57 protein-coding genes, 1 other RNA gene and 3 pseudogenes (1 of these 61 running past the window's edge) are annotated in these 57,671 nt (G+C 40.2%); 54 read left to right on the forward strand and 7 right to left on the reverse strand.

Translation table 11 applies throughout. The features are described 5' to 3' along the window. Positions 1-84 precede the first annotated feature (84 nt). The 6 genes from DXB52_RS02740 (at position 85) to DXB52_RS02760 (ending at position 4,029) form a co-directional block, all read left to right on the forward strand. Entirely contained in the window at positions 85-1,140 is a 1,056-nt protein-coding gene (locus DXB52_RS02740; RefSeq protein ID WP_118106455.1) for an IS30 family transposase, read from the forward strand. A gap of 307 nt (positions 1,141-1,447) precedes the next feature. Then, a complete protein-coding gene (locus DXB52_RS02745; RefSeq protein ID WP_472519916.1) occupies positions 1,448-1,774 on the forward strand; it encodes a molybdopterin-binding protein in 327 nt (108 codons plus the stop codon). Beyond that, complete coding sequence (locus DXB52_RS16515; RefSeq protein WP_318550678.1) at positions 1,771-1,914, forward strand: hypothetical protein; 144 nt, start codon at positions 1,771-1,773, stop codon at positions 1,912-1,914. The genes DXB52_RS02745 and DXB52_RS16515 overlap by 4 nt, the downstream gene beginning before the upstream one ends. Positions 1,915-1,948: 34 nt before the next feature. Further along, on the forward strand, positions 1,949-2,422 hold the full coding sequence (rnhA, locus tag DXB52_RS02750) for a ribonuclease HI (protein WP_015529772.1): 474 nt from the start codon (positions 1,949-1,951) through the stop codon (positions 2,420-2,422). A gap of 108 nt (positions 2,423-2,530) precedes the next feature. After that, positions 2,531-2,884: RNase P RNA component class A (gene rnpB, locus DXB52_RS02755), an RNA gene on the forward strand. Positions 2,885-2,997: 113 nt separating this feature from the next. Further along, positions 2,998-4,029: a 3-deoxy-7-phosphoheptulonate synthase gene (locus DXB52_RS02760; RefSeq protein WP_015529773.1), complete on the forward strand. Its 1,032-nt coding sequence runs from the start codon at positions 2,998-3,000 to the stop codon at positions 4,027-4,029. Positions 4,030-4,132: 103 nt separating this feature from the next. On the opposite strand, the gene DXB52_RS02765 is transcribed toward DXB52_RS02760, so the two are convergent. From DXB52_RS02765 to DXB52_RS02775, 3 genes are read right to left on the reverse strand one after another with little or no spacing between them, the layout of a single operon-like run. Then, positions 4,133-4,573, reverse strand: coding sequence for an aspartate carbamoyltransferase regulatory subunit (locus DXB52_RS02765; protein WP_015529774.1), 441 nt, complete (start codon positions 4,571-4,573; stop codon positions 4,133-4,135). Positions 4,574-4,609: 36 nt separating this feature from the next. After that, positions 4,610-5,530: an aspartate carbamoyltransferase gene (gene pyrB / locus DXB52_RS02770; RefSeq protein ID WP_020435641.1), complete on the reverse strand. Its 921-nt coding sequence runs from the start codon at positions 5,528-5,530 to the stop codon at positions 4,610-4,612. Between the two features lie 29 nt (positions 5,531-5,559). Then, on the reverse strand, positions 5,560-6,096 hold the full coding sequence (locus tag DXB52_RS02775) for a nitroreductase family protein (protein ID WP_055156642.1): 537 nt from the start codon (positions 6,094-6,096) through the stop codon (positions 5,560-5,562). A 254-nt stretch (positions 6,097-6,350) separates the two neighbouring features. Here DXB52_RS02775 and pheA point away from each other — a divergent pair, with 254 nt between their 5' ends. The 3 genes from pheA to DXB52_RS02790 all read left to right on the forward strand — a co-directional run bounded on the left by pheA (position 6,351) and on the right by DXB52_RS02790 (position 9,761). Beyond that, positions 6,351-7,493, forward strand: coding sequence for a prephenate dehydratase (pheA, locus tag DXB52_RS02780; protein ID WP_015529777.1), 1,143 nt, complete (start codon positions 6,351-6,353; stop codon positions 7,491-7,493). 84 nt (positions 7,494-7,577) lie between these two features. Next, positions 7,578-8,870, forward strand: a complete 1,293-nt coding sequence (locus tag DXB52_RS02785; RefSeq protein WP_118106457.1) for an ATP-binding protein — start codon at positions 7,578-7,580, stop codon at positions 8,868-8,870. A gap of 6 nt (positions 8,871-8,876) precedes the next feature. Further along, a complete protein-coding gene (locus DXB52_RS02790) occupies positions 8,877-9,761 on the forward strand; it encodes a DUF6612 family protein (RefSeq protein ID WP_118106459.1) in 885 nt (294 codons plus the stop codon). Between the two features lie 129 nt (positions 9,762-9,890). Here DXB52_RS02790 and DXB52_RS16520 read toward each other — a convergent pair whose 3' ends face one another. Further along, positions 9,891-10,406 carry an NFACT RNA binding domain-containing protein gene (locus tag DXB52_RS16520; protein ID WP_472519917.1) on the reverse strand — a complete coding sequence of 172 codons (516 nt, stop codon included), beginning with the start codon at positions 10,404-10,406 and terminating at the stop codon, positions 9,891-9,893. A 49-nt stretch (positions 10,407-10,455) separates the two neighbouring features. Then, positions 10,456-11,625: an Rqc2 family fibronectin-binding protein gene (locus DXB52_RS02795; protein ID WP_472519918.1), complete on the reverse strand. Its 1,170-nt coding sequence runs from the start codon at positions 11,623-11,625 to the stop codon at positions 10,456-10,458. Between the two features lie 207 nt (positions 11,626-11,832). Here DXB52_RS02795 and DXB52_RS02800 point away from each other — a divergent pair, with 207 nt between their 5' ends. From DXB52_RS02800 to DXB52_RS02975, 38 genes and pseudogenes are all read left to right on the forward strand, one after another. Further along, positions 11,833-12,711, forward strand: a complete 879-nt coding sequence (locus DXB52_RS02800) for a YicC/YloC family endoribonuclease (RefSeq protein WP_117861393.1) — start codon at positions 11,833-11,835, stop codon at positions 12,709-12,711. 19 nt (positions 12,712-12,730) lie between these two features. Further along, positions 12,731-13,366 carry a guanylate kinase gene (gene gmk / locus DXB52_RS02805; RefSeq protein ID WP_015529781.1) on the forward strand — a complete coding sequence of 212 codons (636 nt, stop codon included), beginning with the start codon at positions 12,731-12,733 and terminating at the stop codon, positions 13,364-13,366. 1 nt (position 13,367) lies between these two features. Then, complete coding sequence (rpoZ, locus tag DXB52_RS02810) at positions 13,368-13,613, forward strand: DNA-directed RNA polymerase subunit omega (protein ID WP_020435635.1); 246 nt, start codon at positions 13,368-13,370, stop codon at positions 13,611-13,613. A 158-nt stretch (positions 13,614-13,771) separates the two neighbouring features. Further along, on the forward strand, positions 13,772-15,094 hold the full coding sequence (gene rimO / locus DXB52_RS02815; RefSeq protein WP_055156636.1) for a 30S ribosomal protein S12 methylthiotransferase RimO: 1,323 nt from the start codon (positions 13,772-13,774) through the stop codon (positions 15,092-15,094). Position 15,095: 1 nt separating this feature from the next. Then, on the forward strand, positions 15,096-15,638 hold the full coding sequence (gene pgsA, locus DXB52_RS02820; protein WP_118106461.1) for a CDP-diacylglycerol--glycerol-3-phosphate 3-phosphatidyltransferase: 543 nt from the start codon (positions 15,096-15,098) through the stop codon (positions 15,636-15,638). Between the two features lie 3 nt (positions 15,639-15,641). After that, the gene (locus DXB52_RS02825; RefSeq protein WP_118106463.1) at positions 15,642-16,169 is read left to right on the forward strand and encodes a CinA family protein; all 528 of its coding nucleotides are present in this window, start codon (positions 15,642-15,644) and stop codon (positions 16,167-16,169) included. Between the two features lie 327 nt (positions 16,170-16,496). Next, positions 16,497-17,188 (forward strand): annotated as a pseudogene (locus tag DXB52_RS02830) (iron-sulfur cluster assembly scaffold protein). Between the two features lie 14 nt (positions 17,189-17,202). Continuing rightward, positions 17,203-18,213 carry a GGGtGRT protein gene (locus DXB52_RS02835; protein ID WP_020435632.1) on the forward strand — a complete coding sequence of 337 codons (1,011 nt, stop codon included), beginning with the start codon at positions 17,203-17,205 and terminating at the stop codon, positions 18,211-18,213. Between the two features lie 193 nt (positions 18,214-18,406). Next, positions 18,407-18,943 (forward strand): Uma2 family endonuclease, encoded by a 537-nt coding sequence (locus DXB52_RS02840; protein WP_118106465.1) that lies wholly within the window; start codon positions 18,407-18,409, stop codon positions 18,941-18,943. A gap of 19 nt (positions 18,944-18,962) precedes the next feature. Beyond that, positions 18,963-19,985, forward strand: a complete 1,023-nt coding sequence (locus DXB52_RS02845; protein ID WP_118106467.1) for a LacI family DNA-binding transcriptional regulator — start codon at positions 18,963-18,965, stop codon at positions 19,983-19,985. Between the two features lie 50 nt (positions 19,986-20,035). After that, a complete protein-coding gene (locus DXB52_RS02850) occupies positions 20,036-21,961 on the forward strand; it encodes an NAD(P)/FAD-dependent oxidoreductase (RefSeq protein ID WP_118106469.1) in 1,926 nt (641 codons plus the stop codon). A gap of 102 nt (positions 21,962-22,063) precedes the next feature. Continuing rightward, complete coding sequence (gene bilR, locus DXB52_RS02855) at positions 22,064-24,070, forward strand: bilirubin reductase, long form (RefSeq protein ID WP_118106471.1); 2,007 nt, start codon at positions 22,064-22,066, stop codon at positions 24,068-24,070. A gap of 141 nt (positions 24,071-24,211) precedes the next feature. After that, positions 24,212-24,754 carry a hypothetical protein gene (locus DXB52_RS02860; protein WP_118106473.1) on the forward strand — a complete coding sequence of 181 codons (543 nt, stop codon included), beginning with the start codon at positions 24,212-24,214 and terminating at the stop codon, positions 24,752-24,754. Positions 24,755-24,925: 171 nt separating this feature from the next. Beyond that, a pseudogene (locus DXB52_RS16525) lies at positions 24,926-26,022 on the forward strand (glycerol dehydrogenase). Between the two features lie 289 nt (positions 26,023-26,311). Next, positions 26,312-26,734, forward strand: a complete 423-nt coding sequence (gene queD, locus DXB52_RS02870) for a 6-carboxytetrahydropterin synthase QueD (protein WP_020435627.1) — start codon at positions 26,312-26,314, stop codon at positions 26,732-26,734. Next, entirely contained in the window at positions 26,735-27,385 is a 651-nt protein-coding gene (queE, locus tag DXB52_RS02875; protein WP_118106475.1) for a putative 7-carboxy-7-deazaguanine synthase QueE, read from the forward strand. A gap of 21 nt (positions 27,386-27,406) precedes the next feature. Then, complete coding sequence (locus tag DXB52_RS16530) at positions 27,407-27,706, forward strand: 7-cyano-7-deazaguanine synthase (RefSeq protein ID WP_472519919.1); 300 nt, start codon at positions 27,407-27,409, stop codon at positions 27,704-27,706. 56 nt (positions 27,707-27,762) lie between these two features. After that, entirely contained in the window at positions 27,763-28,089 is a 327-nt protein-coding gene (locus DXB52_RS16535; protein ID WP_472519929.1) for a 7-cyano-7-deazaguanine synthase, read from the forward strand. Between the two features lie 11 nt (positions 28,090-28,100). After that, complete coding sequence (gene queF / locus DXB52_RS02885) at positions 28,101-28,583, forward strand: preQ(1) synthase (protein ID WP_015529797.1); 483 nt, start codon at positions 28,101-28,103, stop codon at positions 28,581-28,583. Positions 28,584-28,773: 190 nt separating this feature from the next. Then, positions 28,774-29,589, forward strand: coding sequence for a MurR/RpiR family transcriptional regulator (locus DXB52_RS02890; RefSeq protein WP_118106477.1), 816 nt, complete (start codon positions 28,774-28,776; stop codon positions 29,587-29,589). Positions 29,590-29,710: 121 nt separating this feature from the next. Then, entirely contained in the window at positions 29,711-32,038 is a 2,328-nt protein-coding gene (locus DXB52_RS02895; protein ID WP_118106479.1) for a glycoside hydrolase family 95 protein, read from the forward strand. Further along, a complete protein-coding gene (locus tag DXB52_RS16540) occupies positions 32,035-32,169 on the forward strand; it encodes a PTS sugar transporter subunit IIB (RefSeq protein ID WP_472519920.1) in 135 nt (44 codons plus the stop codon). Before DXB52_RS02895 ends, DXB52_RS16540 begins: the two co-directional genes overlap by 4 nt. Before the next feature lie 98 nt (positions 32,170-32,267). Beyond that, positions 32,268-33,464 (forward strand): PTS transporter subunit EIIC, encoded by a 1,197-nt coding sequence (locus DXB52_RS02900; RefSeq protein WP_472519921.1) that lies wholly within the window; start codon positions 32,268-32,270, stop codon positions 33,462-33,464. Between the two features lie 234 nt (positions 33,465-33,698). Further along, entirely contained in the window at positions 33,699-34,064 is a 366-nt protein-coding gene (crcB, locus tag DXB52_RS02905) for a fluoride efflux transporter CrcB (RefSeq protein WP_117569045.1), read from the forward strand. Between the two features lie 29 nt (positions 34,065-34,093). Further along, a complete protein-coding gene (locus tag DXB52_RS02910) occupies positions 34,094-34,993 on the forward strand; it encodes a hypothetical protein (RefSeq protein ID WP_117569048.1) in 900 nt (299 codons plus the stop codon). A gap of 180 nt (positions 34,994-35,173) precedes the next feature. Further along, positions 35,174-35,371: a helix-turn-helix domain-containing protein gene (locus tag DXB52_RS02915; protein WP_117541834.1), complete on the forward strand. Its 198-nt coding sequence runs from the start codon at positions 35,174-35,176 to the stop codon at positions 35,369-35,371. 74 nt (positions 35,372-35,445) lie between these two features. Next, entirely contained in the window at positions 35,446-35,985 is a 540-nt protein-coding gene (locus DXB52_RS02920) for a hypothetical protein (RefSeq protein WP_118106481.1), read from the forward strand. A gap of 302 nt (positions 35,986-36,287) precedes the next feature. Further along, on the forward strand, positions 36,288-36,851 hold the full coding sequence (locus DXB52_RS02925) for a M48 family metallopeptidase (RefSeq protein ID WP_118106483.1): 564 nt from the start codon (positions 36,288-36,290) through the stop codon (positions 36,849-36,851). Positions 36,852-36,889: 38 nt separating this feature from the next. Then, a complete protein-coding gene (locus DXB52_RS02930; RefSeq protein ID WP_117541840.1) occupies positions 36,890-37,486 on the forward strand; it encodes a class I SAM-dependent methyltransferase in 597 nt (198 codons plus the stop codon). Between the two features lie 180 nt (positions 37,487-37,666). Next, entirely contained in the window at positions 37,667-39,196 is a 1,530-nt protein-coding gene (locus DXB52_RS02935; protein ID WP_117541842.1) for a putative DNA modification/repair radical SAM protein, read from the forward strand. Then, positions 39,196-39,963 carry a TIGR03915 family putative DNA repair protein gene (locus tag DXB52_RS02940; RefSeq protein WP_117961575.1) on the forward strand — a complete coding sequence of 256 codons (768 nt, stop codon included), beginning with the start codon at positions 39,196-39,198 and terminating at the stop codon, positions 39,961-39,963. The genes DXB52_RS02935 and DXB52_RS02940 overlap by 1 nt, the downstream gene beginning before the upstream one ends. Before the next feature lie 152 nt (positions 39,964-40,115). Next, positions 40,116-41,033 (forward strand): 5'-nucleotidase, encoded by a 918-nt coding sequence (locus tag DXB52_RS02945; protein WP_117541846.1) that lies wholly within the window; start codon positions 40,116-40,118, stop codon positions 41,031-41,033. A gap of 38 nt (positions 41,034-41,071) precedes the next feature. Further along, positions 41,072-41,824: an alcohol dehydrogenase catalytic domain-containing protein gene (locus tag DXB52_RS02950; protein ID WP_472519922.1), complete on the forward strand. Its 753-nt coding sequence runs from the start codon at positions 41,072-41,074 to the stop codon at positions 41,822-41,824. Beyond that, entirely contained in the window at positions 41,794-42,105 is a 312-nt protein-coding gene (locus DXB52_RS16545; protein ID WP_472519930.1) for a hypothetical protein, read from the forward strand. The genes DXB52_RS02950 and DXB52_RS16545 overlap by 31 nt, the downstream gene beginning before the upstream one ends. A 141-nt stretch (positions 42,106-42,246) precedes the next feature. After that, on the forward strand, positions 42,247-43,767 hold the full coding sequence (gene yfcC, locus DXB52_RS02960) for a putative basic amino acid antiporter YfcC (protein WP_118106485.1): 1,521 nt from the start codon (positions 42,247-42,249) through the stop codon (positions 43,765-43,767). A 32-nt stretch (positions 43,768-43,799) separates the two neighbouring features. After that, a pseudogene (gene iadA, locus DXB52_RS02965) lies at positions 43,800-44,947 on the forward strand (beta-aspartyl-peptidase). A 145-nt stretch (positions 44,948-45,092) separates the two neighbouring features. Further along, positions 45,093-46,040 carry an alpha/beta hydrolase gene (locus DXB52_RS02970; protein ID WP_472519931.1) on the forward strand — a complete coding sequence of 316 codons (948 nt, stop codon included), beginning with the start codon at positions 45,093-45,095 and terminating at the stop codon, positions 46,038-46,040. Further along, positions 46,037-47,854 carry a DUF6320 domain-containing protein gene (locus tag DXB52_RS02975; RefSeq protein ID WP_118106489.1) on the forward strand — a complete coding sequence of 606 codons (1,818 nt, stop codon included), beginning with the start codon at positions 46,037-46,039 and terminating at the stop codon, positions 47,852-47,854. The genes DXB52_RS02970 and DXB52_RS02975 overlap by 4 nt, the downstream gene beginning before the upstream one ends. A 156-nt stretch (positions 47,855-48,010) precedes the next feature. Here DXB52_RS02975 and pepT read toward each other — a convergent pair whose 3' ends face one another. Then, positions 48,011-49,243: a peptidase T gene (gene pepT, locus DXB52_RS02980; RefSeq protein ID WP_118106491.1), complete on the reverse strand. Its 1,233-nt coding sequence runs from the start codon at positions 49,241-49,243 to the stop codon at positions 48,011-48,013. A 202-nt stretch (positions 49,244-49,445) separates the two neighbouring features. Between pepT and DXB52_RS02985 the strand changes: the two genes are divergently transcribed. The 7 genes from DXB52_RS02985 (at position 49,446) to DXB52_RS03020 (ending at position 56,062) form a co-directional block, all read left to right on the forward strand. After that, positions 49,446-50,318 (forward strand): damage-control phosphatase ARMT1 family protein, encoded by an 873-nt coding sequence (locus DXB52_RS02985; protein WP_181983968.1) that lies wholly within the window; start codon positions 49,446-49,448, stop codon positions 50,316-50,318. Positions 50,319-50,372: 54 nt separating this feature from the next. After that, positions 50,373-50,576, forward strand: a complete 204-nt coding sequence (locus DXB52_RS02990) for a DNA polymerase beta superfamily protein (RefSeq protein ID WP_117861410.1) — start codon at positions 50,373-50,375, stop codon at positions 50,574-50,576. A 110-nt stretch (positions 50,577-50,686) separates the two neighbouring features. After that, positions 50,687-51,454: an ABC transporter ATP-binding protein gene (locus tag DXB52_RS02995; protein WP_117541864.1), complete on the forward strand. Its 768-nt coding sequence runs from the start codon at positions 50,687-50,689 to the stop codon at positions 51,452-51,454. Beyond that, positions 51,444-53,516: an FtsX-like permease family protein gene (locus DXB52_RS03000; protein WP_117915715.1), complete on the forward strand. Its 2,073-nt coding sequence runs from the start codon at positions 51,444-51,446 to the stop codon at positions 53,514-53,516. The genes DXB52_RS02995 and DXB52_RS03000 overlap by 11 nt, the downstream gene beginning before the upstream one ends. A gap of 1 nt (position 53,517) precedes the next feature. After that, a complete protein-coding gene (locus tag DXB52_RS03005; RefSeq protein WP_264466816.1) occupies positions 53,518-54,213 on the forward strand; it encodes a response regulator transcription factor in 696 nt (231 codons plus the stop codon). Next, positions 54,210-55,187 (forward strand): sensor histidine kinase, encoded by a 978-nt coding sequence (locus DXB52_RS03010; RefSeq protein WP_472519923.1) that lies wholly within the window; start codon positions 54,210-54,212, stop codon positions 55,185-55,187. The genes DXB52_RS03005 and DXB52_RS03010 overlap by 4 nt, the downstream gene beginning before the upstream one ends. Before the next feature lie 404 nt (positions 55,188-55,591). Then, complete coding sequence (locus DXB52_RS03020) at positions 55,592-56,062, forward strand: GNAT family N-acetyltransferase (RefSeq protein ID WP_118106495.1); 471 nt, start codon at positions 55,592-55,594, stop codon at positions 56,060-56,062. 129 nt (positions 56,063-56,191) lie between these two features. Here the strand turns inward: DXB52_RS03020 and hcp are convergent, their stop codons facing one another. After that, positions 56,192-57,671, reverse strand: partial view of a hydroxylamine reductase gene (hcp, locus tag DXB52_RS03025; RefSeq protein WP_118106497.1) — the 3' portion only. Its footprint extends 125 nt past the window's final position; 1,480 of the gene's 1,605 nt are visible here — the last part of the coding sequence; its start codon lies off the right edge, out of view; its stop codon occupies positions 56,192-56,194.

Consider the following 57,671-nt stretch of genomic DNA (forward strand, 5'->3'; position numbering starts at 1 on the left):
TGAAATGAAAGTATTACATAGTATTTTGTATACATGTATTCTTGTAGAAAAATGATTTTCATATAAAGGTTGGTTTGATATCACATGAAAAAATATAAACATATAACAAATTATGACCGTATACAGATTGAGGCTCTGATGAGAGCAGGACATAGCATTCGAGAAATAGCAGAGCAATTAGATAAGAACTATTCAACAATTTGGAGGGAATTACAAAAGGGGAAGTATGTACATAGAGATACCAATTGGATAGAAGAAGAACGTTACAGTTCTGATCTTGCACAAGAGATATGCGATAAAAATAAACTTGCCCATGGTAAGGGGTTGAAACTTGGAAAAGATTATAAATTTGTTGAATATATTGAACAGAAAATCTTGGAAGAAAAGAAATCTCTGCAGGTGGCTTTATATGATATCCGTCGTGAAAACTTGACTTTTGATACAGATGTGTGTCTGAGTACGCTGTATAATTATGTTCGATCGGGCATGTTCTACAATATAACAATGGCTGATATGCCAATGCCAAGAAGAAAGAAAAGAAAAAATCATAAGATAAAAAAGCAAAAACGGGCAAGTGTTGGAACGAGTATAGATCAACGTCCAGAAGAGATAAATAATAGGGAGACAATCGGACACTGGGAAATGGATAGTGTTGTAGGTCCTCAAGGAAAATCAAAAAAGACTTTCCTGGTTCTTACTGAAAGGAAAAGTCTGAAGGAAATTGTTGAGCCGTTAAAAGATCATACTTCAAATGAGGTGGTTCGTGCGTTGGATCGGTTGGAACGTGAGATGGGAGAGAAAAAGTTCAGAGAAACATTTAAGTCAATAACTGTGGATAATGGGGTGGAATTTAGTGATTTTGATGGGATAGAACGCTCAAGAAGAAATAAAAAGAAAAGAACTACAGTATATTATTGTCATGCATATCGTTCCTGTGAACGTGCCAGAAACGAAAATCAGAATCGTTTTATAAGACGCTTCTACCCGAAAGGAGTCAACTTTGACCATATAACCAGAAAAGAAGTGAAAGAAATCGAAACATGGATGAATGACTATGCCAGAAAAATGTTTGATGGAAAGACTGCAGGAGAAGTCTATAAAGCCTTTCGAGAAGAAAAAATGGAGGTTAGAATGGCATAAGATGAGAAACTGAATATTAGAAAGAGCCTTTAAACGAGCTGAAGTTTAAAGGCTTAGTTGACGTTGCAACAACTATGTAATTCAATACATTTTGAGATCTGGCACAGTAGAAAATCTGCATGATTTTAAAGGAAAATTGGATAAAATTAAAGAATTGAAAATTTTTTAAAAAATATATGCAGTAACACTTGACAAATGCGGTGCCGAGGCACATTCTTTGTTCTAGTTGCACAAAAGTTTATTGTTCTGTATAATGAGAAAGTACGAGTGGAGATCATAGTAGAATTAAGAAAGGGGCAGACAGAAGATGAGAGCGGTTATTTTATCATTAGATACAGGGGCATATAAAGCAAAAGCAGATGTGGCAGCGGCAGCATCACTCAAAAGAATGCTGGAGCAGGTTGGGATTGAAGTCCGGGCAGCAAAAGCATTTCCAGAGGATAAAGAAATGTTGAAAACAGTGCTCTGTAAGCTGGCAGATGCGGGAATGGCTGAACTGGTTCTGACAACCGGAGCAGTTGGATTCCTGGAGAAGCATTGTGCGCCGGATGCTGTGAGGGAGACAGCAGACCGTCTGCTTCCAGGTATTCCGGAAGCACTCAGGCTTATAATCTTCGTCATACAAAGAAAGTGATTCTGGATCGTTCAGAGGCTGGAATCAGAAAGAAGACATTGATGATCAATCTGCCGGAGAGTGCCAAGATGGCAAAGGAAGATCTGGAATATATACTTCCAGAAGTGGTACAGGTGGTAGATACTTTTTCATTAAGATAAAAACAGAAGGATGGAATAACAGGAGAGATTGAAAATGCTGGTAAAAATATATACAGATGGTGCAGCGCGCGGAAACCCGGACGGACCGGGCGGATATGGAACAGTGCTTGAGTATGTCGACACGAAGGGACAGCTTCATAAGAAGGAATTGTCCCAGGGATATGAGAAGACAACGAATAACAGAATGGAGCTAATGGCTGTAATTGCAGGTCTGGAGGCTTTAAACCGTTCCTGTGAAGTAGAAGTCTATTCGGATTCACAATATGTTGTAAATGCGTTTAACCAGCACTGGGTAGACGGCTGGATCAAGAAGGGATGGAAACGCGGGAAGAATGAACCGGTGAAGAATGTAGACCTTTGGAAACGTCTGTTAGAAGCAAAGCAGAAACATAGCGTAACATTTCACTGGGTAAAGGGGCATGATGGACATCCGCAGAATGAAAGATGCGATGAGCTTGCGACAACTGCAGCAGATGGAACAAATCTTATCGTAGATGAAGGGCTGTAAGAATTCGAAAATGATGAGTGAACAGTAACTTGATTAATAAAAATCAAGAAGAAAATCTTGAAAACAGTGGACAACAGAGAGATTTCTTAGTATAATTGAAAACTGTGTTGAGTAAGACAGACAATCGCGGCTGCAAGTGCCGAAAGGCCGCAGGTGAGGAAAGTCCGGGCTTCATAGGGCAGGATGCCGGATAACGTCCGGTGGAGGTGACTCCCAGGCCAGTGCAACAGAAATAAACCGCCTGTGCATTTTGTGCAGGTAAGGGTGGAAAGGCAGTGTAAGAGACTACCGCCTTGCTGGTAACAGGAAGGGCACATGTAAACCCCATCCGAAGCAAGACCGAATATAAGCAATGTGGCTGCCCGTCACGCTTAAGGTGGGTCGCTTGAGCGCAGCGGTAACGCGGCGCCTAGATAGATGATTGTTCAACGACATAACCCGGCTTATCGTTTTGCTCAATCAATGGAGGGAGTTTCTGTTTAGAAACTCCTTTTGTATTTTAGTTATTAATAATGCGGAAGAAGTCATTTGAGATAGATTCTTTTGCAAGAGACAGACAACGGAGGAATTAAGACATGGGAATGAAAATTAATGCAGAATTACCATTACCTGCAAACCTGAAGGCGGAATACCCGCTTCCGAAAGAACTGGCAGAGATCAAGAAGAAACGTGATGCGGAGATTCGGGAGATTTTTGAAGGAAAATCCGATAAATTTGTTGTTATCGTGGGACCATGTTCCGCAGACAATGAAGATTCTGTGTGCGACTATGTGAATCGTCTTGCAAAAGTGAACGAGAAGGTATCAGACCGTCTGATGATCATTCCTCGTATTTATACAAACAAACCACGTACAACAGGAGAAGGATATAAGGGAATGCTCCATCAGCCGGATCCGGATCAGGCTCCAAACCTTCTTGAGGGTATCATTGCAATCCGCAGAATGCATATCCGCGCGATCAAAGAGACAGGACTGACATCCGCAGACGAGATGCTTTATCCGGAGAACAGAAGCTATCTTGACGATATCCTTTCTTATGAGGCAATCGGTGCCCGTTCGGTAGAGAACCAGCAGCACCGTCTGACAGCCAGTGGAATGGACATTCCGGTTGGTATGAAGAACCCGACCAGTGGAGACTTTTCAGTTATGATGAACTCCGTAATTGCTGCTCAGAACTCTCATAACTTCATTTACAGAGGAATGGATGTTACAACAGAAGGAAATGATCTTGCACATGTAATTCTTCGTGGTGGTGTTGACAAATATGGAACCTGTATTCCGAACTACCATTATGAGGATCTTGTCCGTTTGGTAGATGTTTATGCGAAGAAAGACCTGAAAAACCCGGCAGCGATCATTGATGCGAACCATTCCAACTCCAATAAGCAGTTCAAAGAACAAATTCGTATTGTCAGCGAAATTCTTCACAGCAGAAGATACAATGATGATGTGAAGAAGATGGTCAAGGGAGTTATGATCGAGAGTTACATTGAAGAAGGAAATCAGAAGATCTGCGATCATATGACTTACGGAAAATCTATTACAGATCCATGTCTGGGATGGGAAGATACAGAGAAGCTGATTTACAAAATTGCAGAAGAGTGTTAAATTTATAAGAGCCAGGATAGATACCACATATGGTAACTGTTCTGGCTCTTATATTAGATGTGGGAGTCAATCCCACATCTGATATAGATAGATAAACGATGGATTATCTGCGGCTATATTTTTCCTCGCAGTACTGGCATCTGTATACCTGATTCTCTTCATCAGTCAGTACAAATACATGATCAAGTCCCTGCTCGATTGATGTGATACATCTTGGGTTCTTGCAGCGGATCACATTTTTGATCTTCTTAGGAAGAGTCAGAGGTTTCTTGGAGATGATCTCTCCGTTTTCAATAATATTTACAGTAATGTTGTGATCGATGAATCCGAGAATATCAAGATCCATGAAATCGATCGGGCATTCAATCTTCATGATATCTTTTTTGCCCATTTTATTACTTTTTGCATTTTTGATGATGGCAACACAGCAGTCTAATTTATCCAGGTGAAGGTATTTATAAATCTCCATGCTTTTGCCGGCTTCAATGTGGTCAAGAACGAATCCTTCAGAGATGCGTCCTACAGTTAATGTATTTTCTAACATTTTGTTACCCCTTTCGTACTATGAAATATGATTATATTAGTCAACGTGAATATCCAAAAGTGTAAGGATCAGAGCCATACGCACATATACTCCGTACTGAACCTGACGGAAATAAGCAGCACGTGGATCGTCATCAACGTCAACAGAGATTTCATTTACACGCGGAAGCGGATGAAGAATATACATATCTTCCGGAGCGAGTTTCATTTTCTCCTTGTCGAGAATGTAGAAGTCTTTCATACGTACATAGTCCTCTTCGTTGAAGAAACGTTCTTTCTGAACACGTGTCATGTACAGAATATCAAGTTTTGGCATTGCTTCTTCCAGACGTACAACTTCTTCGTAAGGAATGTTCATCTTGTCAAGTACATCATGACGGATGTATTCCGGAAGTCTTAATTCTTCTGGAGAGATCAGCACAAAACGGATGCCTGTGTATCTCACGAGTGCTGTGATCAGTGAGTGAACAGTACGACCGAATTTTAAGTCACCACACAGACCGATTGTCATGTTGTCAAGTCTTCCTTTTACGTTAAGGATTGTGAGAAGGTCTGTCAGTGTCTGTGTCGGGTGCTGGTGTCCACCGTCTCCTGCGTTGATCACCGGAATTTTAGAATGCTGGCAGGCAACCATCGGAGCACCTTCTTTTGGGTGTCTCATTGCACAGATATCTGCGTAGCAGGAGATTGTACGGATTGTATCAGATACACTTTCTCCTTTTGAAGCAGAACTGGAGCTTGCGGAAGAGAATCCCATAACGCTTCCTCCAAGGTTCAGCATTGCGGCTTCATGGCTTAAACGTGTACGAGTACTTGGCTCATAGAATAAAGTCGCAAGTTTCTTTCCGTCGCAGGCATGTGCGTATTTGTCAGGATGTGCCTCAATATCCTGCGCAAGTTTCAACAGTTCGTCCAGTTCTTCCACTGAGAAGTCCAGTGGGCTCATTAAATGTCTCATAAGTAACCTCCTTGTGTGATTGAATCACATTATTTATATTCTAGTAGATCAGTAACGGCTTTTCTCTTAGGTGCTTGCGGATCATCATCCGGCCAGCCGACTGCAATCAGAGCTGCCAGTTCCCTCTCTGGCGGAATCTCTAAAAGTTCTGTAATTTTTTCTTCATCAAAGATGCCCATGATCACAGTACCAAGTCCCTGTTCTTTTGCAGCAAGACAGAAAGACTGGCAGGCAACACCAACGTCAAACATCTGCCATCTGTCCCCCTTTTTTGTGCTGTAGGATCCGTCACGTTCAAAACCGGATCTGCTTTTGATAAAAGTAACAGCAACCAGCATAGGAATTTGACGGATAATATTAGAATTGTAAACAGGGGTATAATCATCAGCGATCTTTTTGAGAATAGAGGGGTCTTCAATTGCAATATAACGAGTGATCTGTGTGTTTTTCCAAGACGGAGAATAGGAAGCAATAGAAATAATAGAATCAATAATAGAATGATCAATATGATCAGGTTTATATTTTCTTATGCTTCTGCGCATCTTGATACAATCAGAAACGTTCATTTGTATACCTCCCAATGTTTTTTCGAGACGCTTGAATCAGATAAAACCGATTGTTCTCGTATTCCATACTATGATATACTAAAACGAGAAGATTTTCAACAGGAAAATAAACTTTTTTCAAAGGATAGATTTTGTGGAAAAAATGTATTATACTTGGTACTGTTCATGCAGTGTTTTTACTATATTAATTGTGTTACAAATCAGTATAAAAGAGATGCAGTATGGATGGAGTTTTTTAGTAAGGAGAAGTTAGGATGGCAACACTTGAAGAACTGAGAGTAGAGCTCGACAAGATAGATAACCAGATGGTAGAACTTTATCAGAAGAGAATGAATGTCTGCCGTGAAGTTGGAGATTATAAGGTGAAAGCCGGACGTAAAGTGTATGACCGGCAGCGGGAGCAGGAGAAACTTGCAGATGTGGCATCAAAGGTTGACAATGATTTTGATAAGAACGGAGTTCGTGAATTATATACGCAGCTGATGTCTATGAGCAGAAAACTGCAGTATCAGAAGCTCGTAGAAGCAGGAGCACTTGGAAGGCTTCCTTTTATTCAGATTGATTCTCTTGAGAAGGATACTGCCAGAGTTGTGTTCCAGGGAACAGAAGGTGCTTACGGAGAAGCAGCAATGCATCAGTTCTTTGGAGAAGATGTGAATTGCTTTCATGTAAGAACATTCCGTGATGCAATGACTGCGATTGAAGAAGGTGCTGCGGATTATGCGGTTCTTCCGATTGAAAATTCATCTGCAGGTCCGGTGAACGAGATGTATGATCTTCTGGATGAATTTGAGAATTATATTGTTGCTGAGACGATCCTTCCGGTAGTGCATACTTTGTCAGGACTTCCGGGAACAACACTTACAGATATCAAACGTGTTTATTCGAAAGCAGAAGCCCTTATGCAGACGACTGGGTTTTTGAATGACCATGCAGACTGGCAGCAGATCAGTGTAGTCAATACGGCAATCGCTGCGCAGAAAGTAGTAAAAGATGGCGATAAGGCACAGGCAGCTGTATGTAGTGCCTATGCGGCGAAGATTCATGGGTTGGAAGTTCTTGCAGATAATATAAATGACGAGCCGGATAACTGTACACGCTTTATCGTGGTGACAAATCAGAAGGTTTATCTGAAGCATGCGTCAAAGATCAGTATTGAATTCGAACTTCCGCATCAGAGTGGGGCTCAGAGTGGTTCTCTTTATGATCTTCTGTCACATTTTGTATACAATAATATAAATATGACAAAGATTGAATCAAGACCTGTGAAAGGAAAACAGTGGGAATATCGTTTCTTTGTAGATTTTGATGGAAGTCTGGAGGATGCAGCAGTGAAGAATGCATTGCGTGGACTGAGAGAAGAAGCAACGAATTTGAGAATTCTTGGAAATTACTAGATATTAGAATAGATAGAAAAACAGAATACAGAGCAGGTGGAGCGAAAGCTCCGGAGGGATTTACTGGAAAAGAGGTTATTTAGAATGCGTACAAACGAACTGATGCTGTATAAAAACATGGAATATGGGGAGATTTTAAAGGATATCACATTTCTGATCGATAATTATGAAAGTGAATTTTATAACAAAGAAGATTTAAGAGGACTTCTTTTTGATTGTATCAATGAACTTTTGGAATTATCAGTAAGCCACGGCTTTGAAGGAAATCTGTGGCATACTTATCTGACATTTCTTCTTGCAAGTGATGAGAATGCATACAGCACTTCCTGTGAGATTGTAGGAGAGATTGAAGGTAGTCTGAATGAGATAGCACTTCATGATTTTGCTATTTTTAAGGAAATGTTTGACTATGATTTTGAGGAACTGGAAAAGAGTTTGGACGCTGACTGCCTGAAGATCATCATGGATTATAAGAGTGGTAACAGTGGCGGTAAAGTGTTCAACCGTCGTGTCAGGGACAGAATCTGTGATCTCAGCCGTGCCCTTGCCGCGACGCAGAATGTGGATCATTTCAAGCGTACACTGACACAGTTTTATAAGGAATTTGGAGTTGGTAAACTTGGACTTCACAAGGCATTTCGTGTGGAACATCCGGAGAATTCTGATGTGGAGATCATTCCGATCACAAACATTGCTCATGTACATCTTGATGATCTTGTAGGTTATGAAGATGCAAAGAAAAAGCTGGTTGACAACACGAAAGCATTTGTAGAAGGAAAGAAAGCAAATAACTGTCTGATGTTCGGAGATGCCGGAACAGGAAAATCTTCCTCGATCAAGGCTATTTTAAATCAGTATTATAACCAGGGACTTCGCATGATTGAGGTGTATAAACACCAGTTCCAGGATCTGAATGATGTAATCGCTCAGATTAAGAATAGAAATTATAAATTCATTATTTATATGGATGATCTTTCTTTTGAAGAATTTGAAATTGAATACAAATATTTGAAAGCAGTGATCGAAGGTGGTCTGGAGAAGAAACCGAAGAATGTGTTGATCTATGCGACATCAAACCGCCGTCATCTGATCCGTGAGACATTCCGCGATAAGCAGGACAGAGATGAAGATATGCATACAAATGATACAGTACAGGAGAAGCTGTCATTGGTTGCAAGATTTGGCGTTACGATTTATTTCGGTTCACCGGATAAGAAGGCATTCCAGGAGATCGTACGTGTGCTTGCGAAAAAGAATGGAATCAATATGCCGGAAGAGCAGCTGCTTCTTGAGGCGAATGCATGGGAACTGTCTCATGGCGGTTTGTCTGGAAGAACAGCACAGCAGTTTATTGATTATCTGGCAGGACGGGAGTAATGCATTGTGTGGAAGGCTTTTAGAGTCAAACAGAGCTTGAAAAATAAAATAACAGAAGAGAGAAACAAGAGTGGATATTACAAGAAGCTGTTATCTATACAGTTACTGATAGCATCCGTTATAGTTATGCTGTTTTGTTCCGGATGTGCCGGGAAGATGAATGCAAAGAAGATTTTTCGTCAGTCTTCAGAAAATATGCAGAAAGTAACTTCTTCAGCAAACCATGTGGAGCTGGCAATTCAGATGTCTGATATTTTAGATCTGATGGAAGTAAACATGGAGATGGATCTGGAGAACACGACAGAGCCTCCGGCCGGTTATGCGAAAGGAACTGCCAGGGTGACGATCAAAGATTCTGAGGTATCTGCAGATCTGGAACTTTATCAGGTGGAGGAAGACGGAAAACAAGTGACATATAGTGGCACGAATGGATCCTGGAAGAAAGAGAGTGCAGAAGGAAGCAACGAGAATCACCTTGGTATTGACGGAAATATTTTCGCGCAGGAGGGGAAAGCGCTTGAGTCTTTCCACCTATCCGAGCAGGAGACAACAGTAAATGGCAAGGCATGTTATCAGTTGTATGGCGATGTAACAGGAACGGAGCTTATGGGTCTTCTTGGCAAAGAGATGGTAGAAGCATATCATCTGGTGAAACTCCCGGAGGAGGATGCAATCCGTAATTTGAAAATCCCTGTTATTTTTGACATTTACAAAGAAGAACTGCTTCCGGCGAAGATCGTTGTAGACATGAGTGATGTAATGGGAGATTTATATAAGTCTTACGGAGAGACTACGAAAGTAAATCTTTATTCGATCGTGCTTCAGTTTACGGACTATAACAAGGTGGATGAAATCCATGTTCCGGATGAAATAAAGAATTCTGCGAAATAAAAGAAACGTTGTCAGAAATTCTATGGTTGATGGTATATAAAAAGAAGGAAGCTTCAGACCGGGCACATGCCGCTGAAGTCTTCCTTCTTTTTGTTATTACCACTTATTTCATATTATACAGGTTTCATATTACTCAAGTTCTTCTATATTGCTGATATCGCTGTCAATCACCATGGAGTAATTTGTATAATAGACGACAAATCCAGGCTTCCCACCATTTGGTTTTTTGACCTGTTTTTTCTCCACGTAGTCAATCTCAACTTTATCGGAACCACGCATGCTGGAATAATAAGCTGCAAGTCTGGCTGCTTCTTCGAATGTACGGTCCGGAAGTTCATCCCCATGTGTTTTGACAATGACATGGGATCCCGGAGCTTGTTTTGCATGGAACCACCAGTCATTTCCGACTGCAAAGTGGAACGTCAGTTCTTCATTCTGAAGATTGTTCTTTCCGACATACATATGATAACCGTCACTGGAAATGTAATGGAGTGGTTTGTTTTTGAGCTTGACTTTTTTCTTTGTGTATTTTCTGCGGATATAACCGGAGTTTGTGAGCTCTTCTTTGATTTCGGCAAGATCATCTTCTGTCAGTGCAATATCAAGTGCCGTCTGAATGGATTCCAGATAAGTGATCTCGTCCAATGTCTCTTTGCAAAGAACAGAAAGTGCTTCAAAAGTACGTTTTTGCTTGTTATATTTGCAAATAACGCTGGGAGTTCTCCTGTGGTGTTTTTAATGGATCCATCGGAATGGATACCATTTCATTGGTGTAATAGTTCAGACATTCAAGAGTCTTTGCACCTTCTTCCAGATTGTATCCATAAGTGTTGATCAATTCGCCGTACACTTTAAATTTTTCACGATTTTCTGTGTCTTTCAGCTGACGCAGCTGCAAGTCATATTTTTTTCGGTTTCGTTCTAATGCAGTCTGAACTACGTGACGCAGATCAACCGATTTTTGTCGGATGCGGGTAATGAGACTGCGTGTCGAATAATAAGTCTCAAGTACTTCGGAAACAGAATCATATTCTACCCTTGTATAGTTGACAAAATGACTCAGTGGAAGAGCAGAGAATTCTTTTGGCTCTTTTCCATCGAAATAAATACCGGGTGAAAAGGTATCTTCTTTGATCGCGGATAAATAAATCTCAAACTGTGTATATAGATGAAGTAAAATATCAGCAGAATACTCCTGGGCCGGGACAGAAGAATCCATTCCTGCAAGGGAGCAGATTTCCTCCGCAGTTACAGGACTGATTCCGGTAAAACTTGTATAAATTGCTTTGGCAAGTGGCATTGGTTTACCTGTCAAATGTGCTGCAAATTCTTCAGAAGTTACGGTGAGTGGATCTACTTTCTGCATGGTGTCCGGAATGAAATACTCTCTTCCCGGAAGAACTTCCCGGACAGAACTCATCTGTGCAGATACATGTTTGATACTGTCAATGATCTTACCCTGATCGTTACAGAAAATGATATTGCTGTGCTTTCCCATAATTTCAACGATCAGGTCTTTCCGGCAAAGGTCACCAAGTTCGTCGAGATGTTCAATCGTAAAATGAATGATACGCTCAAGTCCCGGCTGCCAGATATCAACAATGCGGCCGCCGCTGATATGTTTACGGAGAAGCATACAGAAGTTTGGGGCAGTCATCGGACTTGGCTTATTCTTCGAGGTCAGATAGACCAGCGGAAGAGAAGCATCCGCCGAAATCGACAGACGATACTGACCTTCCGTTGATTTGACTGTCAGAAGAAGCTCATCCGCTTCCGGTTGTGCAATCTTTGAAATTCTTCCGTTTAATAATTTATGTTTTAATTCGCTGGCGAGACTCGCTACAACGATTCCATCAAAAGCCATAGTTGTTTCCTCCTGAATAAAAGGTTTGTTTGTTATTGTTCACTCCCGTGTCAATCAGCGGAGTGATTGACACGGGAGTGAACAGTAACGTTTGTTTTCATGTTTTTTTATTGTAACATAAATCGAATCTTTATAAAAGACTTGTTGACCATTTACAAACATTTGATGTATAATAGATTAGATTATAGTAAACAGAGGATGAAGACAATGATCAAAAGTATGACAGGCTTTGGCAGATGTGAGATTCAGCAGGATTCCAAGAAGTTTACCGTTGAGTTAAAGAGTGTAAACCACCGTTATCTTGATGTGAACATCAGAATGCCGAAGAAACTTAATTTTTTTGAAACATCCATCCGGGCACTTCTGAAGTCTTATGCGAACCGCGGGAAAGTTGATATCTTTATTACATATGAAGATCTGTCACAGGCGCAGAGCTCTGTGAAATATAATCCATTGATCGCGGCAGAATATGTGAAATATTTTAAGCAGATGGAAGAAGAATTCGGGCTGGAAAATGACATCAGCGTATCTGCACTTGCAAGATTTCCGGAAGTTCTTACGATGGAAGAGCAAGTGGAAGATGAAGAGGAGCTTTGGAATGGACTGAAGAAAGCACTGGAAGGGGCTTTTACACAGTTTGTTGAGACGAGAATAACAGAGGGTGAGAACCTGAAGAAAGATATTCTTGCGAAGCTTACATTTCTGGAGCAGGAAGTCTCTGCGGTAGAAGAACGTTCTCCACAGATTGTGGCAGAATACCGACAGAAGCTGGAAGAGAAAGTGGCTGAGTTACTGGCAGATACACAGATGGAAGAAAACCGCCTGGCAGCAGAAGTGATTCTGTATGCAGATAAGATCTGTACAGATGAGGAAGTTGTGCGGTTGAAGAGCCATATTCAGCATATGAGAGCAACATTGGAGGAGAAAGAAGGAATCGGCCGTAAGCTGGATTTCATTGCGCAGGAGATGAATCGCGAAGCAAATACGATTTTATCTAAAGCGAATGATATTGAGGTTTCCAATCATGCGATCAGTCTGAAGACAGAGATTGAGAAGATCAGAGAGCAGATACAGAATATAGAATAGAGTAAAAGAGGGCAGGATCATGAATAAGAAAGGTATTTTGATTGTCGTATCCGGATTCTCAGGAGCCGGAAAAGGTACATTGATGAAAGAATTAATGAGAAAATATCCGGAGAATTATGCTTTATCCATCTCTGCGACAACAAGAGGTCCACGTGACGGGGAAGTAGATGGCAGAGAATATTTCTTCCTTTCCAGGGAGAAATTTGAAAAAATGATTGCCAATAATGAATTGATAGAGTATGCTAAATACGTGGAAAACTATTATGGCACACCGCGTGCATATGTTGAGAAGATGTTGGATGAAGGGAAAGATGTGATTCTTGAGATTGAGATTCAGGGAGCACTGAAAGTGAAAGAAAAGTTCCCGGATACGCTTCTGATGTTTGTGACACCGCCGAATGCCAGAGAACTGAAGTCCCGTCTGGTAGGAAGAGGGACAGAGACGATGGAGGTTATTGAGTCCAGAATGAACCGTGCCTGTGAAGAGGCAGAGGGAATGAGTGCTTATGACTATCTTGTCGTGAATGATGAACTGGATGATTGTGTTGAAGAGATGCATTCTATTATCCAGGGAGAACACCACAGAAGTTCACGCAATGTGAATTTTATGAATGACATAAAAGAAGAATTGGAAGAGTTGAAAGGAGAAAATTAATATGCTGCATCCATCTTATACTGACTTGATGAAAGTAGTTAACAAAGACGTTGAAGAGGGAGATTCTAAGGTTGTAAACAGCCGTTATTCTATCGTAATGGCTACATCTAAGCGTGCAAGACAGCTGATTGCCGGGGAACTTCCGCTTGTACCTGTGAAAGACGGACAGAAGCCGCTTTCCATTGCAATCGAAGAACTGAATGAAGGTGAGCTTAAGATCTTACCTGAGGACACTGACGAAGAGTAGAATCAGAACAGTAACGGAGCAGATGCAGAAAATGCAATCTGCTCTTTTGACGTTGTTGTTGAACGTTTTGTGCATGCATGGAATGTATGAAATGATGCACAGAAGGTGAGATTTATTTATTTTTTTTAGAAAGGATGACCAGGAGGTTTTACTAATATATGAAGATACTTTTTATATCCTTAGGATGTGATAAAAATCTGGTGGATACAGAAGTGATGCTTGGAATGCTTGCTTCAAGAGGTTACGAGATGACGAATGATGAACAGGAGGCTGATATTATTGTGATCAACACCTGTTGTTTTATCCATGATGCGAAAGAAGAAAGCATCCAGAATATTCTTGAGATGGCAGAATATAAGAAGAATGGCAGTGCAAAGGCATTGATCGTTACAGGATGTATGGCAGAGCGTTATCGTCAGGAGATTCTTGATGAGATTCCGGAGGTAGATGAAGTTCTTGGAACAACGGCGTATGATCGCATCCTGGATGCGGTAGATGCGGCACTTGCCGGACAGCATGAAGTTATGACAGCCGACCTTGATGCTCTTCCGTTGCCGGAGACGAAGCGTCTTGTAACAACAGGAGGACATTTTGCATATCTGAAGATTGCAGAAGGATGTGACAAACATTGTACGTACTGCATCATTCCGAAAATCCGTGGAAACTTTAGAAGTGTACCGATGGAACGCCTTCTGAAAGAAGCACAGGATCTGGCAGAGCAGGGCGTAAAAGAATTGATTCTTGTTGCTCAGGAGACAACGCTTTATGGAAAAGATCTTTATGGAGAGAAATCTCTTCCAAAGCTGCTCCGTGAACTTTGCAAGATCAGTGGAATCCGTTGGATCCGTATTTTATATTGTTATCCGGAGGAAATTACAGATGAACTGATCCAGGTAATGAAAGAAGAACCGAAGATCTGTCATTATCTTGATCTCCCAATCCAGCATGCGAATGATACCATCTTGAAGAGAATGGGACGCAGAACTTCAAAACAGGAGCTGATCGACATTGTGCAGAAGCTTCGTAAGGAAATTCCGGATATCTGTCTTAGAACAACACTGATCACAGGCTTTCCGGGAGAGACGCAGGAGCAGCATGAAGAGGTGATGGAATTCATTGACACACTTGAGTTTGATCGTCTTGGAGCATTTACGTATTCTCCGGAGGAAGATACACCGGCAGCCACATTCGAAGATCAGATTGATGAAGAAGTGAAAGAGGATCGTCAGGCAGATATCATGGAACTTCAGCAGGAAATTGCATTCGATAAAGCGGAAGACATGATTGGAAGAGAAGTTCTTGTCATGATCGAAGGTAAAGTCGCAGATGAGAATGCCTACGTTGGAAGAACTTATCGTGATGCACCGAATGTAGACGGCCTGATCTTTATCAATACTGACGTAGAATTGATTTCCGGAGATTTTGCAAAGGTTAAAGTGACCGGAGCATTAGATTATGATTTGATAGGAGAGTTGATGTAGTATGAATTTACCAAACAAATTAACAGTATTACGTGTGATTATGGTTCCGTTTTTTGTTTTCTTTATGTTGACAGATGTAGGCGGAGTAGCGAATAAATGGATCGCGCTTGTACTTTTTATTGTTGCAAGTCTGACAGATATGCTGGATGGTAAGATTGCAAGAAAATACAATCTTGTAACAAATTTTGGAAAGTTTATGGATCCGCTGGCAGATAAACTTCTTGTCTGCTCTGCAATGATCTGTCTGATTCCTTCAGGAAAACTTCCGACAGCAGTTGTTATTGTTATTATTGCAAGAGAGTTTATTATCAGTGGTTTCCGTCTGGTAGCATCTGATAATGGCGTTGTTATCGCAGCAAATTACTGGGGAAAATTCAAGACAGTATCCCAGATGGCAATGATCATTGTTCTGATTGCTGATTTTGGCGGTGTATTCGACATGGTTGGAACAGTACTGATCTGGATTGCCACAGCACTTACTGTGATTTCTCTGGTAGATTATGTGTGGGCAAACAGAGAGGTTCTTACAAAGGGAGGCATGTAAGAGATGTATCTGGAGTGGTTTTTTAAAGAGAAAACTGCAGGTGAGAAAAGTCTGGAAGAAGTTGTAGTAGATCTTCTTGCAGAGCGTAAACTTCATGTGACAACAGCAGAATCCTGTACAGGTGGATTGATTGCAGGAACGTTAGTCAATGTGGCAGGAGCATCGGATGTGCTGAACGAGGGATATGTTACGTATTCGAATGAGGCAAAGGAACGTCTAATTCACGTTTCTCATGAGACACTTGAAACTTACGGTGCCGTGAGTGAACAGACAGCGCATGAGATGGCTGAGGGTGCGGCAAAGGCTGCGAATGCGGATGCGGCACTAAGTGCAACAGGAATTGCAGGGCCTGGAGGTGGAACAGAAGAAAAGCCGGTTGGTCTTGTATATATTGGATGTTATCTGAATGGGAAGACGACAGTGAAAGAGTGTCGTTGGAATGGAAGCCGGATGGAGAATAGACTGGATACTGTGAAAGCAGCATTGGAGATGCTGAAGGAACGTCTGGTGGAAGAGATGCCGGTGGAGTAAGAAAAGATTAAGTTGAAGCAGTAACTGTTTCCAAAAGGATACAGAAGCTGCTTTTCTTATACATAAATTTGTCAAGTGTCATATTTATATAATTCTTTCCCTCAGATGGTGAAAATCTTGTCAAAGTTGTGATTGACGAATGCGACAAATTGTGCGAAAATAAATACATATGGTGCAGGGAGAAAGAGTTTGTGGCAGGTGACAAATCAACTTCTCACCGCGCAGACAGTTCAGTGTTAAAAAATAATGCAGAGCTGTCAGTTTTTGTGCGAAAAAAATAGTGTACCGTATACGAAGAAAATCATACATATTGAAAGGAGTATTAACATGATTTATTCACACGAAGTAGAAATGATGTGTCCGGTAGCCCAGGGCGTAAACCATGGCGCAGCTCCAATTCCAGAAGAAGCTAAATGGGTAAAGGCAAAAGAAATCAAAGATATCTCCGGACTTACACACGGTGTAGGCTGGTGTGCTCCACAGCAGGGTACTTGTAAGCTCACACTGAACGTAAAAGACGGAATCATCCAGGAGGCACTTGTTGAGACAATCGGATGTTCAGGAATGACACATTCCGCAGCTATGGCTTCTGAGATCCTTCCGGGAAGAACACTTCTTGAAGCTCTGAATACAGACCTTGTATGTGATGCTATCAACACAGCTATGAGAGAACTGTTCCTTCAGATTGTTTACGGAAGAACTCAGAGTGCATTCTCAGAGGACGGACTTCCGATAGGAGCAGGACTTGAGGACCTTGGAAAAGGACTTCGTTCACAGTTGGTACAATGTACGGAACACTGAAAAAAGGACCTCGTTATCTTGAGATGACAGATGGTTATGTAACAGGAATCGCACTGAACGAAGATGATGAGATCATCGGATATCAGTTTGTAAACTTCGGTAAGATGATGGACTTCATCAAAGCTGGAGACGAGCCGGCTGTAGCGCTTGAGAAAGCTAAAGGACAGTACGGACGTGTTGACGATGCTGTTAAGATCATTGACCCAAGAAAAGAGTAAGGAGGACTATTTCAATGGCATTATTTGAATCATATGAAAGAAGAGAAAAACAGATTCTTGCAAAACTCGCTGAGTATGGAATCAACTCCATCGAAGAAGCTGCAGAAGTAACTAAAGCAGCTGGTCTTGACGTTTACAAGATGGTTGAAGGAATTCAGCCAATCTGTTTCGAGAACGCTAAGTGGGCTTACACAGTAGGTGCTGCTATCGCAATCAAAAAGGGATGTACAAAGGCAGCTGATGCAGCAGCAGCAATCGGAGAAGGACTTCAGTCTTTCTGTATTCCGGGATCTGTTGCAGATCAGAGAAAAGTTGGTCTTGGACATGGTAACCTTGGAAAAATGCTTCTTGAAGAAGATACAGAGTGCTTCGCATTCCTGGCTGGACACGAGTCATTCGCAGCAGCTGAGGGTGCTATCGGTATCGCTGAGAAAGCAAACAAAGTTCGTAAAAAACCTCTGCGTGTTATCCTGAATGGTCTTGGAAAAGACGCTGCTCAGATTATTGCACGTATCAACGGATTTACATACGTTGAGACAGAACTTGACTATCACACAGGAGAACTGAAAGAAGTATTCCGTAAAGCATACTCTGAAGGACTTCGTGCGAAAGTTAACTGCTACGGAGCTAACGACGTAGTAGAAGGTGTTAAGATCATGTGGAAAGAGAATGTAGACGTATCTATCACAGGTAACTCTACAAACCCTACAAGATTCCAGCACCCAGTAGCAGGAACATATAAGAAAGAGCGTATCGAAGCTGGAAAGAAATACTTCTCAGTTGCTTCAGGTGGTGGTACAGGACGTACACTTCACCCAGACAACATGGCAGCTGGACCGGCTTCTTACGGAATGACAGATACAATGGGACGTATGCACTCTGATGCACAGTTCGCTGGATCTTCATCTGTACCGGCTCACGTTGAGATGATGGGACTTATCGGAGCAGGAAACAACCCGATGGTTGGTATGACTGTTGCTGTAGCAGTTGCTGTTGAGGAAGCTGCAAAGGCTGGTAAATTCTAAGAATTTATTTCTGGATAATGTTTATTTAATATAAAATCAAGGAGTAAAAACAAAATAGTTTTTACTTCTTGATTTTTTTAGTTGATATCTAAATATTTATCATAAGAACTATGTTTATTTGATAGATTTTGTTATACTTAAAAGGAATGAAACTGTTGGATAATATAGCGTTTATAAGAAATGAGGTGTACGTATGGCATTAGTACAGAACCGTATTTTCACAATAGAAGATATTTATAATCTTCCAGAAGGAGAAAGAGCTGAATTAATTGATGGTCAGATTTATATGATGGCACCACCATCTCGACGTCACCAAGAAATAATTGGTTCTCTTTATCGAAAAATTGCAGATTATATTGATATGAAAAGAGGGGCATGCAAAGTATATCTTGCGCCATTTGCGGTATTTTTGAATAACAATAATGTTAATTATGTAGAACCGGATATTTCTATAATATGTGATAAAAATAAACTTGACGATAAAGGATGTAATGGAGCTCCAGATTGGATTATTGAAATCGTGTCTCCTAGCAGTAAAAGAATGGATTATTATATTAAATTGTTTAAATATCGAACTGCTGGAGTAAGAGAATACTGGATTGTTGATCCAATCAGAGAGATGATTCTGGTATATGATTTTGAGAATGATGATTACGAACAGTATTCATTTTCAGAAATAGTTAAAGTTCGAATATACGACGATTTCGAAATTAATTTTACTACAATCTAGAATATACGAGGCATTACACATGAAGATAAAGATGGTAGACATTGCAAGGCATCTTGGTGTTTCCAAAGCAACGGTATCGCTTGCAGTAAATGGAAAACCGGGAGTGAATGAAGAAACCAGAAGGATGGTTTTGGAATGTCTGGAAGAAATGAAGAAGAATAATGGAGTGATTCCGGTAAAAGAGAATATCGTTACAGTGTCTGACCATCCGGTGAATCAGATGATCAAAGTAGTGATTGTTAATCACAACAAAGGTGCTGCGTGTAATTCGGAGACAGATCTCTGGTCAGATGTACTTGCTACATTTGATTCTGAAGCAAGAAGACTTGGATATCTTTATGGAGTGACGTATTTAAATGATGACATTACGCAAACAGAAGCAGTAATTACGGAATGTAATATGGATTTTGTTGCAGGAATTATTCTTTTTGGAACCGAATTAAAAGAAGAAGATCAAAACCTGCTTGAAAGAATCAAAAAACCATTGGTTCTTTATGACTGTGAACTTCCAGATAGTCGGTATAGCAGTGTATGTGCAGACAATAGACAAATGCTAAAAAGTGCTGTGGATTATCTGTACAAGGAAGGTGTATCAGATATTTATTATTTCTGTACAGGGAAAGATAATTATAATTATCGAGTTCGTAAAAAAGCATTTTTAAATACAAAGTCTAACGAAGATACTGCATCTGAAAAACATATTCTTGATCTTGGAGATGAAATTCCAAGGATAACGGAGACTTTGTTAGACTGGTTGAGAAAAAATCCGCTTCCGCAAGGAATTTTATTTGAAAATCAACAGATTTCAATCGGTGCATTGACGGCACTTCGAAAGTATGGAGTGAACATCCCACAGGAAGTGAAAGTTGTCGGATTTGGTATGATTCCTGACTATATATACCAGGATCTAAAGTTGGTACAAATGAGAATATCTGACGCAGAAGGTGTTCTTCTTGCAATGGATTTACTGGATAAAAAGATTCGTCAGTACTCAAGGTCTAAAGTTAAGATATACACAGAAGCAGAAATGATTGTAAGTTAAAATAATCGTAAGATAAAAGAACGGAAAAAAACAAATTGGAGGAACAGAAGATGAATGAATATTTTCCACATTTATTTGAACCAATTAAGATTGGAAAGACAACGGTAAAGAACAGAATCTTTATGCCGCCGATTTCCACAAACATGGCAGATAAAGGCTATGTAACAGACGCACTGGTTGAGCATTACTCAGCAAGAGCGAAGGGGGGAGTCGGACTGATTGTTACAGAAGTTACGACTGTAGAGCCAGTATATACATATTTACCGGGAGATATGTCTATCTATGATGATTCTTATATTCCAGGTTGGAAGAAACTGGTAGATGCAGTACATCAGTATGATACGAAGATTTTAGCACAGTTGTTCCATCCGGCTTACATGGCATTCCCGATTCCGGGAACACCGCAGCTGATCGCCCCTTCTAATGTTGGACCTTATTATGCAAAATCAGCTCCGAGAGCTGTAACTGTTGAAGAATTGCATGTACTTGTTCAGCAGTTCGGGGAGGCAGCACGCCGTTTCCAGATTGCAGGTGGAGACGGAGTTGAGATCCAGTGTGCACATGCACATGGACTGCTTGGCGGATTCCTTACACCTCTTTATAACAAGAGAACAGATGAATACGGCGGAGACATTAACGGACGTCTCAGACTGACACTTGAAGTAATTGCGAAGATCCGCGAACTTTGCGGCGATGATTTCATCATTGATGTTCGTATTTCAGGAGATGAGTACAGTGAAGGTGGTCTGACACTGAACGACATGATCTATGTATCCAAACAGCTTGAGAAAACAGGTGTTGATTTCATCCATGTTTCCGGAGGAAATACGATCAAGAGAGGAAGTTCCATGCCTGCACCTGGTACATCACCGGCACCGCATGCACACGCAAGTGAGAAAATCAGAAAGCATGTAAATATTCCGGTATCTACAGTTGCAAGAATCAATGAGCCATGGATAGCGGAAGAACTTATCGCAAACGGAAAGACAGATATCTGTATGATCGGTCGTCCGAACCTGTGTGACAGTGAATTTGTTAATAAAGCTGCAGAAGGAAAAACAGATGATATCCGTCCATGTATCGGATGTGGACGCTGCCTGACAGGAATCATGTTTGGTAATCCGATCAGCTGTACAGTGAATCCATCTGTAGAGTCTGACGAGATCAAAGAAGCAGATGAGAAGAAGAAAGTTCTTGTGATCGGTGCAGGTCCGGCAGGAATGGAAGCAGCTTACGTTGCTAAGAAACGCGGACATGAAGTTATTCTCTGCGAAAAAAGCGGAGAGTTCGGAGGCCTTTTAAGACTGGCAGCAGTTCCAATCGCTAAACAGGAACTTTGTAAAGTAATTAAGTTTATGGCACGTCGTCTGAAGAACGAAGGAATCGAAGTCCGCATGAACTGTGAAGTAACTCCGGAGATGCTTGCAGGAGAATTCAAGGATTATGAAGTTGTCTGTTCTACAGGGGCAGTTCCGAAGGAAATTCCTCCATTCAAAGTGTTCAAGCAGACAATGACAGCCGATGACGTCCTTGCCGGAAGAAAATACCCGGGAAGAAAGATCGTTATTCTCGGGGGCGGATCTGTCGGATGTGAAACTGCAGATTATCTTGCACCATTGATTGATGACATGTTCCCTGCAAACCGTGACATCACAGTGATTGAGATGACACCGTCACTGATGCCGGGAGAAGGCGGCGCAGCTAAGAGTCAGCTGACAATGAGACTCAAGAGAAAAGGTGTAAAGATTGAACTGAACAGTCAGGTGACGAAGGTTGATGAGACTACGATCACTTATGAGAAAGACGGACAGGAGTATCATATCACAGATGCGGATACACTGATTTTTGCAGTTGGTTATGCACCGAACAAAGTAGAGAATACAGAAGAGAGAGTTCATTTTATCGGAGACTGTGATAAAGTCGGAACTCTGAAAGATGCAATTGCTGCAGGACATAAACTAGCAGAAGAATTATAATTGTTAAAAGAGATGTCAGTAAATGCTGACAAAAATTATGCATGAAGTCTAAAGTATGTTAATTTGAAAGATATTAAAAATAAAGCAGAACGGAGAAAAAAGATGGGGAATAAATTATCAGAACCGATTAAGGTCGGAAATCTTACTTTTAAAAACAGAATCATGTTTCCACCGCTTACAACAGGTTATGAAGAAAGAGACGGATCGATTGGGGCGAGAAGTCTGAACTTCTATGAAAGACTTGCAAAAGGTGGAGCAGCGTATGTTGTTATCGGAGATGTAGCTCCTGTAAGAACAGCTTCACCGACACCAAAGCTTTATGACGACAGCCAGATTCCTGTATATAAAAATCTGGCAGACACATTACATAAGTATGACTGTAAGCTTGCACTTCAGTTGTTCCATCCGGAGTATGATGTTCCTGGTGTCGGACGCATGATCATGGAAGCAGGTATTGCAAGACAGGCTGAGGCAAAAGCACAGGCAGAGGGAAATGCGGAAGAAGCAAAGAAACAGATGGAAGAATGCGACAGACTTACGAAAGGCGCTTATGCAAAACTTCATCATGATATGCAGCATTTTGTAACAGAGGCAACTGTTGAGCAGTTAGAAGATATTAAAAACAGTATCGCTGCATGTGCAGCAAAGGCGCAGAAAGCAGGAATCGATGCGATTGAAGTACATGGAGATCGTCTTCTTGGTTCTCTTTGCTCTAAGATTCTGAACCATAGAGAAGATCAGTACGGAGGAAGTCTTGAGAACCGTACAAGATATGCACTTGAAGTAGTAGCAGCAATCAAAGAAGCTGCACCGGATCTTATGATTGAGTATAAACTGCCAATCATTACAGTAAATCCTGATGGATCACTTCGTGGAAAAGGCGGACTTGAGGCAGAAGAAGGAATCCGGTTTGCAAAGATGCTTGATGAGGCTGGAATCGATATGATTCAGGTTGCTCAGGCGAACCATACAGGAAACATGGGAGATACAATCCCGCCGATGGGAGATGTTCCGTATAACTGGACACTTCCGGTAGCCAGAGAAGTGAAAAAACTGGTATCCATTCCGGTTGCAACAGTTGGTCGTGTTGTCAGCTTAGAAGCAGGAGAGAAGATCCTCGAAGACGGAGATGCCGATATCGTAGCTTATGGACGTTCCATGCTTGCAGATGCAGATATTGCCAATAAATCTATATCCGGAGAGTGCATCAGAGAATGCTTGAACTGTAATAAAGGATGCGTAGATGCAATTCAGGGACGTAAATACATTTCCTGCGTATTAAATGCAGAGAACGGAAACGAAGGAACTATATTTATCAAACCTGCAGACGAGAAGAAAAAGGTTGCAGTTGTAGGTGCAGGAATCGCCGGACTTGAGGCAGCAAGAGTTGCAGCAAAACGCGGGCATGAAGTAACGGTATTTGAAAAATCAGATAAGATTGGTGGACAGATCCATCTGGCAGCAGTTCCACCGAGAAAGAGCGAGATTTTAAGATCTATTGAATATTATGAGAAGATTCTACCAGAACTTTCTGTAGATGTGAAATTAAATACAGAAGTAGATTGTGAAGAGCTGAATAAGTTTGATCATGTAATTCTTGCCATTGGTGCGCATAACATGGATCTTCCAATGTCTGTTACAGACAGCAATGTTGTTTCTGCCTGGGATGTTCTTGCAGGATGCGAAGTGAGTGGAGCATGTGCAGTACTTGGCGGAGGATTAGTTGGAACTGAAACAGCAGAATTTCTTGCACAGAAAGGTCTGAAAGTAAGCATTGTCGAGATGCTGGATCAGATTGCAACAGGAGAATCCGAGACAGTAATGCCACTGATCAAAAAAGACTTTGAAGAACACGATGTAAAAGAGTATGTGAATACAAGAGTGAATTCCATCGAGAATAATGTGATTCATGCTGTGAATACAAAAGACGAGTCAGAGGTTACAATTGAAGCTGATACAATTGTGAATGCACTCGGGTCTAAGAAGAATCTCTTCGACGACAGTAAGCTGACAGTTCCATTTGTATATGTTGGAGACTGCAGCGGTGAGAGAACAGCAGATATCTCAGCAGCAATCCGCAGCGGATATCAGGCAGGAAATGAAATCTGAGAATTTTTAAGTTTTATTCAGTGAGAAAATAAGTAAAATACAGGGTGATGCTGTAAACAGAAAATCTGTAGACAGTATCACCCTGTTTCAGTTATAATAAAATAAAATTTTTGTTATAAAAAATGATAATGGAGCAAGGCTATGATAAACAAAGAACTATTTTATAAAGTAACATTAATTGATTGCAACGGAAAAGAATTGGAAGTTGCTAAATTCCTGCAGATTTTAACAGGAATGGAAAAAACAGAAACAAGAAGAATTGTAGCGAGTCTGCCATGTGTTCTTTATGAAGAACTTGACGGAGAGGCTTGCTCTTATATTGAGGAAGCACTAGATTTTTATACTGCAAAATACAAATTAGAACCAGTAGGTGATGAAAATGAAGTATATGAAGAGAATGCATTTGTCTATCCTTCAAAACAGGTGATCGCGCTTGGAAGTATGGTTGATTACATCGGAAAGAGGTCAGAGTTTGTAAGCATCGCGAGAAAATATGACTTCCCGAAGAATGTGAGCCTGAATGATACGCCATTCTTAGTAAAAGATGGTTTGGCAGAAGAACAGGCAGTGAACCTGCGGCAGGATCTTCGCAATATGGGAATGTTTGCGCTGATTATGAGAAGTGGGGCAGAAGTCCAGCAGGTGAAGAAGAGGGGATTTTTAGCAGGGATGTTTGCACGTTGAGATGAATTAAAGGGTTGTTTGATACAGTCAGCTGTGAGTAGTGATTATATAGCCGATTTCTTACAGAAAATTCAATTAGATTTTATTGACACTTTTGTAGAGAAGGACTACAATATCTTTAGATTGTTAATTTAATAACATACAAATAAAGAGTTTAGGAGGCAGACAAAAATGGCAAATATTTTATGTAGTCCGAGCAAATATGTTCAAGGTGCAGGTGAGATGAAAAAGCTGGGTGAATATGCTCAGAAGTATGGTAAAAAAGCACTTGTACTGATCACAGAGTCGGGGTATAAACGTATTGAAGACGTTCTCAAAGTTGGATTTGAAGGATATGATATTGAACCAGTGTATGAGTATTTCAACAGAGAATGTAGCAAGACAGAAATTAATCGTTTGGTAGCCGTTATGAATGAAAAGGGCTGTGATGTTGTTATTGGTATTGGCGGAGGAAAGATCCTTGATACTGCGAAAGCAGTTGCTTATTACAAAGAAGTGCCGGTACTGATCTGTCCGACAATTGCATCTACAGATGCGCCATGCAGTGCACTTTCTGTTATTTATACTGATGAAGGCGTATTCGAAGATACTTATTCCTCCCAGCTAATCCAAACATGGTTCTGATGGACACAGAAATCATTGCAAAATCACCAGTCAGACTGACAGTTTCCGGAATGGGTGATGCACTTGCAACTTATTTTGAAGCAAGAGCCTGTCAGGCTAGCGAAGCAACAACTTGTGCTGGTGGAAATGTTACTATGGCAGCGATGTCACTCGCAAAACTGTGCTTTGATACATTGATGAATGAAGGTGTGAAGGCAAAACTTGCTCTGGAAGCAGGAGCCTGTACAAAAGCTGTTGAGAAGGTAATTGAAGCTAATACATTGCTTAGTGGAATCGGATTTGAGAGTGGCGGTCTTGCAGGAGCACATGCAATCCATAATGGATTCACAGTTTTGGACGAGTGTCATCATATGTATCATGGAGAGAAAGTTGCATTTGGAACAATCACACAGCTTGTTCTGGAAGACATTCCGGCAGAAGAACTGGAAAACATTATAGATTGGTGTATTGAACTGGGACTTCCTGTTACATTAAAAGAACTTGGTATTACAGAAGTGACAGACGAGAAGCTTATGGCAGTTGCGACAGCAGCCTGTGCAGAGAATGATACACTTCATAACATGCCATTTGAGGTGACACCTGAGACTGTATGCGCAGCAATTAAGGCAGCAGATGCTTACGGAAGATATTTCCTGGGAGAATAGAATATGGGAAATAGGACACCATTTCGTTAAAATAGAAAAACCAATTTGACAAACTGATTTTCTGTGGTATAATTTTCATGCTGTGAAAAACAGCCGACAGTTCATTTGTACCTTCCTGTCGAAAAACAAAACCAGGGCTAGTTAAGAAGATTCTAGGCTCTGCGTGCAAAGAAGTACGCAGAGCTTTTTATATTATTCAGGAAATACTTTCCCATATATATAAAACGCTCCGCTTAGGATACACAGCTCTTAAAAGGTACATACATTTCAAATACAGGAGAGTTGAAATATGTATTATTTGCAAACAAAAGCCAGTTTTGACGCAGCACATTTTCTCTGGAAATACGAGGGGAAATGCAGAAATATCCACGGACATCGTTGGAATATTGTCGCAAAAATCAAAAGTCAGAAGCTGGAGCAAGAAGGACAGACACGGGGAATGGTAGTAGATTTTGGTAATCTGAAAAAGGATCTGAAAAAGCTTTGTGATTCCTTTGACCATAGTCTGATTTACGAAGTGGGATCTCTGAAAGCAGAAACAGTAGCTGCGCTTCAGAATGAGGACTTTCATCTGGAGAAAGTTTCTTTTCGTCCTACGGCAGAGAATTTCGCATATTATTTCTACAAGAAATTAACAGAACTTGGATACGGGGTTCATTGTGTGGAAGTATATGAAACACCGAATAATTGCGCGGTTTATGAGGAAGAGTAGATGAAAGTAGTAGAAAAATTCACCAGTATTAATGGGGAAGGCACACGGGCGGGAGAATTGGCAGTCTTTGTTCGTTTCAAAGGATGCAATCTGCGCTGTAGCTATTGTGATACTATGTGGGCCAATGAACCGGATTGCCCATATGAAGAGGAAACCCCGGAAGAGATTTTAAATTATGTTTTAGGAACCGGTATTCGCAACGTGACACTTACAGGTGGAGAACCGTTGCTGCAAAAAGACATCAGAGAATTGATCCACCTTCTTTTACAAGCCGGTTTACAAGTCGAAATTGAGACAAATGGCGCAGTTGATTTGTCTGCATTTTGTGAAGAACGACCGGTATTTACAATGGATTATAAGTTACCGTCAAGCGGGTGCGAAGAATATATGATAACAGAGAACATGGAACTGCTTGGAAAAGATGATACTGTAAAATTTGTATGTGGCAGCCAGAAAGATCTGTTAAAAGCATTGGACGTGATTCAGACTTATGATCTGACAAACAGGTGTCATGTGTATCTTAGTCCTGTTTTTGGATCCATAGAACCAGTGCAGATCGTAGAATTTATGCTGAAACATCGGTTGAATGGTGTGCGTCTGCAGATTCAGATGCATAAAGTAATCTGGGATCCAAATGAACGGGGCGTATAAATAAGTAGTGAGGTGATGGAGATGAAAGCATTAGTTCTCTTTAGTGGAGGAATCGATTCAACAACGGCATTAGGACTGGCAATCAAAAAGTACGGGAAAGACCAGGTGATTGCACTCTCGGTTTCCTATGGACAGAAGCACGATAAAGAAATCAGGGCTGCAATAGCAGTTGCCGAATATTATGGCGTGGAGCATCTGTTCCTGGATTTAAGCAAGATATTTCAATATAGCAACTGTTCACTGCTTCAACAGTCCACGGAAGAAATTCCCGAGGAGAGTTACGCAGAGCAGATTTCAAAAACAAATGGCGATAAGCTGTAAGCACATATGTACCGTTCCGAAATGGGTTATTTCTTTCTTCGGCAGCAAGTATCGCACTGAGCAAGGAATGTGGAGTGATTTATTATGGAGCTCATGCAGATGATTCTGCCGGTTTTGCTTATCCAGATTGCTCACCGGTATTCAATCAGGCAATGAATGAAGCAATCTGGGAAGGCTCCGGACATCAGCTGAAAATAGAAGCTCCTTTTGTAAATGTATCCAAAGCCGAAGTAGTACGGATTGGATTAGAACTGGGAGTTCCGTATGAATTGACATGGTCCTGTTACGAAGGTGGAGAGAAGCCTTGCGGAAAATGCGGAACATGCATTGATCGCGCAGCAGCATTTCAGGCGAATCACGTAGAAGACCCTGCGTTGAGATAGAGGAGAAAGCAATGAGAGAAAAAGAAAATTTAACATTATTGGGAAATCAGCAAACAGAATACCGTATGGATTATGATCCGTCTGTATTGGAGGCATTTCAGAATAAACATCCTGAAAACGATTACTTCGTCAAGTTCAACTGCCCGGAATTCACAAGTCTGTGCCCAATCACCGGACAGCCAGATTTTGCAACGATCACGATTTCCTATGTTCCGGACGAACGTCTTGTGGAGAGTAAATCCTTGAAATTGTATTTGTTCTCATTCCGAAACCATGGAGATTTTCATGAAGATGTGATCAATATAATTATGAAAGATCTTGTCAAGCTTCTTGAACCAAAATATATAGAAGTCTGGGGGAAATTCCTTCCACGTGGAGGTTTGTCCATCGATCCGTATTGTAATTATGGAAAGCCAGGTACCAACTGGGAGCAGGTTGCCTGGAATCGTATGAGTAATCATGATATGTTTCCAGAGAAAATTGATAATCGGTAAGATAACGGTAGTGTGCAACAAATAGAAGATGGAAAGAAATTTTCAGGAGATTTCCGCATATCGGATTTACAAAGAACACTCATCAACGTGATAAATTCATCTTTGGTAATCTTACTGTACTTCTCTAAGCATTTTTATGTTATTATGAAAACAGAATCACCACAAGAGAAAATCATGAGGGAGAAAATATATGGGCACACTATATACAAGACTATCATCAATAACTAGTGAGATGTCACCAGAATCAATAGAACATCATATTGCTCGAGTTATGCTGGAACATATTCATCAATTGAATAACATTTCCATAGGTGCTATGGCTGATTTATGTTCTGTTTCTAAATCTACAATCTCCAAATTCGTTAAGCAATTAGGATTTGAGGATTACAAAGAATTTAAAGCAGAAGCATACAGTAGAGGGAAAAGAGAAGTTTACATAAAAGATTTAAATACGATAAATATTACAGATTATATATTGCAAAAAGGAACGGAAGAATATCTGGATGTGCTGTTTTCAGATATTCGCTATTTATTTTTCAATACTGACTCTAAAAAAATAGAACATTTGGTCACGTTGATTCATGATTATGAAGAAGTAGCCGCATTTGGAGAAGGATATTCAGAGACTGCTGCATTGAATTTTCAACATAAAATGTCTTTTTACCAGAAGTTCATTTACACAACTACAAATGACAGAAAACAAGTAGAGTATATTAGTCATGCAAAAGAAAATACACTACTGCTTATTTTTTCAAATTCCGGAAGGTATATTAGTGAGTATACGCATCTGACAGATGCTCCATCAAAGAAGTGTTTTGAAGAAACAAAAGCAAAAGTAGTTCTGTTTACTTCAAACAGCGAAATGGAGAAAGACCCTCGAGTTGATCTATGTATTGATTGGGAATATAAAGATTTAGTCCAAAACCATCCTGTTTTATATCAGCTGTTAATTGAACGAATTGCAATTGCGTATCAAAATAAATACGGATTCCCAATGGAAAAATGAAATCATCCATAATTTTTAAGACTGGAAAGTTCGCAAAATAGAAACTTTTCAGTCTTTCTTTTTTTATTGTTATAATAACAACAGATTCAAGAAAGCGTAGTGAAAAGATGAGGAAGAAGAAATGAATAAAATATGTTTTCGTGAAGAAGCTAAAGATTGGAATGAAGCATTGCCGATAGGAAATGGATTTCTCGGAGCAATGGTATTTGGAAAAATCGGAACGGAACGACTTCAAATTAACGAAGATTCTGTTTGGACCGGAAGTTTTATGGAACGTGTAAATCCTGATGCGCGAGAGAACTATCCAAAAGTTCGTGAACTCTTATTAAATGGAGAAATCGAACAGGCCGAACTTCTCGCAGAGCGAAGTATGTATGCAACATATCCGCATATGCGACATTATCAGACACTTGGGGACGTTTGGATAGATTTTTACAAACAGAGAGGCAAAACGATCTTCAAAAAGGATCAAGGGGGACTTTTAAGCGTTCAGCATGAAAGTGTAGAAGTTCAAACGTATAACAGAGAATTAGATATTTCAAGAGCCGTTGGAAAAATTCAATATGAATCGGAAAAAGGAAAATACGAAAGAGAGTTTTTTGCCAGCAATCCAGATCACATAATTGTATATCAGATGAAATCCATAGATGGCGAACTTCTTAATTTTGATTTATCTTTAACAAGAAAAGATAACCGATCAGGACGTGGTTCATCTTTCTGTGATGGTACTGAAGTCCTGGATGGCAATAAAATCCGTTTATATGGAAAACAAGGTGGAGATCATGGGATTGCATTTGAACTACTTGTACAGGTAAGAACTAAAAATGGCAAAATTTCACGAATGGGAAGCCATTTACTAGTAGAGGATGCCAAAGAAGCAACACTATTTATCACAGCAAGAACATCGTTCCGAAGTGAACAACCGCTTCAGTGGTGTATGGATGTATTGAGTAATGCTGAAAAAGAATCTTATGGAACATTACAAGAGCGTCATATAAAAGATTATTTATCTTACTATGAAAAAAGTAATCTGAAATTGAATTATAAAGACTCTTATGAGCATCTGACAACACCGGAAAGACTTGAGCAAATGCGTAATGGCATAGAAGATATTGAATTAATAAATACATATTATAATTTTGCAAGATATCTTCTGATCAGTTCTAGCCGTGAAGGAAGTCTTCCGTCAAATCTACAAGGAATCTGGAATGAAGAATTTGAGCCTATGTGGGGCTCCAAGTATACAATTAATATCAATATAGAGATGAATTACTGGATTGCTGAAAAAACAGGGTTATCTAAACTCCACATGCCTTTGTTAGAACATTTGCAAAGAATGTATCCGCACGGCAAAGACGTTGCTGAGAAGATGTATGGAATTGATGGATTCTGTTGTCACCATAACACAGATATTTGGGGAGACTGTGCACCTCAGGACAATCATGTATCATCTACCCTGTGGCCAATGGGCGGTGCCTGGTTCTGTTTGCATCTGATTGAACATTACAAATATACAAAAGATATGGAGTTCTTGAAGGAATATTATGGAATACTGAAAGATGCTGTTAAGTTTTTCCTTCAATACATGGTAAAAGATGCTCATGGAAAATGGATTTCAGGACCATCCAGTTCTCCTGAAAATATCTATCTGAATCAAAAAGGAGAGGCGGGATGTCTCTGTATGGGAGCTTCTATGGACACAGAAATCATCAGAGAACTTTTTAATGGTTATCTGGAGATCACAGAAGAAAATCAACTTCCGAAAGATCTGAATGAAACAATAAATGAGCGACTGAATCATATGCCGGAATTGCAAATCGGTAAATATGGACAGATTCAGGAATGGAGTGAAGATTATGATGAAGTCGAGCCCGGACACAGACATATTTCACAACTGTTTGCATTATATCCTGCAGGACAGATACGTATGGATAAGACACCGGAACTCGCTCAGGCTGCAAAACAGACGATTGAGCGCAGACTGAAATATGGTGGAGGCCATACTGGATGGAGCAAGGCATGGATCATACTGTTTTATGCAAGACTGTGGGAGAAAGAAGAAGCTTGGAAAAACTTAAAGGAATTGCTTGAATATGCAACTTTAAATAATCTGTTCGACAATCACCCACCATTCCAAATTGACGGAAACTTTGGAGGAGCCTGTGGATTATTAGAAATGCTTATACAGGATTACTCAGACAAAGTATTTCTTTTGCCGGCATTACCGAACAGTCTTTCAGATGGAGAGGTTAATGGAGTCTGTCTGAAAGCAGGCGCAGTACTGGATATGAAGTGGAAGGAAGGAAATATTGATAAAATCAAAATCACTGCAATGCGTGATTGCAAGTTCATCCTTGTTGCTGAAAAAGAATATCCATTACATTTGAAAAAAGACCAAACGGTTTTTTTAGATAAAAATTTTAAGGAGAGAGGAAGGAAAACAAAATGAAGTATGAGAAAATGATTCAAAGTATTCTCAAAGAATTTGGCGGTCAGGAAAATATTGAGAATGTATATCACTGTGCAACAAGATTGCGTTTTCAGCTGAAGATGAGACAAAGGCGAATGACGAAGCAGTAAAAGCAATTGACGGGGTTCTTTCTATCGTAAAAGGCGGAGGTCAGTATCAGATCGTAATCGGACAGCACGTAGCAGACGTTTATAACGAACTGCAGACAATGATGGGGACAACAGAAAATGAAATCGAACTGAAAGATGCAAAAGAATTCAAACAGGAAATGAAAAAGAAAAAGATTTCCAGCCAGTTTATTGATGTGATCAGTGGTGTGTTTACACCGGTACTTGGAATGCTTACAGCAACAGGTGTAATCAAGGGACTGCTTGCATTTCTTGCTGCAACAGGATTGCTTGCGACTACATCCGGAACATATCAGATGTTAAACATTGTTGGAGATTGTTTCTTTAACTTCCTGCCAATATTCCTCGGATATACTTCAATGAAGAAATTTGGTGGAACACCGTTTATCGGAATGGCAATAGGAGCAGCTTTAGTATATCCGTCTCTAACAACAATTATGGCGGGAGATGCACTTTATACTTTATTCAGCGGTACTATCTTCCAGACAGATGTATATGTAGAATTCCTTGGAATTCCGGTTCTTTTAATGAACTATGCAAGTTCTGTAATTCCAGTAATTCTGACTTGCTATTTTGCAGCAAAAATTGAGAAATTCTTTGCAAAAAGAATTAGTGATCTGTTCAAAACATTCGCTGTTCCTGCGCTGACACTTTTAATTAGTATTATTCTTGCATTCCTGATTATCGGACCAATCGCAACATTTGCAAGTGATTTACTCGGCGCAGCATTTACAGCACTGTTCAATCTGAATGCGACTATTTCAGGTTTCTTATACGGAGCACTTATTCAGGTATGTGTTATGTTTGGAGTTCATTGGGGATTTGTTGCAATTTCTGTAAACAATCTTGCAACATTAGGTTACGATCCTATCACAATTGCTGGTCTTGCATCTGCATTTGGACAGGCAGGAGTTGTTCTTATGATTATGCTTAGAACAAAGAACAAAAAACTGAAAAGTGTTTGTGGACCAGCTATTATTTCTGCAATGGTTGGTATTACAGAACCATCCATTTACGGTGTAACATTACAGTTTAAAAAACCATTTATGTTAGCTTGTCTTGCATCTGGTATTGGTGGTGCTATCATCGGATTTGGTGGAGTAAAACAGTATGTATATGGAACAAACGGAATCTTTGGATGGCTTCAGGTAATTAATCCTCAGACAGGTTTTGATTCTTCTGTTCTTGCTGCAATTATCGCATGTGCTGTAAGTTTTATAGCAGCAATCATTCTGATGATGACAGTAGGAAAAGATTCTATTCCAGAAAGCAAATAATGATATTCTTTCAAGAAGATTTTAAGCTCTGCGTGTGAGAAGTACGCAGAGCTTTTTCTATATTTAAAAGTCCTTAGATGACACAGGTCTTAAAAAGGTACATTTATTACATATACAGGAGAGTTGAAATATGTATTATTTGCAAAGTGAAGATAGTTTTGATGCAGATCAGTATTATAGATGGTATAATAAAGCAGACATTAACTAATAGATTACTTGTAGGAGAGAGAAAAAATGCTGAATTGTATTATAGTCGGAATGGGAGGATTCCTGGGAGCTGTAGCCCGTTATTTGATTGGCTTAATTCCAATCAACCCGCAAAATGGTTTCCCAATAAAAACCTTGTTGATCAATATTATCGGAGCATTTGTGATAGGACTCGTAGTAGCCTTTGGCGCAAAGAAAGATTGGAATCCACAATTGATATTGTTCTTGAAAGTTGGAATTTGTGGTGGTTTCACAACATTTTCATCTTTTGCATTAGAAACCAATCAGCTGATGGAACGAGGATCGGGCTGGTGGGCAGCACTTTATGTTGCATTGAGCGTGACCGGAGCAATGGCTGCAGTATACGCATCACAGTGTATAGTGGCAAGATAAGATTTTATTTTGACGCGAGGAGAGTTAACATGAAAAATCAAGCATATTATCATCTGCCGGGACTATTTGAGTTTTACGAATTGTATCAAGTATTTCTGTCATTGTATCGGGAACACAGAGAGTATTTTTATGATTGGTGTGAGATCGGTTCCATATACGGCGCCCCGTCAGACTGTATCTGGGGTGGCGGTCGCACTTCCTTTGGAGATACTGAGACAGAGAAAGTATTGGATTTGATGCAGGAATATAAGATATCTGCCCGACTGACATTCAGTAATTCACTTTTGAGAGAAGAACATTTGCAGGATCGGAAATGTAATACACTTTGCTCATTGCTGGAAGAAAGAAATGAACCTCAAAATGGTGTGATCATTCATTCCGATTTACTGCTGAACTATTTGCAAAAGAATTATCCGGGGCTTTATCTAGTCTCGTCGACTACAAAGGTACTGACGGATTTTAGCGACTTTTTGCGGGAAACAGACAGAGAAGAATTTCATTATATAGTCCCGGATTTTCGTCTTAATAAAAAATTCGAGCAACTAAACAAGATGAATTCAAAGCAAAAAGCAAAAGTAGAATTCCTGTGCAATGAATGCTGTTGGTTTGGTTGTAAAGATAGAAAAGCTTGTTATGAAACAGTCAGCCAGAAAAATCTGGGAGAAAATTGCCAAAATCATGTCTGTGCAGCACCGGGCGCAGGAGAAGGCTATCTTTTCTCCAAAGCAATGGAGAACCCTGGGTTTATTAGTGTGACTGATATCCAAGATATTTATATGCCAATGGGATTTTCTAATTTTAAGATTGAAGGACGAGGACTTGGAAGTGCATTGATTTTGGAATTTCTGCTGTATTATATGACTAAACCGGAATATCAGATTCATGTCAGAGAAAAGATATATCTGGATAATATGTTGGATCTTTTTTGAATACGAAAGAGGAATAGAAGGAAAGCCTTGAAAATCAAGGGCTTGGGGTCTGCCTTTTCTGTTTTATAAAAATATATGGAAAAAATATGATGAGAGGTGGGGGATAGTGGATTGACAACATAGCATATATCGGGTACTATTAAGTAACGCAATGCGTTATTTAAGCAGGAGAGTTAAATCATGAGCAGAGGGAAAGAAGTAAAAGAATTAAGAGAAAAAATGGGAATGAACAGACGTGAGTTCAGCGATTACTATGGTATTCCGTATCGTACAGTTCAGGATTGGGAAGCGGAGAAAAGAGAACTTCCGGATTATCTGTTACGTTTATTAAAGTATAGAGCAGAGATAGAATGTCGAATCGAAAGAGTAGATAATTAAAGGTATCCTCTGTATATTTTTTGCAATAAGCATAACGCAATGCGTTATAATACGTAAATGTTTAGGAGGTTAACTTGGCGAGAAAAGTAAATGTTATCGAAGATTTGAACGGAAAGAAAACAGTATTTATTCACGATATTCTGTTCAAGGGAAAAAGAGCAGTTAATTGGGAAGAAGTTGAAAAGTATTTACGCCAGTATGTAGGAGAATTCTATCAGATAGAAGATTGCAATAAGATGATTTATATTGGATCGGATCTTCCTGATGAGTATACGCACTCAAATTATACTCGGATTTTGAAAGGAGCAAATGCGAAAGCAAAAGCGAATGCCACACAGGGATTACCGGAATTGCTTAAAATAGCAACGAACGAGGTTTATGAAGATAATCGTAAGGAGAAGCATAGTAAAGATGCTAAATATGGTTGGTATTCATATGATTCAAGATTTGCTCTTCCGGTATTTGGTGATGATGGAGAAATAGAGAGATACAACGTCTTTAATGTTGCGATGTTGGTCAGACACGATGAAGATGGGAAATATTACTTATACGATATCATGAAAATAAAAAAAGAAACGAGCAATCTTTTCCAGTCAAATGACCTTACTCAGTAACAAAACCCATTTCTTGATTATATGATACATTGAACAGTATTAAATGTCAACGAAAAAAGCATAAGAAATCTCAATGAAAAGCCAGCCCAGCTATTCATCGGAAATACCATTGAAAAGACAGGCTTAGATACACTGATTAACATCAGTGCGTCCGGACATGTTTTTGGTGTTATCGTTTCTTTCGCCTACATTTACCACGTCTACTTCCAACAGATTTCAATGACAAACCTTCGCCCATGAGGTATAATACTAACGTTTACTATTTATCAATCACTTAACAAATTCAGGTACAGGAAAGACTTATGGATGTTAAAATAATTAGATCAAACAGAAAGACTGTAGCTATTCAGGTGAATTCTGATTTGAGTATCACTGTAAGAGCTCCGCATTTTGCTTCAGAGAAAGATATTGAAGAGATTCTTATGAAGAAGGAAGCCTGGATAAGCAAACATATCGAAGAGATTAAGACACGAAAGAAAAGATTCGAATCGGAAAGTACAGATAAATTTACTCCTGAGAAAATAAAGTTGCTTACAGACAAGGCTCTTGAGGTCATTCCAATGAGAGTTGAATATTTTGCAAATATAATGGGGGTTACATACGGAAATATAACTATCAGAAATCAGAAGACCAGATGGGGAAGCTGCAGCAGTAAAGGAAACTTGAATTTCAACTGTCTGTTAATGTTAGCTCCGTCGGAAATATTGGATTATGTTGTTGTTCATGAATTGTGCCATAGAAAGCAAATGAATCACTCGAAAGCATTTTGGTTAGAAGTAGAGAAAGTGCTTCCTGATTACAAAGAATCTATTGAGTGGTTAAAAGAAGAGGGATGTCAGCTCATGTATTTGGTGACAGGAAGGTAAAGTGATTTACGAAAATTAATTTACGGAGGCATTAAGGAATGAATCAAAATGAAACACAATGGGATAAGCTTCTAAAGATAAAAACAACGGGTCGAGATGATTCTCGCGCCGATCAGTATAGATATCCATATGAGCCAACGCCTTATATGGTATTGGAACGTTTAGCAAACAGCGGACTAATTAGGAAAAATAATACTCTGATCGACTATGGAACCGGAAAAGGACGAGTATGTTTTTATCTGTCCTACCAAACAAGATGCAAAGCGGTAGGCGTAGAATATGATGAACGAATCTATAAAGGTGCGGCAGACAATAAAGAATTAGCAGTATCTGGTGCCCGCACAGAGTTTGTGCTATGTAGTGCAGAGAATTATGAAGTTCCAACGGATGTAGATTGCTGTTATTTTTTTAATCCCTTTTCAGTAGAAATTTTGCAGTCTGTTTTAGCAAAAATCTATGAATCTTATTATGAAAATCCGAGAGAGATATTATTATTTTTCTATTATCCGTCAGAAGAATATGTAAGTGCCTTGATGACACAGGAACAGTTGATTTTTTATGATGAGATCAACACTTCGGATTTATTTTCAAGTGAGGATGTTAGAGAAAAAATTTTAATTTTTCAGGTTCTTTAAGAAGAATTTTGTTAGTATTAACAATACCAAATACTGAAAATCAATCAAGACGCCGTTCGTTTACTGAAAGAAATCTATCAAATAGACATGGAAAAAAGGGTGCACATTTGAAGAACTACATGGAAACATTTGTTCGAAATAACACTTGCATTATCGAACAAATGTTTGTATAATGAAAATATGAATACAGATATTAGAAATAGTAATTATACAACACAGGAAAAGCTGCAGATTCTTGCTGATGCAGCAAAATATGATGTGGCATGTACATCAAGTGGATCCAGCCGGCGGGGAAAGAAAGGAGAGCTCGGCAATACAGAGGCATGCGGGATTTGTCATAGTTTTGCAGCAGACGGAAGATGTATTTCTCTGCTTAAGATTTTAATGACAAATCACTGCGCTTATGATTGTAAATATTGCATTAATCGTAAAAGTAATGATGTGAAGCGGGCGACTTTTACGCCAGAAGAAATATGTGAGCTTACGGTAGAATTCTATAAACGTAATTATATCGAGGGACTGTTTTTGAGTTCCGGGATCTTAAAGAATCCGACTTATACAATGGAGAAGATGTGCGAGACATTATTGCTACTTCGCACGAAATATCATTTCAATGGGTATGTTCATATCAAGACGATTCCGGGAGCCTCAGATGAACTGTTGGCAGCGGCGGGGTATCTTGCGGATCGTATTAGTGTCAATCTTGAATTGCCAACAGAAGAAGGGTTACGTACATTGGCACCGAACAAGACCATGCCGAATATTTTGAATCCGATGGGAAAAGTCCAAAGCACAATTGCATCTCACAGGATGGCGATTGGAAAGTCTGCATATATGGAGCGTAGCGGTGGAAATAAATTTTTAGATACCGGGATTTTTTCAGATACTTCGAAAAAGCAGTTTTCTGAGTGGTTAGATACTCAGACGAATAATACAGCAATCTCTCAAGATCCTGAGATGAAGCGATTAGAATCTTATAGAAGATATACTACATTGGATCATGCTTTAACATGGGCAAATGCGAATCAATTAGCACCACGTGATATGTCGCAATTAAAACGTAGTTTTGCTCCGGCCGGACAGAGTACCCAGATGATCATTGGCGCGACCGGTGAGAGTGACTATACATTATTGCAGACAACACAGGCATTATATCAAGGCTTTGATTTGAAGCGTGTTTTTTATTCAGCATACATTCCTTTGAACGAAGACAATGTATTGCCGGAGATAGGAACACCACCTCCGCTTTTGCGTGAACATAGGTTGTATCAGGCAGACTGGCTTCTTCGTTTTTATGGATTTCATGCAGGAGAACTATTATCTTCGGAACAGCCGAATTTCAATGAGATGCTTGATCCAAAGTGTGATTGGGCACTTCGCCATTTGGAGCAGTTCCCGATAGAAGTAGAAAAAGCAAATTATGCTACACTGCTTCGAGTTCCGGGAATCGGACCGAAGTCAGCAAGCCGTATCACTTATGCAAGACGCTACGGCAGACTTGATTATGAAAGCCTGAAGAAGATGGGAGTAGTACTGAAGCGTGCACATTACTTTATCACTTGTGGTGGGAAACAGATGTACCATACTCCTATTGAGACATCTTATATTACACGACAACTAATTAGTGTAGACAAGAAAGATATTTGGAATACACAACATGCGAATGAGTCATTCACCCAGATGACGTTGACAGATTTTGGAGTATGCTAATGAAAGTTTTTACTTGTAAAGATCGTTTGGAGGATATTATGACCTGCATCTATGATGCGTGGTCTGAAGCCTTACAAATTGGTCACGACCAGATACAATTAAAGAAAGAACCGATATTTCAGCAGACGATATTTGATGAATATATTCACGTAGATCAAGATACTTCCAAGGCAGAAAAAGTGATTCGTTCGATACGACGAGATATTTCTGATGAGGCATATCTGGATATTTATCTGGCAACATTATCTGCGGAGGAAGATGCACTGCAGGCAATTTATAATTTCCTTCGGGTCGGGTTTTCGATGGGTGGCAATGCATTGAAGCAATATGCGAATCCGCATGTGATGCGAATATTAGAATTACGTCGCAAAGTATCCAATGAAAGTCATCATTTTAGAGAGTTTACACGATTTGAGAAGTTGAATTCCAGTAATGTATATGTCAGCCATCTAGAACCGAAAAGTGATGTCATTATGTTGGTAGGCAGACATTTTGCAAATCGCATGCCTTCAGAACAGTGGATGATCATAGATGATAATCGTAAAACAGCTTGTGTTCATCCAAAAGATGGTGAGAACTATCTTCGCTATATGACAGATGAAGAATTTCAGACATTAAGAAAGACAGAAGAGTACAAAGATGAGTATACGGATATGTGGAAGACATTTTTTCACGCGATTGTGATAGATGAACGAAAGAATTATGTATGTCAGCGAAACTTATTTCCGCTATGGAAAAGAAAACATGCAGTAGAATTCAAAAAATAGACGGAACTGTTATGTTGATATTATATCAAGATTTAACAAAGATATAAGCTTTTCTTATATGTTTTCACTTGTATCTCATAAGACTGAAACGTATAATGTAGGAAAGATGTGATTGATAGGTGATTCTTTTTCTTGATCGGAGGCGATAATATATGTCATATGATTTATCAAAACCTCTTGTAATAGGAATTAGTTCGAGAGCTTTATTTAATCTCGAACAGGAAAATAAAATATTCGAAGAACAAGGTGTTGAAGCATATGAGGCTTACCAGGTAGCACATGAGAATGAGATTCTTCAGAAGGGTGCTGCTTTTCAATTGATCAAAGCATTCTTAGAATTAAACAACACAGAACTGGGAAGACTGGTGGAAGTGATCATTATGTCACGGAATAATGCGAACACATGTCTTCGTATTTTTAATTCTATACAGTATTATGGACTGGATATTACAAGAGCGACTTTGACAAGTGGTGCCGAGATAGCTCCTTATCTAAAGGCTTTTAAGACAGACTTATTTTTGTCAGCAAATTCTGTTGATGTTCAGTCTGCAATCAATGATGGGATTGCAGCAGGCCGTATTCTTACAGGTGATGCGCATGCTGATCCGAAGCAAAAGATTAATCAGATCCGTATTGCTTTTGATGGAGATGCAGTACTATTTTCTGCTGAATCTGAAAAGATTTTTCAGAAGAACGGAATACAGGCATTTGAAGAACATGAGAAGGCAAATGCGAACACACCAATGGCGAAAGGTCCTTTTGCAAACTTCCTGACAAAACTGTCTTATGTACAGCAGATGTTTAAAGAAAAAGAGATTCAGCCAATCCGAACAGCACTTGTCACATCAAGAAATGCTCCAGCGCATGAACGCGCAGTCAAAACACTTCGCAACTGGGGTGTATCAATCAATGAAGCGTTCTTCTTAGGCGGTGTCAGTAAGACAGAAGTACTTGCAGCATTTGGAGCACATATCTTTTTTGATGACCAGGATATACATACCGAACCGGCTTCAGCGGTTGTTCCGGCGGCCACAGTGCCTTATAGGGATGGAGATAATCCGAAAGAATAAGCAACGGCTATATTATTTTGAAGGTGATGGGGAAAACAATGCAGACATATACATATGTTTCAAAAGGAAAATTTGAATTAACAGAAAAACCTAAACCGGTGATTATGCATGAAAGAGATGCGATTGTAAAGGTTACACTTGCCAGTATCTGTTCCAGTGATTTACATATTAAGCATGGAAGCGTTCCTCGTGCAGTTCCGGGAATTACAGTTGGTCATGAGATGGTTGGAATTGTTGAAGAAGTTGGCGAAGCTGTAACTCATGTGAAGCCGGGAGACAGAGTAACGGTAAATGTCGAGACATTTTGTGGTGAATGTTATTTCTGTAAAAAAGGGTATGTCAATAACTGTACGGATCAGAATGGCGGATGGGCTCTTGGGTGTCGTATCGATGGCGGTCAGGCTGAATATGTGCGTGTACCATTTGCAGATCAGGGGTTAAATAAGATTCCGGATGGAGTTACAGATCGACAGGCATTATTCGTTGGAGATGTTCTGGCTACTGGTTATTGGGCAACTCGTATTTCAGAGATTACAGAAGACGACACTGTACTGATCATCGGTGCAGGACCGACGGGTATCTGCACATTACTATGTGTTGTGCTAAAGCATCCGAAACACATTATTATGTGTGAAAAAGATGAGGAACGTATACATTTTATCAATGAACATTACCCAGATGTACTTACTATTCTCCGAAAGAATGTGAGACTTTTGTTAAGAATACAAGTGACCACGGCGGTGCAGATGTTGTCCTGGAAATTGCAGGTGCAGAGTCTACATTTCGTTTAGCCTGGGAATGCGCAAGACCGAATGCTATTGTGACAGTTGTTGCACTTTATGATAAAGCGCAAAGCTTACCACTTCCAGACATGTATGGCAAGAATCTCATCTTCAAAACCGGTGGAGTAGACGGATGTGACTGTGAAGAAACATTGAAACTGATTGCTGAAGGAAAAATCAATACAGAACCACTTATCACGCATACCTATACTCTCAGTGAAATTGAAGCGGCATATGATCTCTTCGAGAATAGGAGGGATGGTGTTATAAAAGTAGCTGTTGAATGTTGACAGATTTGTTTGCGGTTAAAATGTATAAAAATACAAAAAATGACAAAAAAATTGATATAATATATAAATTTTTAGTTACTTTTCCGGCATTCTATGGTACACTAACATGGTATATCAAAAAATGTGGGAGGAGACTCAAAAATGAGCAAAAAAGAAGGAAAAGGGTTAAAGTCTTTTAACAAGGGATTTCAAGTGCCTGACACTTACATTATTATCTTTCTGGTAGTTGTTGTCGCTGCACTTCTGACTTTCCTTGTACCAAAGGGATTTTACGAAACACAGGATATTTCGTACATGATTAATGGTGTTGAGAAAACCCGTACAGTAATCAAAGACGGAAGTTTCCAGTATCTGACAGATGATGCAGGAAACGTAGTAACAGAAGGAGTAGCACTCTTTAGTGGAGATGGTGGAACAGGATTCTTCAACTATATGTATAACGGAATCGTAAGCAGTTCTGCAATCGAGATTATCGCATTCCTTATGGTAGTAGGTGGTGCATTTGGTATCATGATCCGTACAGGAGCGATTGAATCCGGATTGATTGGATTGATCCGTAAAGCAAAGGGAGCCGAAAAATTGCTGATTCCAGTACTTTTCGTACTGTTTTCTCTTGGTGGAGCAGTTTTTGGAATGGGAGAAGAAGCACTTCCATTTACTATGATTCTTTGTCCATTATTTGTAGCAGTTGGATATGACTCCGTTATCTCAGTTCTTGTTACTTATGTTGCAACACAGATCGGTTTCGGTTCATCCTGGATGAATCCGTTCTCTGTAGGTATTGCACAGGGTATTGCAGGAATTGACGTATTCTCCGGAGCAGGATTCCGTATGGTAATGTGGGTTGTATTTACAGCTCTTGGCTGTGGAATGACGATGTTCTATGCGTCAAAGATTAAAAAGACTCCGACAATCTCAATTGCATATAAGACTGACGCATATTTCCGTGAACAGAACGAAAAAACAGGTATTGACGAAGGACATTCCTTTGGCCTGGGACACATTTTAGTTCTTCTGACACTGGCTGCTACAGTAGTATGGGTAATTTGGGGAGTTATGACTCAGGGATACTACATGCCAGAGATTGCAACACAGTTCTTTATTATGGGAATTGTTTCCGGTGTGATCGGAGTTATCTTTAAGCTGAACGATATGAGATTGAATGATATTGCAACTTCTTTCAAAGACGGGGCAAAAGATCTGATCGGTGCAGCACTTGTTGTTGCTATGGCTCAGGGTATCATGCAGGTTCTTGGCGGATCTGATCCGACTACACCTACAGTTATCAACACAATTATGTATAATATTTCAAATGCACTGTCAGGAGTATCCGGAGCAGTTGCAGCAGTACTTATGTATCTGTTCCAATCCGTATTCAACTTCTTCGTTGTATCCGGAACAGGACAGGCTGCGATCACAATGCCGATCATGGCTCCACTGTCAGACCTGTTAGGTGTATCACGTCAGACAGCTGTAGTTGCATTCCAGCTTGGTGATGCATTTACAAACCTGATTGTTCCTACATCAGGATGTCTGATCGGATCTCTTGCAATTGCTAAGATCGAGTGGTCTAACTGGATCAAGTTCATGTGGAAATTCCTCGGCGTATTGATGATTGGTGCAATTATTACAGTTCTGATCGCTGTCGGAATTGGATTCTAAAACAGGCATTTGATAATTGAAAGTGATTTAAGATGAAATTAATTCAGAATATTGATGTTTATGCCCCACAGCATCTGGGGAAAAAAGATGTATTGACGATCAATGACAAGATTGTGAACATTGCAGAAGCAGGTTCTATATCTGCAGATGGTATTCTTTCTGACGCAGAAGTGATTGACGGAAATGATTTAATTCTTACTCCGGGATTCATTGATAGTCATGTTCATGTACTCGGAGGCGGTGGCGAAGGTGGATTCGCCAACCGTACTCCGGAAGCAACTATAGAAGGACTTACGAAGTTGGAGTAACAACAGTTGTTGGCTGCCTTGGAACAGATGGAATCGGTCGTGATATGTGTGCACTGGTTGCAAAAACAAAAGGCTTGAATGAGCAGGGAATGTCTGCATACTGCTATACAGGCAGTTACCAGATTCCGGTCCGCACATTGACGGACAGTATTGTAAAAGACATTATGATGATTCAGGAAATTGTTGGAACAGGAGAAATCGCGATTTCAGATCATCGTTCTTCACAGCCAACTTTTGAGGAATTTGCACGTGTCGTTGCTGATACAAGACTTGGTGGCGTTCTTTCCGGGAAAGCTGGTATTGTAAATGTTCATCTTGGCGACAGTCCGAGATGCTTAGATCTTATTGAACGAGTGGTAGATGAGACAGAAATACCGGCTTCTCAAATACTTCCAACACATATCAATCGAAATGAGATGCTTTTCTGTAAGTCGATTGAGTACGCTTTAAAGGGCGGAGCAGTAGATTTTACGGGAAATGAAGATATTGACTATTGGGAGACAATCTGTGATGAGGTACGTGTATGTAATGGTATCAAACGTATGTTGGATGCAGGAGTAAATCCTGATCGTATGACAATTTCTTCTGATGGACAGGGAAGCCTTCCTATGTACAGCAGTGACGGTGAATTCCTTGGAATGGGCGTTGGACAGTCCAGCTGTCTTCTCAAAGAAGTAAAAGAATGTGTATTTAAGGCAGAGATTCCTTTAGAAATAGCTATTTCTACGATCACATCTAACCCGGCAGAGATTCTTCGTCTCAAAGGAAAAGGTAAGATTGAAGAGGGCTATGATGCAGATCTTTGTATCTTGGATCAGGAACTTCATCTTGTTGAAGTAATTGCAAAAGGCAATACACTTTATAAAAAATAAAGGTAACTTGATGTCAGAAGCATCGGTCATTCAGTTGGCTGGTGCTTTTTTCAACATTAAATTTATTTTTCAGAGCACTTTATGATATAATGGACTCGTAGTCTTTTACAGACATAAGAACGGATATAAGGAGAATGTACTATTGATCAATCAGACAGCAAAGAAAATTTTGAAAGCATTATCTTTTGATGGAGTAGAAGTGGAAGCATTTCGTCATATGGCGGATTTAAAACGACTGGATCCAATGAAGATTTTTTATAAGAAAGTAGACGAGAAAATATATAACGGAAGTCATGCAGTTCCGATTCGAATATTTTTTCCAAGCGAGAAAAGCTTTCGAGAAAGTGAAGAAAAGAAGCACGATATTCAGGATAAAAAATTGCTTTTGTTCATCCATGGCGGCGGCTGGGTTACAGAAAGTATTGATAATTATGAAAGAATTTGCGCCCGGCTTGCAGATGCGACCGGACAATATGTAGTTGCAGTTGAATACAGACTGGCACCGGAAGATAAATTCCCGGCAGGTCTGGAAGATTGTTATGCTGTTGCAAAAGCGGCATATTCTGGAGATTTTATGTTAAATATAAGACCAGAAAACATTACTTTGATCGGAGACAGTGCCGGGGGAAATCTCTGCGCAGCATTATCTTTGATGGCAAGAGACCGCGGGGAATTCATGCCAAAAAGACAGATTCTGATCTATCCGGCTACCTATAATGATTATACAGAGAATTCACCATTTGTATCTGTCAAGGAAAATGGGTCCGATTATCTTTTGACGGCCGGAAAAATGCAGGATTATATTGATCTTTATGCGAGAAATGAGGAGGATAAGATGAATCCTTATTTTGCACCATATATCGCAGAAGATGTGAGCAATCAGCCGGATACATTGATTCTGACATGTGAATTCGATCCACTTCGTGATGAAGGAGAAGCATATGGGGAGCGATTGAAAGAGGCAGGAAATCATGTGGAGATCCATCGTATCAAAGATGCACTTCACGGATATTTTGCATTGGGGATCAAGCAGCTTCATGTACAGGAAAGTTTCACCTATATTAATGAATTTCTGAAAGGGGAAACACTGTGAGTAAGAAAAAAGCACGCTGGAGAAAGTTAGATAATGCAGCAAAATTATATTCTGCTGCCAGTAATAAAAAAGATACGCGAGTATTCCGTTTCTACTGTGAATTGAAGGAAAAAGTAGATTCTGACGTTTTGCAGGAAGCTTTGAATCAGACGATAGAAACATTTCCTACATTTCTAATGGTGCTTCGCAAAGGATTCTTCTGGCATTATCTTGAGCCATGTAATTTGCGGCCGATTGTAAAAGAAGAGTACAAAGAACCTTGCAGCAGACTCTATATAAGAGATAAGAAGACACTACTTTTTGAAGTGACCTATTATAAAAAACGTATTAACTTTGAAGTGTTCCATGTATTGACGGATGGTACAGGCGCAACCGAATTCTTAAAAGAGCTGGTAAAGAATTATTTATACTTTGCACATAAAGAAGAAGGATTAGAACAGGTTGCACTGCTGCCGGAAGATATGACGGTACAGGATCAGGAAGATGACAGTTTCTTAAAATATTATTCAAAAGATCAAAAACGACCGAAAAAAAGAAAACTGAATGCTTTTCAGATACGAAGGAAAAAGAAAGATGGAAATCATCTGCATGTCCACGAATCTGTTGTCTCAGTACAGGCAGTATTAAAGCGAAGCAGAGAACTCGGAGTATCTATGACTATCTTTCTGACAGCATTATTTATGATGGCGATAAATGAAGAAATGTCTAAGATGCAGAAGAAAAAGCCGGTCGTGTTAATGGTTCCGGTTAACCTAAGAAAGTTTTTCCCATCTACATCGATGCTGAATTTCTTTAATTGGATCGAACCGGGATATAATTTTGAAACACAGGATAAAAGTTTTGAAGCAGTGTTAAAATATACAAAGGAATTTTTTGAGTCTGAACTAACGAAAGAAAAAATGTCTGCACATATCAGTGAACTGCTGGCGTTAGAACGGCATCCAATCCTAAGACTTGCTCCGTTGGAATTGAAAAACCTTTGCATTCAGGCAGGCGCAAAATATTCAGAAAAGAACACAACAGCAATCTTTTCTAATATGAGCGCAGTTAAAATGCCGGAGAGTTATGTGCCTTATATTGAGCGATTTGGCGTATATACAAACACCCCGAAGCTTGAGTTATGTTTGTGCTCCTTCCAGGATAAATTATCATTTGCATTTACATCTAGATACGATACAGTGAATATTGAACGTAACTTTTATCGGTTGTTAAAAGAACAGGGAATTATATCTGAAAAAGTAAAACCTGAATTTCCAAAGACAGGTAAGCCAAGCGAACAGGAAATGAAAGTCTATAAGATCTATAGTTTTCTGTGTATTGCAATTGTTGCGGCAATGCTTGTTACGGATTTGAATTTCCACCCAAGAATTCGCTGGACCTTATTTACAGCAGGAGGCGTTGTGACAATGTGGATTGCCTCGTCGATCGGATTTTTTAAACGATATAATCTGCTGAAAAATGCGATGTGGCAGCTTATTATCGGTACAATCATCTGTTTTATATGGGATGCACTGACTGGATGGCACAGCTGGTCTGTAGATCTTGTGTTGCCGATCATGAGTGTATCTACACTTGCAGCAATGTTTGTAACCGCTAAAGTGCAGAAAAGTCCGGTACGAGAGTATCTTATTTATGAAATTATGGCCGCCGGATACGGATTGATTCTTCCGGTAATCCTGCTTTTATGCGGGGTGGTAAAAAATCCAACAGTGAGTATGTTTGGAGCATTGACGTGTTTCTTATTCCTTGTAGCAGTGATTTTGTTCAAGGGAAGAGAATTTAAAGAAGAGATGCAGAAAAATCTGCATGTATAAAAATCGTCTGGAAGTAAAGCCGGGACATAAAGCTGCATGTCATAAATATAACGGATATTAAAAATAATCAATTTTATTAATGAAATAGATGTTTAAAAGGCGTTACTCATTCCTAAGAGCAGCGCCTTTTAAGCATTTACTAATTTGGAAATAACCTCACTTTTCTTTTGAAAAAGTTGAATATATTCTCACAAGTTCAATGATCATATTAACAACCTTATCCATACTTTGTGCGGAAATGTGTTCATAAGGTCCATGATAGCCATAAGCTCCTGTACCAATGTCAGGACATGGAAGACCGCGAAAACTCAGCTGACAACCGTCAGTGCCGCCTCGGATCGGTGAGATAATTGGAGCAAGTCCGGTTCTTTCACAGGCAAGTTTTGCGTTATCAATCAAGTGCATATGTTCTTCGATGATATTTTTCATATTATAGTATTGATCTTTTATATGGAGTTCAACCGTATTTTCTCCCCATTTTTTATTTAACTCATTTGTAATATCAATGAGTTTATCTTTTCTGTATTGAAATTTTTCTGTATCATGGTCTCGGACAATATAATTTAACGTGGCGTGTCCGCAATCGCCATTCATATTAATCAGGTGATAGAAACCTTCATATCCTTCTGTGTCACGAGGTGTCTCGTGTAAAGGAAGCAGACTGTTAATTTCCATAGCAAGAAGGCAGGCATTGATCATTGTATCTTTGGCAGAACCAGGATGCACACTTACCCCATGAATATCAAAAGAAGCACTGCATGCATTAAAGTTTTCATACTCCAGTTCTCCCTCTGTAGAACCGTCCAATGTATAGGCAAAATCTGCACCAAACAACTCAACATCAAAATGAGAAGCTCCCGTGCCAATTTCTTCATCAGGAGTAAAGGCAATGGAAATAGGACCATGAGGAATGGATTCTTTCTGTAAATGCTCGACTAGCGTCATGATCTCTGCAATTCCGGCTTTATCATCAGCTCCTAAGATAGTATTTCCATCTGTTGTAATGAGCGTGTGTCCCTTTAATGATTCCAAATGTGGAAACATTTTAGGACTTAAGGTCAATCCACTATTGCCAAGAGCAAGCTCTTTACCGTTATAATTTTCTGTGATAATCGGACGAATTGGCTGCTCACAGTAATCGGCTACAGTGTCCATATGGGCGATAAAGCCAATAGCAGGTGCACTCTCATATCCTTTTGTTGCGGGAAGTTTCCCGTAGAGGAAACAATTATCAGTCAGCTGAATATCTGAAACTTCAAGTTCTTCCATCTCTTTCTTTAAAAGATTAGCCAGGTCAAACTGGCATGCGGAAGAAGGTGTTGAAGTGCTGGTTTCATCAGAAGGGGTTTTGATAACAGCATATTTTAGTAAACGTTCATAGGCTTTCATAAAATTCTCCTCACATGTAATTTGTTGGGTATATCGTATCATATTTGGAAGGAAGTGTATATTTGAAATCTGAAAAAGTACGTTTTTATCCGTATAGGAAAATTGGTATTCTTAACAATGATGTGGTATACTGGACAATAGATTGACGTTGTTTTTTCATAAGTAGATAGAGAAAACAAATATGATAATGCGGAGTAAAACTATGGTTATAAATGAGAATTGTAAAGTATGTCAGATAAAACGAAATATTGATAAGTACCCACTCAATGCGACTGAAGAAGAAATAAAAGAATACCAACATAAAGTGAAAGAAATTGTAGAAAATAGTGACGGATTATCTACACCTCAGGTTGCAGAAAAAATGGATGACCTTCGGCGAAAGATTTTTGGAAATGTAATAGATTATACTGAAATCAAACAGCATTATAATCAATTAATGCTCGATTACTTTCCGTATATGAAAAATAAAGTTGATACATCTGAAAATCATTTAAAAACAGCAATACAGTATGCGATGGTTGGAAACTATATCGATTTCGGAGCTTTAGAAAATGTAAATGAAGGTGAACTGAAAGTTCAATTAGATGAAGCAGTAAATATAACTATAGATTCTAAGCTGTTAGATGTATTTAAAAACGATTTGGTCAATGCAAAAAGGCTGGTTTATTTTACTGATAACTGCGGAGAAATTGTAACAGATAAGTTATTGATTTCAACCCTTCGCGATATTAATCCTGATTTACATATAACTGTGATTGTAAGAGGAAAACCGGTTTTAAATGACGCCACATTGGAAGATGCGAAACACATTCACATGGAAGATGTTGCGCAAAAGGTAATCGGAAACGGTACAGGATTGCCGGGTAATGTGATCGGAGCAATATCCCAAGAAGCAATGACAGAGGTAGAGAATGCGGATCTGTTAATTTCTAAAGGTCAGGGAAATTATGAAGGATTAAGCGGTTGCGGATTAAATATCTATTACCTGTTCTTGTGTAAATGTGAGATGTTTATGAGACGATTTGGTGTTGAACAGTTTACGGGGATTATGACAAGAGAATGTAATGAAAAGTAATGCCATTCTTTAAAGTTTTATAACTAAAGGTGTAATAAAAAAGAGGTGTCACAAATGAGAGAAGAGATAAAAGCTCAGCTTCGCAGAATCGAAGAAGAGCAAAATATAAAAATGCTTTTAGCTGTTGAATCAGGAAGTCGCGCCTGGGGATTTACACCTTATTTACACCTTTGGAAGATCGGATTGGTAATCAAGACATATGGAAACTACAAGGGATATGTTTTGAAAATTAGGAATTCATATACTTATCCCGCTTGATGCGTCATTCTTGTTCTGAAAACAGGAACAGAATCCTTACAGCGACTGTAAGTGTTCTTTATTGTGTTTCTGTGCTATCATTTACCTAGAAATGGATAGGAGGTATTCACATGAAACCAATTTTGAATATTGAAAATCTTACCAAAGTCTATGGGACTTTGCCAAACCAGACGAGAGCCCTGAACGGAATCACTTTTCAGGTCATGCCGGGAGAGTTTCTCGGTATTATGGGAAGCAGTGGTTCCGGTAAATCCACGCTTCTCAACTGTATTGCAACTGTGATTCAGCCCACAGGTGGAAGCATTCAGGTGGAGGGTGATACTCTGCAATCGATCAAGGGAAAGGCTCTTGCAGAGTACCGTGGGAAAAAGGTTGGTTATCTATTCCAGAACTTTGAATTGCTGGACAACCTGACTGGCAGGGAAAACATCCTGCTCCCGACTTCTTTGCATGGGGTATCTGAAGCAGAAAGCAGACAGCGGCTGAAGCAGTTGGCTGTCTATCTGGAAATCACTGATGTTCTGGATAAGTTTCCGTCCAAGATGTCCGGTGGCCAGCGTCAGCGTGTTGCGGCAGCAAGAGCTCTGATCTTACATCCTCAAATGATCCTTGCCGATGAACCGACGGGTGCGCTGGATTCTAAGAACGCAAAAAGTCTTATGGAGAAGCTGTCCGGCCTGAATCGTGACGAACAAGCTACGATCCTGATGGTAACCCATGATTCCAATGCCGCTAGCTTCTGTAAGCGCATCCTGTTCATCCAGGATGGCGTGATCTTTCATGAGCTTCGGCGTGGAGACGAAAGCCAGCAGGAGTTCTACGGGCGCATCCTGAAGGTGATGGCGCAACTGGGAGGGGGCAGCGCAAATGTTCTCTAATCTCATTCTTCGGAACAGCCGCCGCAGCCGAAAGGAAAACGGTCTGTTTTTCAGCTCCCTGGTGATTTCCATTGTTGCCTTTTACATGATTCTTTCCATCTCCACTCAAGATGTAATGCTCTTTTTGCAGAAAATGGAGAGTGACGCAGTTAACAAACTTCTGCTTCTGATTCCTGCGTTTTATGGAATGACCCTCGGTATTCTGTTCTTTTTGATCTATTTTGCCTGCAAGTATCAATTCGAGCGCAGACGGCATGAGTTTGGTGTTTATCTAATGTTGGGGATGCGTAGAAGTAAACTGTTTGGTATGCTTCTGGCGGAAGATTGCCTGATCAGTATTCTTGCCATGTTCATAGGCTTACCTGTAGCTGTGGTGCTTTCAGAAATTGTCAGTCTTGTCACCGCTAAGCTGGTAGGCATGGGAATCATCGGTCATCAGTTTTCTTTATCCTGGTCTGCAATCGAATGGACGATGGCAGGATTTCTGGCAATTAAGCTGTCGGCACTTCTGATTTTGAGTAGACGAATCAGCCGCCAGGAGATAGACGCTTTGCTATCCCAGTCAACGAACCGCACCAAAAAGCAAATGCCCTCTGTTATCTATGGACTGGCTGCTATATGCGGAAGTGTGATGTTGGCAGTGGCTTACTACATGGCGATTCAGGAAATTGCATGGACAAAGGTAAGTATGATGGGACTGACTTTGCTGTTGGGCATAATTGGTACGATGCTGCTTTTCTATGGGATACGTGCGCTGATTGCTTTGATTGTTAAGAAAGGAAAAGGAAATAAGCAGCTTCATGTATTTACCTTCCGGCAGATTCAGGAGAATGTCATTCATCAGTCAAACTCCATGGCCATCAGCTCCCTGCTGATTCTGGCAGCGCTGTGTTGTTTTGGTGCGGGCGTAGGAATTGCAGGAACGAATAACCTGTCTTCTGGTCATGTAATCGACTATACTTTTGAAGATCATACTGCAGAAGATTCATCGCAGGTTCTTCCGAATATAAAGGCAGTCCTGAAAGAAAACAGTTTGGAAAATCAATTTTCAGAGCTTTTTGAAATGAGGGTTGGGCGTATTCGCACCATAGAAGATTATGATAATGCCTACAGCATGAACGCTGTTATGGACTCTCTTCGGAGCTTGCCCCAGTCAGAAGACCGGGATGTCCTTTTGAACAATCTTGATTATGCCACATACCCATATTTGATTTGTTTATCGGACTATAATCGTTTGTTGAAATTGTCCGGCAAACCGGCTCTCCAATTAGGCGAAAAAGAGGCCGCTGTCTATATTGATACAGAGTTTACTACGGTAAGCCGTACCGCAATGCTGAACCAAGTATTGGCCGGACAGCCCAAGGTGGAACTGGATGGTAGTCCGATTCATCTTACAGGAGAGGTTCAGTCTGTGAATTTGGTCACGGACCGTTCTATAACCTTGTCCTTTGCATTGATTCTTCCGGATGAAGCATTCCTATATTATAGCCAAGGAATGTATGATACCTATGTCAATGCGGTGCTCAGTGAGCAGGCTCTGGATGGAAATAGCCTTATGACTGCATATTTGGATTTGAATGAGAAGCTGGACGAAACTGGCATTGAATATGAAAGCTATCTTCAGAATATGGGTCGTCAGCTTTTCTACACCATAGCATCCAGTTATATTACCCTCTATCTTGCGATTGTTTTCCTGGTAGTTGCCAACACCATCGTGGGTGTTCAGTTCCTGATGAGTCAGCAGAAAACCGGGCGCAGATACCAGACGCTGATCCGCCTGGGAGCTACTTACGAAACCCTTTGCCAGTCTGCTAGAAAGCAAATTACCTGGTTTATGGGACTTCCTGTATTGGTTGCGGCTGTCAGCAGTCTGTTTGGAGTCAGGGCGTTATTTACAGGGATACTCTCGTCTCGAACCCGTGGGACAGTGTCTGAAATGCTGCTTGTATCTGTTGCTATGATTTTGCTGCTTTGCGTGATAGAATATATTTATATGAGAGTGGTCAAGCGATCCAGTGATCGGTATTTGCTGACACTGATGCAGCCACAGAGAGAAGAATAATTTGGAAGGAGGTGCTGTCGTGAAAAGAATTGCTGTTGTGGAAGATGAAGTCTATATGCGGGAAGAACTCTGCAATATGCTCCAAAAGGACGGGTATGTTGCGGAGGCAATCAGCGAGTTTGAAGATGCCGCGCGGCTCTTGGCAGCCCTCCGTCCTGACCTTGTGATCTTAGACCTGAATTTGCCGGAGATCAGTGGCTTTCAAATCTGCCAGGAACTAAAGAATAAAACCGCTATCCCCGTCCTGGTACTGACTTCCAGAGATCAGGTAAAGGATGAACTGCAAGCGTTCCACTTGGGTGCCGATGAATATTTGACGAAGCCGTGTAGAAAAGATCGACTTCTTGCCAGGGTATCCAATATTCTCAAAAGGTATGAAGGCCGTACCAATCTCATGGAGGGACCAAATTTCCTGTTAGACCAGCAGACCTACACGCTTTATATTCATAATACCTCTGTCGTGCTTCCAAAAAATCAGGGAAAACTGTTGGTTGCTCTTTTGTCCGGCGGCGATGCTCTGGTCACGACGGAGCAGCTTTGCGTAGCACTATGGGGAACCACGGAATACATAGACGAAAATGCCTTGCAGGTTAATCTGACCAGGCTGAAAAAGACGATGTCCGGTCTTGAGATGAAGCAGCGAATCGTTGCGGTTCGTGGGATGGGCTATCGTCTGGAAACGGGGGTGGCTCCATGAAGCAGCTTTGGCGCATAACAGAGCGATACTATCCCTGGCTATTGTTGCTGTTGGGCGTGGATTGCTTTTGTGCTATCATTCTTTGGATTTCTGACATTCAGGCATTTCAAACCTTGATTGGGTTACTAGTTCTGACAAGCCTCTTTTTGTTTTCAGCGATTCTGTTTGTACTAAACAAGCGGGAGACCACCTGCCGAGAGCTGTTCCGGGATTTCCTCAGTGATCCTACCATCTGCAACGAGGAACGGCTGCTCAGTGCCATCAGCCAGGAAGAAGGAGAATCTATCCGGCTTCTGGCATCAGTTTTACAGGAACACAAAACTGAGAGTAACAGTATGGCAGATGCCCTACAGGACTATGAAGAATATGTGGAGGGCTGGGCACATGAAGCGAAAACGCCCCTATCGTTGTTGACCATGCTCCTGGATAATCGGAGTGACGAAATATCTCCTCCCCTGCAAACAAAGCTAGATTATGTCCGCAGTCAGCTTCAGGAGGATGTCACTCAAATGTTATACTATGCCCGGTTAAAGAGCAGTACAAAGGATTATCAGTTTGAGGATATCAATTTGAATGACTGCTTGGGGGAAGTTCTGGATGACTATGCCCCACTTTTGGAAGAAAAGCAGTTTGCAATTCTCAATAAACTGCAATCTAAAACAGTCTATACAGACCGTAGAGGGCTTCAGTTTATGTTGGGACAGATCGTGAGCAATGCCATAAAATATAGCAGCGATAGTCCCATGCTAACGATCTCTATGATACATTCGGAGACCGCAGATGTCCTTTCAGTTGAGGATAATGGCATCGGTGTAAAAAAATATGATCTGCCGTATATTTTTCAAAAGGGCTTTACCGGGGATTCTACTGACAGCAGAAAGAAAGCTACCGGTATAGGGCTTTACCTGGTTAAGAAGATGGCAGACGATCTAAACCTCGTCTGGAGCTGCTTCCCAATGGGGAAAGGGCTTTAAGATAGTCATCTTCTTTCCAAAATTGAGATGAGACTCCGAAGGTCATTCCAGGTGCTGTCAGCATCAGCTTAGCTATGCAGGAAGAACAAGAGAAGCAAGTGCAGTTACCGGATCCGCTTACAGTTCCATTAACGAGAAGATACCCGGTTTTGGCAGATATATTTAATCGGCTAGGATATATGGAACGTAAAAGTAGTGGATCTGGAAAAATCATCGGCGGCTCCCTCGGAATGTCCCTCAGAAAAAATGGCTATGACGTTAGGAATAAGTTCCAAGACTGTAAAACGTCATATCAAAGATATAGGTATTGTCCGATTTATTGGTCGTGGTTCCAATGGACACTGGGAAATAATTGATGATTAGAAATAGTTTACTGATATTGATACAATGATGGGAGAGTAAAAATGATTATCAGAAAAGCAGAAGAAAAAGATATTCCAAGAATTTTAGAGCTATTAAAACAGGTGTTACAAATTCATGCAGATATAAGACCTGATATTTTTATTCCGGATACGACCAAATATACTACAGACGAATTGACAGAGCTTCTGAAAAATAAAGAAAAACCGGTATATGTTGCAGTAAATGAGGATGATGTTTGTATAGGGTATGCATTTTGTCAATTGCAGGAGCAGCCCTTTTCAAATAATATGGTGCAGTTTAAGTCTCTCTTTATTGATGATCTATGTGTCGATCAAGAGGCTCGAGGCCAGCATATTGGCGAAAGTCTGTTTGAATATGTAAAAAGTGAAGCGAAACAGCTGGGATGTTATGAAGTAACATTAAATGTATGGGCAGGAAATATTTCCGCAGAGAAATTTTATGAAAAAATGGGAATGCGAACAAAAGAAAGACAAATGGAGTACATATTATAAGATCGTTTTCATTTCTGGGATTACAATCAATAAAGCCGGTGAAGGATTTTGAATCCCGCATCGGCTTTGTTGAATTTATAGATCACTCGAAAGCTTATGCAACTGTAAAGGTGCTGAACCGTTAAAACTTTATTTGCTATGGTTCAGCAGTGCTTTAATGTCTTCTTCCGGTGTGGTAATAGGTGCAATGCCATAATTCTCCACTAGAAAATTCAGAATATTAGGAGACAAAAACGCCGGAAGAGAAGGACCAAGACGAATGTTTTTGATACCTAAATGCAGAAGCGTTAACAAGATGCAGACAGCCTTCTGTTCATACCAGGAGAGAACAAAGGAGAGTGGAAGTTCATTTACGGAACATCCAAATGCATCTGCAAGTGCCACAGCAACCTGAATCGCACCATAAGCATCATTGCACTGACCCATATCCATCAGCCGTGGCAGACCACCGATTTCTCCCAGCTCAAGATCATTAAAACGAAATTTTCCACATGCCAGGGTGAGGACAATACTGTCAGAAGGTGTCTGTTTTACGAATTCTGTGTAATAGTTTCGGCCCGGTTTGGCACCATCACAGCCGGCAACCAGGAAGAAATGACGGATTGCTCCTGATTTTACAGCTTCTACTACAGTATCTGCATGAGACAGGATAGCCGCATGACCAAAACCGGTTGTCACTTTTGTACCGCCATTGATGCCTGTGAGTATCTGATCTTCCTTGTAACCACCCAGTTCCAGTGCCTTTTCAATAACCGGCGTAAAATCTTTCTTTTCATCGATATGAACAGCACCTGGGAAAGCAACCATTTCTGTTGTAAATACTCTGTCAGCATAGCTGCTTTTTGGCGGCATCAGACAGTTGGTAGTGTAGAGAATCGGAGCAGGAAGATGATCAAACTCTTTCTGCTGATTCTGCCATGCGGTTCCAAAATTCCCTTTTAAGTGAGAGAATTTTTTTAAGAACGGATATGCATGGGCAGGGAGCATTTCACCATGAGTATAGATGTTGATTCCTTTTCCCTCTGTTTGTTCAAGTAAAAGCTGCAGGTCTCTCAGATCATGTCCGGTCACGACAATAAAAGGCCCCTTTTCTATGGTAAGTGTCACATCGGTTGGTTCTGGTATTCCATAGGTTTCTGTATTTGCCTTGTCAAGAAGTGCCATACATTTCAGATTGATTTCTCCTACTTTGAGCACTGTGGGAAGCAGAGTTTCCACACTCTCTCCATAACCAATCATAAACAATGCTTCGCAGAAGAATCGATTCACCTCGGCATCTTCATAATTCAGAACATTTGCATGATAGGCATAGGCTGCCATCCCACGAATCCCGAAAAGAATAAGAGACTTCAGAGAACGGATATCTTCGTTGGCATCCCACAGTTGTTGCATATCGTATTCATCTGTTTTACCGCATGGTGACTGACATTTGCTGCAGTCAGGAACCAGTCTTTCTTTTTCAGCTCTGACTTTTTGTATCATGTTTTCAATTGATGCATCGTCAAAATTCACATTTGTAACTGTAGTAAACAATCCTTCAATTATGATTTGCCCGGTTCTTTTAGAAATAGCAGTTGAACCGTCAACAGCTCTTGCAAGGCTGATCAAC

The organism is Ruminococcus sp. OM04-4AA, assembly GCF_003462585.1.
In the GTDB taxonomy this organism is placed as follows: Bacteria; Bacillota; Clostridia; order Lachnospirales; family Lachnospiraceae; genus Mediterraneibacter; species Mediterraneibacter faecis.

Coding starts and splice junctions, on each gene's coding strand:
- DXB52_RS02740 (WP_118106455.1), top strand. CDS start 85: ATGAAAAAATATAAACATATAACAAATTATGACCGTATACAGATTGAG.
- DXB52_RS02745 (WP_472519916.1), top strand. CDS start 1,448: ATGAGAGCGGTTATTTTATCATTAGATACAGGGGCATATAAAGCAAAA.
- rnhA (WP_015529772.1), top strand. CDS start 1,949: ATGCTGGTAAAAATATATACAGATGGTGCAGCGCGCGGAAACCCGGAC.
- DXB52_RS02760 (WP_015529773.1), top strand. CDS start 2,998: ATGGGAATGAAAATTAATGCAGAATTACCATTACCTGCAAACCTGAAG.
- DXB52_RS02765 (WP_015529774.1), bottom strand. CDS start 4,573: ATGTTAGAAAATACATTAACTGTAGGACGCATCTCTGAAGGATTCGTT.
- pyrB (WP_020435641.1), bottom strand. CDS start 5,530: ATGAGACATTTAATGAGCCCACTGGACTTCTCAGTGGAAGAACTGGAC.
- DXB52_RS02775 (WP_055156642.1), bottom strand. CDS start 6,096: ATGAACGTTTCTGATTGTATCAAGATGCGCAGAAGCATAAGAAAATAT.
- pheA (WP_015529777.1), top strand. CDS start 6,351: ATGGCAACACTTGAAGAACTGAGAGTAGAGCTCGACAAGATAGATAAC.
- DXB52_RS02785 (WP_118106457.1), top strand. CDS start 7,578: ATGCGTACAAACGAACTGATGCTGTATAAAAACATGGAATATGGGGAG.
- DXB52_RS02795 (WP_472519918.1), bottom strand. CDS start 11,625: ATGGCTTTTGATGGAATCGTTGTAGCGAGTCTCGCCAGCGAATTAAAA.
- DXB52_RS02800 (WP_117861393.1), top strand. CDS start 11,833: ATGATCAAAAGTATGACAGGCTTTGGCAGATGTGAGATTCAGCAGGAT.
- gmk (WP_015529781.1), top strand. CDS start 12,731: ATGAATAAGAAAGGTATTTTGATTGTCGTATCCGGATTCTCAGGAGCC.
- rpoZ (WP_020435635.1), top strand. CDS start 13,368: ATGCTGCATCCATCTTATACTGACTTGATGAAAGTAGTTAACAAAGAC.
- rimO (WP_055156636.1), top strand. CDS start 13,772: ATGAAGATACTTTTTATATCCTTAGGATGTGATAAAAATCTGGTGGAT.
- pgsA (WP_118106461.1), top strand. CDS start 15,096: ATGAATTTACCAAACAAATTAACAGTATTACGTGTGATTATGGTTCCG.
- DXB52_RS02825 (WP_118106463.1), top strand. CDS start 15,642: ATGTATCTGGAGTGGTTTTTTAAAGAGAAAACTGCAGGTGAGAAAAGT.
- DXB52_RS02835 (WP_020435632.1), top strand. CDS start 17,203: ATGGCATTATTTGAATCATATGAAAGAAGAGAAAAACAGATTCTTGCA.
- DXB52_RS02840 (WP_118106465.1), top strand. CDS start 18,407: ATGGCATTAGTACAGAACCGTATTTTCACAATAGAAGATATTTATAAT.
- DXB52_RS02845 (WP_118106467.1), top strand. CDS start 18,963: ATGAAGATAAAGATGGTAGACATTGCAAGGCATCTTGGTGTTTCCAAA.
- DXB52_RS02850 (WP_118106469.1), top strand. CDS start 20,036: ATGAATGAATATTTTCCACATTTATTTGAACCAATTAAGATTGGAAAG.
- bilR (WP_118106471.1), top strand. CDS start 22,064: ATGGGGAATAAATTATCAGAACCGATTAAGGTCGGAAATCTTACTTTT.
- DXB52_RS02860 (WP_118106473.1), top strand. CDS start 24,212: ATGATAAACAAAGAACTATTTTATAAAGTAACATTAATTGATTGCAAC.
- queD (WP_020435627.1), top strand. CDS start 26,312: ATGTATTATTTGCAAACAAAAGCCAGTTTTGACGCAGCACATTTTCTC.
- queE (WP_118106475.1), top strand. CDS start 26,735: ATGAAAGTAGTAGAAAAATTCACCAGTATTAATGGGGAAGGCACACGG.
- DXB52_RS16530 (WP_472519919.1), top strand. CDS start 27,407: ATGAAAGCATTAGTTCTCTTTAGTGGAGGAATCGATTCAACAACGGCA.
- queF (WP_015529797.1), top strand. CDS start 28,101: ATGAGAGAAAAAGAAAATTTAACATTATTGGGAAATCAGCAAACAGAA.
- DXB52_RS02890 (WP_118106477.1), top strand. CDS start 28,774: ATGGGCACACTATATACAAGACTATCATCAATAACTAGTGAGATGTCA.
- DXB52_RS02895 (WP_118106479.1), top strand. CDS start 29,711: ATGAATAAAATATGTTTTCGTGAAGAAGCTAAAGATTGGAATGAAGCA.
- DXB52_RS16540 (WP_472519920.1), top strand. CDS start 32,035: ATGAAGTATGAGAAAATGATTCAAAGTATTCTCAAAGAATTTGGCGGT.
- DXB52_RS02900 (WP_472519921.1), top strand. CDS start 32,268: ATGATGGGGACAACAGAAAATGAAATCGAACTGAAAGATGCAAAAGAA.
- crcB (WP_117569045.1), top strand. CDS start 33,699: ATGCTGAATTGTATTATAGTCGGAATGGGAGGATTCCTGGGAGCTGTA.
- DXB52_RS02910 (WP_117569048.1), top strand. CDS start 34,094: ATGAAAAATCAAGCATATTATCATCTGCCGGGACTATTTGAGTTTTAC.
- DXB52_RS02915 (WP_117541834.1), top strand. CDS start 35,174: ATGAGCAGAGGGAAAGAAGTAAAAGAATTAAGAGAAAAAATGGGAATG.
- DXB52_RS02925 (WP_118106483.1), top strand. CDS start 36,288: ATGGATGTTAAAATAATTAGATCAAACAGAAAGACTGTAGCTATTCAG.
- DXB52_RS02930 (WP_117541840.1), top strand. CDS start 36,890: ATGAATCAAAATGAAACACAATGGGATAAGCTTCTAAAGATAAAAACA.
- DXB52_RS02935 (WP_117541842.1), top strand. CDS start 37,667: ATGAATACAGATATTAGAAATAGTAATTATACAACACAGGAAAAGCTG.
- DXB52_RS02940 (WP_117961575.1), top strand. CDS start 39,196: ATGAAAGTTTTTACTTGTAAAGATCGTTTGGAGGATATTATGACCTGC.
- DXB52_RS02945 (WP_117541846.1), top strand. CDS start 40,116: ATGTCATATGATTTATCAAAACCTCTTGTAATAGGAATTAGTTCGAGA.
- DXB52_RS02950 (WP_472519922.1), top strand. CDS start 41,072: ATGCAGACATATACATATGTTTCAAAAGGAAAATTTGAATTAACAGAA.
- yfcC (WP_118106485.1), top strand. CDS start 42,247: ATGAGCAAAAAAGAAGGAAAAGGGTTAAAGTCTTTTAACAAGGGATTT.
- pepT (WP_118106491.1), bottom strand. CDS start 49,243: ATGAAAGCCTATGAACGTTTACTAAAATATGCTGTTATCAAAACCCCT.
- DXB52_RS02985 (WP_181983968.1), top strand. CDS start 49,446: ATGGTTATAAATGAGAATTGTAAAGTATGTCAGATAAAACGAAATATT.
- DXB52_RS02990 (WP_117861410.1), top strand. CDS start 50,373: ATGAGAGAAGAGATAAAAGCTCAGCTTCGCAGAATCGAAGAAGAGCAA.
- DXB52_RS02995 (WP_117541864.1), top strand. CDS start 50,687: ATGAAACCAATTTTGAATATTGAAAATCTTACCAAAGTCTATGGGACT.
- DXB52_RS03000 (WP_117915715.1), top strand. CDS start 51,444: ATGTTCTCTAATCTCATTCTTCGGAACAGCCGCCGCAGCCGAAAGGAA.
- DXB52_RS03010 (WP_472519923.1), top strand. CDS start 54,210: ATGAAGCAGCTTTGGCGCATAACAGAGCGATACTATCCCTGGCTATTG.
- DXB52_RS03020 (WP_118106495.1), top strand. CDS start 55,592: ATGATTATCAGAAAAGCAGAAGAAAAAGATATTCCAAGAATTTTAGAG.